53 protein-coding genes (2 of these 53 running past the window's edge) are annotated in these 57011 nt (G+C 63.9%); 26 read left to right on the top strand and 27 right to left on the bottom strand.

Features of this window, described 5'->3' with window-relative positions:
• A protein-coding gene (locus J0A90_RS06680; RefSeq protein ID WP_207032829.1) for a tripartite tricarboxylate transporter substrate binding protein crosses the window boundary here: on the top strand, window positions 1–76 show its end. The gene continues 923 nt to the left of window position 1, outside the view; 76 of the gene's 999 nt are visible here — the last part of the coding sequence; its start codon lies off the left edge, out of view; it ends in the stop codon at window positions 74–76.
• 32 nt (window positions 77–108) lie between these two features.
• Here the strand turns inward: J0A90_RS06680 and J0A90_RS06685 are convergent, their stop codons facing one another.
• Window positions 109–990 carry a LysR substrate-binding domain-containing protein gene (locus tag J0A90_RS06685; protein ID WP_233076565.1) on the bottom strand — a complete coding sequence of 294 codons (882 nt, stop codon included), beginning with the start codon at window positions 988–990 and terminating at the stop codon, window positions 109–111.
• Window positions 991–1191: 201 nt separating this feature from the next.
• Here J0A90_RS06685 and J0A90_RS06690 point away from each other — a divergent pair, with 201 nt between their 5' ends.
• The 10 genes from J0A90_RS06690 (at window position 1192) to J0A90_RS06735 (ending at window position 11381) form a co-directional block, all read left to right on the top strand.
• The gene (locus tag J0A90_RS06690; RefSeq protein WP_233076566.1) at window positions 1192–2184 is read left to right on the top strand and encodes a hydroxyacid dehydrogenase; all 993 of its coding nucleotides are present in this window, start codon (window positions 1192–1194) and stop codon (window positions 2182–2184) included.
• Window positions 2185–2243: 59 nt separating this feature from the next.
• A complete protein-coding gene (locus tag J0A90_RS06695; protein ID WP_207032837.1) occupies window positions 2244–2918 on the top strand; it encodes an RraA family protein in 675 nt (224 codons plus the stop codon).
• Between the two features lie 420 nt (window positions 2919–3338).
• Window positions 3339–4292: a tripartite tricarboxylate transporter substrate binding protein gene (locus J0A90_RS06700; protein ID WP_207032839.1), complete on the top strand. Its 954-nt coding sequence runs from the start codon at window positions 3339–3341 to the stop codon at window positions 4290–4292.
• Window positions 4289–4765 (top strand): tripartite tricarboxylate transporter TctB family protein, encoded by a 477-nt coding sequence (locus J0A90_RS06705; RefSeq protein WP_207032841.1) that lies wholly within the window; start codon window positions 4289–4291, stop codon window positions 4763–4765. Before J0A90_RS06700 ends, J0A90_RS06705 begins: the two co-directional genes overlap by 4 nt.
• An 82-nt stretch (window positions 4766–4847) precedes the next feature.
• Complete coding sequence (locus J0A90_RS06710; RefSeq protein WP_207032854.1) at window positions 4848–6353, top strand: tripartite tricarboxylate transporter permease; 1506 nt, start codon at window positions 4848–4850, stop codon at window positions 6351–6353.
• Window positions 6350–7207: an amidohydrolase gene (locus tag J0A90_RS06715; RefSeq protein ID WP_207032865.1), complete on the top strand. Its 858-nt coding sequence runs from the start codon at window positions 6350–6352 to the stop codon at window positions 7205–7207. Before J0A90_RS06710 ends, J0A90_RS06715 begins: the two co-directional genes overlap by 4 nt.
• Before the next feature lie 414 nt (window positions 7208–7621).
• The gene (dctP, locus tag J0A90_RS06720) at window positions 7622–8626 is read left to right on the top strand and encodes a TRAP transporter substrate-binding protein DctP (RefSeq protein ID WP_207032877.1); all 1005 of its coding nucleotides are present in this window, start codon (window positions 7622–7624) and stop codon (window positions 8624–8626) included.
• Window positions 8623–9147, top strand: coding sequence for a TRAP transporter small permease (locus J0A90_RS06725; protein ID WP_207032888.1), 525 nt, complete (start codon window positions 8623–8625; stop codon window positions 9145–9147). Before dctP ends, J0A90_RS06725 begins: the two co-directional genes overlap by 4 nt.
• Entirely contained in the window at window positions 9147–10442 is a 1296-nt protein-coding gene (locus J0A90_RS06730) for a TRAP transporter large permease (protein ID WP_207032890.1), read from the top strand. The genes J0A90_RS06725 and J0A90_RS06730 overlap by 1 nt, the downstream gene beginning before the upstream one ends.
• A gap of 3 nt (window positions 10443–10445) precedes the next feature.
• Entirely contained in the window at window positions 10446–11381 is a 936-nt protein-coding gene (locus J0A90_RS06735) for an SMP-30/gluconolactonase/LRE family protein (RefSeq protein WP_207032892.1), read from the top strand.
• A 58-nt stretch (window positions 11382–11439) separates the two neighbouring features.
• On the opposite strand, the gene J0A90_RS06740 is transcribed toward J0A90_RS06735, so the two are convergent.
• From J0A90_RS06740 to J0A90_RS06760, 5 genes are all read right to left on the bottom strand, one after another.
• Window positions 11440–11916 carry an NYN domain-containing protein gene (locus J0A90_RS06740; RefSeq protein WP_207032894.1) on the bottom strand — a complete coding sequence of 159 codons (477 nt, stop codon included), beginning with the start codon at window positions 11914–11916 and terminating at the stop codon, window positions 11440–11442.
• 118 nt (window positions 11917–12034) lie between these two features.
• On the bottom strand, window positions 12035–13063 hold the full coding sequence (locus J0A90_RS06745) for a methionine synthase (RefSeq protein WP_207032902.1): 1029 nt from the start codon (window positions 13061–13063) through the stop codon (window positions 12035–12037).
• Window positions 13064–13162: 99 nt separating this feature from the next.
• On the bottom strand, window positions 13163–14146 hold the full coding sequence (locus tag J0A90_RS06750; protein WP_233076567.1) for a DUF1852 domain-containing protein: 984 nt from the start codon (window positions 14144–14146) through the stop codon (window positions 13163–13165).
• 340 nt (window positions 14147–14486) lie between these two features.
• Window positions 14487–15515 carry an alcohol dehydrogenase AdhP gene (gene adhP / locus J0A90_RS06755; protein ID WP_207032904.1) on the bottom strand — a complete coding sequence of 343 codons (1029 nt, stop codon included), beginning with the start codon at window positions 15513–15515 and terminating at the stop codon, window positions 14487–14489.
• Between the two features lie 321 nt (window positions 15516–15836).
• Window positions 15837–17357: an aldehyde dehydrogenase family protein gene (locus tag J0A90_RS06760; protein WP_207032906.1), complete on the bottom strand. Its 1521-nt coding sequence runs from the start codon at window positions 17355–17357 to the stop codon at window positions 15837–15839.
• 132 nt (window positions 17358–17489) lie between these two features.
• Here J0A90_RS06760 and J0A90_RS06765 point away from each other — a divergent pair, with 132 nt between their 5' ends.
• Window positions 17490–18236, top strand: a complete 747-nt coding sequence (locus tag J0A90_RS06765) for a response regulator transcription factor (protein ID WP_207032908.1) — start codon at window positions 17490–17492, stop codon at window positions 18234–18236.
• Between the two features lie 9 nt (window positions 18237–18245).
• Here the strand turns inward: J0A90_RS06765 and J0A90_RS06770 are convergent, their stop codons facing one another.
• The 3 genes from J0A90_RS06770 to J0A90_RS06780 all read right to left on the bottom strand — a co-directional run bounded on the left by J0A90_RS06770 (window position 18246) and on the right by J0A90_RS06780 (window position 21800).
• Window positions 18246–19661 carry a hybrid sensor histidine kinase/response regulator gene (locus tag J0A90_RS06770; protein WP_370635746.1) on the bottom strand — a complete coding sequence of 472 codons (1416 nt, stop codon included), beginning with the start codon at window positions 19659–19661 and terminating at the stop codon, window positions 18246–18248.
• The gene (nosP, locus tag J0A90_RS06775) at window positions 19615–20847 is read right to left on the bottom strand and encodes a nitric oxide-sensing protein NosP (RefSeq protein WP_207032912.1); all 1233 of its coding nucleotides are present in this window, start codon (window positions 20845–20847) and stop codon (window positions 19615–19617) included. The genes J0A90_RS06770 and nosP overlap by 47 nt, the downstream gene beginning before the upstream one ends.
• A 74-nt stretch (window positions 20848–20921) precedes the next feature.
• Window positions 20922–21800, bottom strand: coding sequence for a LysR family transcriptional regulator (locus J0A90_RS06780; protein ID WP_207032914.1), 879 nt, complete (start codon window positions 21798–21800; stop codon window positions 20922–20924).
• A gap of 157 nt (window positions 21801–21957) precedes the next feature.
• Here J0A90_RS06780 and J0A90_RS06785 point away from each other — a divergent pair, with 157 nt between their 5' ends.
• The 3 genes from J0A90_RS06785 to J0A90_RS06795 all read left to right on the top strand — a co-directional run bounded on the left by J0A90_RS06785 (window position 21958) and on the right by J0A90_RS06795 (window position 23726).
• Window positions 21958–22830: an SDR family NAD(P)-dependent oxidoreductase gene (locus J0A90_RS06785; RefSeq protein ID WP_207032922.1), complete on the top strand. Its 873-nt coding sequence runs from the start codon at window positions 21958–21960 to the stop codon at window positions 22828–22830.
• A 123-nt stretch (window positions 22831–22953) separates the two neighbouring features.
• Window positions 22954–23295: a helix-turn-helix transcriptional regulator gene (locus J0A90_RS06790; protein WP_167406495.1), complete on the top strand. Its 342-nt coding sequence runs from the start codon at window positions 22954–22956 to the stop codon at window positions 23293–23295.
• A gap of 83 nt (window positions 23296–23378) precedes the next feature.
• Window positions 23379–23726, top strand: a complete 348-nt coding sequence (locus tag J0A90_RS06795; RefSeq protein ID WP_207032930.1) for a hypothetical protein — start codon at window positions 23379–23381, stop codon at window positions 23724–23726.
• A gap of 139 nt (window positions 23727–23865) precedes the next feature.
• Here the strand turns inward: J0A90_RS06795 and J0A90_RS06800 are convergent, their stop codons facing one another.
• Window positions 23866–24672: a sulfite exporter TauE/SafE family protein gene (locus tag J0A90_RS06800; RefSeq protein WP_207032939.1), complete on the bottom strand. Its 807-nt coding sequence runs from the start codon at window positions 24670–24672 to the stop codon at window positions 23866–23868.
• Between the two features lie 108 nt (window positions 24673–24780).
• Between J0A90_RS06800 and J0A90_RS06805 the strand changes: the two genes are divergently transcribed.
• Entirely contained in the window at window positions 24781–25578 is a 798-nt protein-coding gene (locus J0A90_RS06805; protein ID WP_207032941.1) for a helix-turn-helix domain-containing protein, read from the top strand.
• A 70-nt stretch (window positions 25579–25648) separates the two neighbouring features.
• Here J0A90_RS06805 and J0A90_RS06810 read toward each other — a convergent pair whose 3' ends face one another.
• The 6 genes from J0A90_RS06810 to guaB all read right to left on the bottom strand — a co-directional run bounded on the left by J0A90_RS06810 (window position 25649) and on the right by guaB (window position 34109).
• A complete protein-coding gene (locus J0A90_RS06810) occupies window positions 25649–26410 on the bottom strand; it encodes a S9 family peptidase (protein WP_207032943.1) in 762 nt (253 codons plus the stop codon).
• Window positions 26411–26766: 356 nt separating this feature from the next.
• Window positions 26767–28464: an ADP-ribosylglycohydrolase family protein gene (locus J0A90_RS06815; RefSeq protein ID WP_207032945.1), complete on the bottom strand. Its 1698-nt coding sequence runs from the start codon at window positions 28462–28464 to the stop codon at window positions 26767–26769.
• Window positions 28461–29120 carry a DarT ssDNA thymidine ADP-ribosyltransferase family protein gene (locus J0A90_RS06820; protein WP_207032948.1) on the bottom strand — a complete coding sequence of 220 codons (660 nt, stop codon included), beginning with the start codon at window positions 29118–29120 and terminating at the stop codon, window positions 28461–28463. Before J0A90_RS06820 ends, J0A90_RS06815 begins: the two co-directional genes overlap by 4 nt.
• Window positions 29117–30523: a 3'-5' exonuclease gene (locus J0A90_RS06825; RefSeq protein WP_207032949.1), complete on the bottom strand. Its 1407-nt coding sequence runs from the start codon at window positions 30521–30523 to the stop codon at window positions 29117–29119. Before J0A90_RS06825 ends, J0A90_RS06820 begins: the two co-directional genes overlap by 4 nt.
• A gap of 371 nt (window positions 30524–30894) precedes the next feature.
• Window positions 30895–32469 (bottom strand): glutamine-hydrolyzing GMP synthase, encoded by a 1575-nt coding sequence (guaA, locus tag J0A90_RS06830; protein WP_207032959.1) that lies wholly within the window; start codon window positions 32467–32469, stop codon window positions 30895–30897.
• 170 nt (window positions 32470–32639) lie between these two features.
• A complete protein-coding gene (gene guaB, locus J0A90_RS06835) occupies window positions 32640–34109 on the bottom strand; it encodes an IMP dehydrogenase (protein ID WP_035477352.1) in 1470 nt (489 codons plus the stop codon).
• A gap of 243 nt (window positions 34110–34352) precedes the next feature.
• On the opposite strand from guaB, the gene xseA reads away from it, so the two are divergent.
• The 3 genes from xseA to J0A90_RS06850 are packed head-to-tail and all read left to right on the top strand — an operon-like array spanning window position 34353 to window position 36607.
• A complete protein-coding gene (gene xseA / locus J0A90_RS06840) occupies window positions 34353–35735 on the top strand; it encodes an exodeoxyribonuclease VII large subunit (protein ID WP_207032961.1) in 1383 nt (460 codons plus the stop codon).
• 55 nt (window positions 35736–35790) lie between these two features.
• Window positions 35791–36189, top strand: coding sequence for a nucleotidyltransferase domain-containing protein (locus J0A90_RS06845; protein WP_207032963.1), 399 nt, complete (start codon window positions 35791–35793; stop codon window positions 36187–36189).
• A complete protein-coding gene (locus tag J0A90_RS06850; RefSeq protein WP_207032965.1) occupies window positions 36182–36607 on the top strand; it encodes a DUF86 domain-containing protein in 426 nt (141 codons plus the stop codon). The genes J0A90_RS06845 and J0A90_RS06850 overlap by 8 nt, the downstream gene beginning before the upstream one ends.
• A gap of 33 nt (window positions 36608–36640) precedes the next feature.
• Here J0A90_RS06850 and J0A90_RS06855 read toward each other — a convergent pair whose 3' ends face one another.
• Complete coding sequence (locus tag J0A90_RS06855; protein ID WP_207032967.1) at window positions 36641–37447, bottom strand: NAD(P)H-dependent oxidoreductase; 807 nt, start codon at window positions 37445–37447, stop codon at window positions 36641–36643.
• Window positions 37448–37703: 256 nt separating this feature from the next.
• Between J0A90_RS06855 and J0A90_RS06860 the strand changes: the two genes are divergently transcribed.
• Window positions 37704–38648: a LysR family transcriptional regulator gene (locus J0A90_RS06860; RefSeq protein WP_207032969.1), complete on the top strand. Its 945-nt coding sequence runs from the start codon at window positions 37704–37706 to the stop codon at window positions 38646–38648.
• Between the two features lie 105 nt (window positions 38649–38753).
• Here J0A90_RS06860 and glrR read toward each other — a convergent pair whose 3' ends face one another.
• The 6 genes from glrR to J0A90_RS06890 all read right to left on the bottom strand — a co-directional run bounded on the left by glrR (window position 38754) and on the right by J0A90_RS06890 (window position 46659).
• On the bottom strand, window positions 38754–40133 hold the full coding sequence (gene glrR, locus J0A90_RS06865) for a two-component system response regulator GlrR (RefSeq protein WP_207033667.1): 1380 nt from the start codon (window positions 40131–40133) through the stop codon (window positions 38754–38756).
• A 155-nt stretch (window positions 40134–40288) separates the two neighbouring features.
• Complete coding sequence (locus J0A90_RS06870) at window positions 40289–40825, bottom strand: hypothetical protein (RefSeq protein ID WP_233076569.1); 537 nt, start codon at window positions 40823–40825, stop codon at window positions 40289–40291.
• Entirely contained in the window at window positions 40822–42318 is a 1497-nt protein-coding gene (locus J0A90_RS06875; RefSeq protein ID WP_207032971.1) for a HAMP domain-containing sensor histidine kinase, read from the bottom strand. The genes J0A90_RS06870 and J0A90_RS06875 overlap by 4 nt, the downstream gene beginning before the upstream one ends.
• Window positions 42319–43238: 920 nt before the next feature.
• Window positions 43239–44549, bottom strand: coding sequence for an amino-acid N-acetyltransferase (gene argA, locus J0A90_RS06880; protein ID WP_035471346.1), 1311 nt, complete (start codon window positions 44547–44549; stop codon window positions 43239–43241).
• A 107-nt stretch (window positions 44550–44656) separates the two neighbouring features.
• Window positions 44657–45925 (bottom strand): inorganic phosphate transporter, encoded by a 1269-nt coding sequence (locus J0A90_RS06885; protein ID WP_207032972.1) that lies wholly within the window; start codon window positions 45923–45925, stop codon window positions 44657–44659.
• Between the two features lie 53 nt (window positions 45926–45978).
• Complete coding sequence (locus J0A90_RS06890; RefSeq protein WP_207032973.1) at window positions 45979–46659, bottom strand: TIGR00153 family protein; 681 nt, start codon at window positions 46657–46659, stop codon at window positions 45979–45981.
• Window positions 46660–46787: 128 nt separating this feature from the next.
• Between J0A90_RS06890 and J0A90_RS06895 the strand changes: the two genes are divergently transcribed.
• Window positions 46788–47648, top strand: coding sequence for an inorganic triphosphatase (locus tag J0A90_RS06895; protein WP_207032974.1), 861 nt, complete (start codon window positions 46788–46790; stop codon window positions 47646–47648).
• Between the two features lie 87 nt (window positions 47649–47735).
• Here J0A90_RS06895 and J0A90_RS06900 read toward each other — a convergent pair whose 3' ends face one another.
• Together J0A90_RS06900 and J0A90_RS06905 are read right to left on the bottom strand one after the other, a co-directional pair.
• A complete protein-coding gene (locus J0A90_RS06900) occupies window positions 47736–49664 on the bottom strand; it encodes a GGDEF domain-containing phosphodiesterase (RefSeq protein WP_207032975.1) in 1929 nt (642 codons plus the stop codon).
• Window positions 49661–50224: a heme NO-binding domain-containing protein gene (locus J0A90_RS06905; protein WP_207032976.1), complete on the bottom strand. Its 564-nt coding sequence runs from the start codon at window positions 50222–50224 to the stop codon at window positions 49661–49663. Before J0A90_RS06905 ends, J0A90_RS06900 begins: the two co-directional genes overlap by 4 nt.
• 214 nt (window positions 50225–50438) lie before the next feature.
• Here J0A90_RS06905 and J0A90_RS06910 point away from each other — a divergent pair, with 214 nt between their 5' ends.
• The 3 genes from J0A90_RS06910 (at window position 50439) to J0A90_RS06920 (ending at window position 54120) form a co-directional block, all read left to right on the top strand.
• Complete coding sequence (locus tag J0A90_RS06910) at window positions 50439–51308, top strand: ion transporter (protein ID WP_207032977.1); 870 nt, start codon at window positions 50439–50441, stop codon at window positions 51306–51308.
• Window positions 51309–51396: 88 nt separating this feature from the next.
• Window positions 51397–53085, top strand: coding sequence for a methyl-accepting chemotaxis protein (locus tag J0A90_RS06915; protein WP_207032979.1), 1689 nt, complete (start codon window positions 51397–51399; stop codon window positions 53083–53085).
• A gap of 246 nt (window positions 53086–53331) precedes the next feature.
• Complete coding sequence (locus tag J0A90_RS06920) at window positions 53332–54120, top strand: 5'-nucleotidase, lipoprotein e(P4) family (RefSeq protein WP_207032981.1); 789 nt, start codon at window positions 53332–53334, stop codon at window positions 54118–54120.
• Window positions 54121–54261: 141 nt separating this feature from the next.
• On the opposite strand, the gene J0A90_RS06925 is transcribed toward J0A90_RS06920, so the two are convergent.
• Entirely contained in the window at window positions 54262–54882 is a 621-nt protein-coding gene (locus J0A90_RS06925) for an L-threonylcarbamoyladenylate synthase (RefSeq protein ID WP_207032988.1), read from the bottom strand.
• Between the two features lie 341 nt (window positions 54883–55223).
• Complete coding sequence (locus J0A90_RS06930) at window positions 55224–56165, bottom strand: PHP domain-containing protein (protein ID WP_207032989.1); 942 nt, start codon at window positions 56163–56165, stop codon at window positions 55224–55226.
• Window positions 56166–56266: 101 nt separating this feature from the next.
• Between J0A90_RS06930 and J0A90_RS06935 the strand changes: the two genes are divergently transcribed.
• Both J0A90_RS06935 and J0A90_RS06940 read left to right on the top strand, forming a co-directional pair.
• A complete protein-coding gene (locus tag J0A90_RS06935; protein WP_035476989.1) occupies window positions 56267–56818 on the top strand; it encodes a septation protein A in 552 nt (183 codons plus the stop codon).
• Window positions 56818–57011: the 5' portion of a YciI family protein gene (locus J0A90_RS06940; RefSeq protein ID WP_106419505.1), read on the top strand. Its footprint extends 106 nt past the window's final position; 194 of the gene's 300 nt are visible here — the first part of the coding sequence; its start codon is at window positions 56818–56820; its stop codon lies off the right edge, out of view. The genes J0A90_RS06935 and J0A90_RS06940 overlap by 1 nt, the downstream gene beginning before the upstream one ends.

Consider the following 57011-nt stretch of genomic DNA (forward strand, 5'->3'; position numbering starts at 1 on the left):
CGACGACTATCGCGCGCTGGCCGAGTCTCAGTCGGCAACCGCCAAAGCGCTCTGGCAACAGCATCCGTGGAAATGAGACCGCTCACAGCGACGCCCACCACAGGGCCATCACAGGAATACGCCGAACTCGCCGGACAGCTCGGCCAGCTTGTTGTGCATCGCCACCAGCAGCGCCGCCTTGGCCGAGTTGGCCCGCTGCACGGTGCCGATCTGGCGGTAGACCTGGGGCCGGCCGAACGGCAGCTTGAGCATGTCGCGACCGTTTTCGCGCACCGCGATATCGGGCACCACGGCGGCCCCCAGACCTGCCGCCACGCACTCGACGATGGCCGGAATGGTGTCGATCTCGGCGATGTGCGTGACCTTGATGCTCTGGTGGGTCAGCTCGTTGTTGATCAGCGCCGCCAGCGGCACATCGCTGGCGAAGTGCACGAACGGCAAGCGCTCCAGCAGCTCGCGCACCGGCAGCGTTGGCGTGCCCGGCGGCGCGATGACCACCAGTGGCTCGCGCAGGAACGGGGCCCAGGTCAGGTTGCGCGACACCCCGGCATGCTCGGCGACCACGGCAAGATCCAGGCGCCCGGCGTTGACGTCACTCAAAAGCCCCGACGACATGCCCACGCGCAGATCGACATGGAGCGCGGGAAACTCTTCACGCAGCGCGACGATGGCACGCGGCAACAGGCCGATGGTGCTGGTGCGCACGGAGCCGATGCTGAGCGTGCTGGAGATGCTGCTGCCCTTGATCGAGGCGCGGGTCTCCTCGACCAATCCAAGGACCTTGCGCGCGGTTTCGAGCAACTGGAGGCCATGCAGATTGAGGCTGGGAGGGCGCGTCTCACGGTTGAACAGCTGGGTATCGAGTTCCTGCTCGAGCGCCAGGATCTGCTGGCTGACGGCCGAAGGCGTCAGGCTCACCTCGCGCGCGGCCCCGGCGAAGGTACCGTGCTCGGCAATGGCGATCAGCGTGCGTAACTGGCGAGTGTCCACGGGCACCTCCACGAGTCGGGACTGAGACGATGCGGTACGCTCGGCGAGCGCCTTTTTCGTTAAGCTTTTCTTCACTACAAGCTAAATATTAATCGCTTTAATACAGCAAAACTAGCTGTATTCTGAGCAAAACATCCATACCGATCAGCACTATCGCCACGGCGCGATCACCGCTGCAACGACATCTGGGAGAGACCCGCGTTGGCCAAGCAACCCGCCATACTCGTGACCGGCCCCTATCTCGCGGAAGAGGCCCGACAGCACGCCGAAGCCGCAGGCTACGCCGTGTTCCACACCCCGCCCTATCCGACCCCCGAGGTGCTCATCGAGCACATCGAGCGCCACGATCCCCAGGGGGTCGTCGCCCGCATGGGCCAGTTCGGGGCCGAGGCGATCGCCGCCGGGCGTGCGCTGCGGGTGATCTCCAAGCATGGTGCCGGCGTCGACAACATCGACGTCGCCGCGGCGACGCGGCACGGGGTGCAGGTGATTCGCGCAGCCGGCGGTAACGCCGTCTCCGTGGCGGAGCACGCCGTCGCGCTGATGTTCGCCACGGTCAAACGCCTGCTGCCGCTGGACAGTGGCATGCGCGCCGGCCGCTGGGACAAAGCCGAATTTCTCGGCCGCGAGCTGTGCGGCCTGCGCCTGGGGCTGGTGGGAGGCGGCGCCATTGCCGCCGCGGTGGTCAAGATCGTGCAGGGCCTGGGGCTGGAGGTCGCCGTCTACGACCCTTACGCCTCGGACGCCGCGATCGCGGCACTCGGCGCTCGACGCAGCGAGACGCTGGAGGCGCTGTTGTCACGCTCCGACATCGTCAGTCTGCACTGCCCGCTGACCGAGACCAACGCGCATCTCCTCAACGCCGAGACGCTGGCCTGCATGCCGGCGAACAGCTATGTCATCAACACCTCGCGCGGCGGACTGATCGATGAACAGGCGCTGCTGACCGCGCTCGACAGCGGTCATATCGCCGGTGCCGGTCTGGATACCTTCGAGCGTGAACCCCCGGAAGGCGTCAATCCGCTGGCCGCCTGCGAGCGGGTCATTCTCACCCCCCATGTCGCTGGTGTAACCGCCGAGGCCGGCACGCGAGTCGGCGTGCTGGCGGTCAGCGGTATCGTCGACTTTCTTGCCGACAAGTCACTGCCGCCGGCACGCCTGGTCAACGATATCACCACTGCGGCCTGCCCCTGAGCCGCTCATAGCCATCACGTCGGCCAGATAGCGCCGGCGCCTCTAGCAGGAGTCCTGTCATGCCCATCGGCAACCGCATTCTCCAACGCCAGCGTCGTATCGATGACGCCCTGATCCAGGCCTTCGCCGCCCTGCCCGTGGCGGTGGTCAGCGACAGCATGTCCCGCGTTTTCGCCGGCGGCGCGGATCTGCGCCCGATGCACCGGGAAGGCGCGCTGGCCGGTGTCGCCCTCACCGTGCGCACCCGCCCCGGCGACAACCTGATGCTGCACAAGGCGATCGACATGGCCGAACCCGGTGATGTCATCGTCTGCGACGCCGGTGGCGACACCACCAATGCGCTGATGGGCGAGCTGATGCTGGCCTATGCGGTCAAGAAGGGGGTGGCGGGCTTCGTGCTCAACGGGGCGCTGCGCGACCTGGATGGTTTCCGCGATACCAACCTGCCCACCTTCGCCGCCGGCGTGACCCACCGCGGCCCGTACAAGAATGGCCCCGGCGAGATCAACACGCCGATCAACATCGGCGGCATGGTCATCGAACCCGGTGACCTGATCCTCGGCGATAACGATGGCCTGCTCTGTGTACCGTTCGAGACGGCCCCCACGGTGCTCGCGGCGGCGCAAGCGAAGCAGGCGGCGGAAGAGAAGCAGATGGCGGCGATCCATGCCGGCGAGAACGATCGCCGCTGGGTCGACAGCGCACTCGCGGCAGCAGGCTGCGAGTTCGAGTAACGGTACCGCATTGGCAGAGGCCATTCGGCACGGATCGTCTGGCAGAAAATCTGTCCAACTATCTGATAAAAGACGCGCCATGCATCTAAAAAAGACGATTCAATCCTCTGACAAAAGACGATTCAATCCTCTGACAAAAGACGATTCAACCATCTGGCAAAAGGCGACACATAAAAAGCCTCTGTCTCGATAAAATAGACGCCGGAGCCTGGCCATTTAACGCCGGGCTTTGGCGCGCTTTTATATGCCAAGACAACCTTCACCAACTCAGAAACGTCACACGACACCCTATCAAATTTAGACCAAAGTCCAATGAATAAAAATCGGCATAAAACTTAGAATCACCCCGCCATCCACATCGAATTTTCAGCATTTCATCTCCAAGACGAGGTGAACCCTAGCCTCATCGGGAGAGCATCGATGTCCTCGCTGCGAAGCCACCTGTTCTGGATACTCGTCACGCTGCTGCTGGCGGTGCCGACATCGGCCTGGTCGGCCGACTACCCCGCCCGCCCGATCACGCTGGTGGTGCCTTACGGCGCCGGCGGCACCACCGATATCTCGGCGCGCCAGCTGGCCAAGCTGGCAGAACCGTTACTGGGTCAGCCGGTCGTGATCGAGAACCGCCCCGGCGGCGGTGGCGTCAACGCGATGCGCGCAGTCTCCCGCGCCGCCGCGGACGGTTACACCCTGATCGCCACCACCTCCTCGCCGACCTTCGTGACACCCGCACTGCGCCGGGTCGGCTATGACCCGCTGCACGATTTTCTGCCGCTGCTGAACTACTCCGGGCCTTACCATGGCGTGCTGGTGAGTGCAGACAGCCCCTATCACAGCCTCGCAGCGCTACTGGCGGCCGCAGAGGATGGCAAGCGGCTCAGCTACGCCACCGCCGGCGCCCTGAGTGGCGCGCGTCTGGCGTTCACCCAGCTCGCCCGCGAGACCGGGGCCCAGCTCCAGCACGTACCGTTCGACGGCGCTTCCGGAGCAACGGCGGCCCTGCTCGGCCAGCACGTCGATATCGCTCTGGTGCCCGCCTATCGCGATCTGGTCAAGGATGGGCGGCTACGCCTGCTGGCAGTGCTCGATGATCAGGCCGATCCCGACTTCCCCGAGGTGCCGACGCTCGAGCAGGCAGGCTACGACATTCAGTTTCCCTCGATCGTGGCCCTGATGCTGCCCCGTGGCGTGGCGGCGGAACGGGCCGAGACGCTGCGACGCGCCTTCACCGAAGCGGCCTTATCGCCCGCGTTCGCCAAGGTGATGACCAAGCTCAATCAGCCGGTGCGGGTGCTGCCCGGGCCGGCGCTAGAAGCGGTGATCGAGAAGAATCTGCACGCCTACCAACGACTGGCCGAGGCCTTGAAGCGATGAGCGTCGAACACTCCACGTCCACCCCGCCCGGCGCTTCTCGTCACGGTCTCCAGACCCTGGTCTGCAGCGCCATTCTGGGCCTCGCCGCCTGCGGGCTGCTGACGCTCCAGGCGCAGGTCACGGTGTTCGATTTCGGCGATCCCGGCCCCGATGCCCGCTTCTTCCCTCGGCTGGTGCTGTGGCTGCTGATTCTGGTCGCCGGGCTACGCCTATGGCGCTATCGCCGCACGCCCGACAGCGCACTCGGCGCCGCCGCGGGCTGGGCCCGAGCGCTGGCCGCCACGCTGCTGGTAGCCGCGGCGATCGCGGCGATGAATACGCTCGGCTTCGTCGTCAGCGTGGCCGCGGTCGGCATCGTGTTGGCCTGGCTACTAGGGGAACGACGCCTGCGCTTCAGCGTGGCCCTGCCCCTGGGGGTGGCACTGGCGATCGCCTGGGTCGCGCGCCACGGGCTGCACCTGCCGCTGCCCTGAAGGGCGCGGCAAGACATCTCTACAGCCCCTGACCGGCAAGCCCACGACCTTTACCCACAGACCCTTTCGAGAGACCCGGCCCATGCTGCTCGATGCTTTCCACGCGCTGCTCGATGTCTGGGTGCTGATCGCCGCCCTGTGTGGCGTCGCCATCGGCATCGTGATCGGGGCCATCCCCGGCCTCGGCCCGACCCTGGCCATCGCCCTGCTGATTCCGGTGACCTTCACCCTGTCGCCTATCCCCGCCATCATTCTGCTGCTGGGGGTCTATCAGGGAGCGATCTTCGGTGGCTCGATCTCGGCGATCCTGCTCAATGTGCCCGGGACGCCGTCGTCTGCCGCCACCGCGCTGGATGGCCACGCCATGGCGCGTCAGGGGCGCGCCGGCGAAGCCCTGCGCATCGCTCTCTACGCCAGCGTGTTCGGTAACGTCTTCAGCTGTCTGGTGTTGATTCTGCTGGCCCAGCCGCTGGCGTCGCTGGCACTGGATTTCGGCCCCGCGCAGATGAGCGCCCTGATGATCTTCGCGCTCGCCATCATCGTGCTGTTCGGCGGCGGCTCGATGCTCGATGCGGCGTTGATGACGCTGGTCGGCGTCGCTGCCGGCATCGTCGGGCTGGACCCGATCGAAGGCTTGCCACGCTTCACCTTCGGCAGCTTCGCCGCTGAGGATGGCCTGGCGCTGATTCCGGTACTGATCGGCCTGTTCGCGATGTCCGAGGTCCTGCTGCAGGCCGTCGCCGGCAGGCAACAGGGCCCGGCCGAGCGCGGGATCGATGCCGTCTCGAGCCAAACCTCATCGCCACGTACGGTAGGCTGGCTGACCCTGTGGAAGATGCGCGTCACGCTGTTGATGTCGTCAGCGATCGGCACCTTCGTCGGCATCCTGCCGGGGATCGGTTCTACCGTGCCGGCGTTTGTCAGCTACGGCCTCGCCCGCTCGCGCTCGCGTCATGGTGCGCGCTTCGGCCACGGCGAACCCGAGGGCGTCGCCGCGCCCGAAGCCGCCAACAACGCCGTGACCGGCGGCGCCCTAGTGCCCATGCTGGCACTCGGCATACCCGGCGACGCGGTGACCGCAGTGATTCTGGGCGCCTTCATGCTGCAGGGCCTGACACCTGGCCCGTTCCTGTTTCAGCAGCATGGCGTCGAGGTATACGCGATCTTCGAAGCGCTGATCCTGCTGTCGATTCCCTGCATTCTGCTGGGTCTGGCGATGTTCCGTGGCGCGGTCCACGTGATCCGCATTCAGCCGCGCCATCTGTTCCCGATCATTGCCATGCTGGCAATCTTCGGCGCCTTCTCGGTCAACAACAGCCTGTTCGATGTCGCTGTCATGCTCGGGGCCGGCGTCGTCGGCTTCGTGCTGCGCCGGGCCGGATTCCCGCTACCACCGCTGCTGATCGGGCTGATCCTGGGGCCACCGCTGGAGCAGAGCCTGCGCCAGGCGCTTTTGACCAGCAGCGGCAGTGCCGCCATCTTCGTGCACTCGCCCATCGTCATGGGGCTGGCCGCCGTTACGCTGCTGTGCGTGCTGGGGGCGGTGTACCAGCGGTATCGCATCGCACGCCGGGAGAGAGCGGCATGAACGCGCCAGTGAGGCAGGCTCCCTATTGCGATTGCCACATCCATGTCTTCCCCCGTGAAGAGTCTTCCTGCGCCGCGTCCTCCCCCAGGAACGCCTATGCCAAGGCGGTGTATCAGCCGCCGCGCAAGGATATCGCCGATTTCGCCACCGAAGGCGCGGTCGACGGGATCGGCCGCGCGGTGCTCATCCAGGCCTCCATCGACGGCACCGATAACCGCTTTTTGCTCGAGACCCTGCAGCGCGCGCGGCTCGCAGGTAACGACCACGCCGCACCGCTAGCGCTGCGCGGCGTGGTCATGATCGACGAGCGCAGCGAGGGGCTGGCGAAGATGGCGGACGCTGGCGTGCGCGCCATTCGCGTGCAGGATCGCGCGCGCCTGGGCCACAACGACCTGGCACGCCTGCCCGCGCTGGCTGCGCGAGCGGCCACCCAGGATTGGCATGTCGAGCTCAATACCGAGCCCGAACGCTACGCCGCACTCGAAGCGCTGCTCCCCTCACTGCCCGGCGGGCAGGCGCTGGTACTGGATCATCTGGGCCATGTGACGCCCGGCGCCAGCGATGCGCTGAGCGGTCTCTATCGGCTGCTCGACAGCGGGCGGGTCTGGATCAAACTGGCGCCAACCCGGGTCAGCCGCCATGTCGGGCGCTACCACGATCTCAGCGAGCTGGTGCGCCAGCTCGCCGAGCGCTACCCGGAACGCTGCGTCTGGGGCAGCGACTGGCCCCATGTCATGACGTCGCCACCGCTCCCCACCTCCCGCGCCATGCTCGACTTTCTCGAGCGCGTTCTCACCCCCACCCAGCGCGACGCCTGTCTCACGCACAACCCCGCCACGCTCTATCGCTTTTGAGTGTCTGCCAGCGCGACGACAGCGCGCTGGCCACGATCCCTGTTGTCGCTACGACTACTGCTTTAGAGCTCATGTCCAAACCCTCTGATGATGGGCGCCAAGTAGTGAGCATCTGATAGACCAAAGCCGAATGGACACAACGCTGTTTCGGGAAATTAAAGGTGAAGATTTTCTGCATCTATTCATCAGAATTACACGCTTTAGACAGCAGTTATTTTCATGTTCAATTTCGCTACGAGCACACGCCATTGGTCGGAATAGACAGACAATGAAATCGTAAAAAATCCGACGAAAGTCGAAACCATTCAACACCCATCAATGACATCACACGATCGATATAGAGCATGACGTGGCGATGAATGGTGGGGCGATCAATGGCACTTTTTTCTCCCGATTATTCACGAGGAACATGAGATGCCTTCTCTCAAGCATTATCTGCTTTCCGGCCTGATCATTTTCGGCAGCACCGTCGCAGGCGGCGCGCAGGCCACCAACTGGACCGGGTATACCTATTCGTCGGTCTCCACCACTGCGGCGGTGAAAGGCATGGAACGTATCGCCGACCGGGTCGACAAGGAGACGGATGGCGATCTGTCGATCACCCTGCACCTGGGCAAGACGCTGCAGATCGCTTCCAGCGACATCACCCAGGCAACCGGAGATGGTATCGTCGACTTCGCCGCGGACCTCTATTTTTCCGGCAATGTCCCCATCGCGCGCATTCTCAACCTGCCACTGCTGATCAACAACGACGAGGAGTGGAACAAGGCCTACGCGGTGATGGCGCCCTATCTACAAAAGGGGTTCGACGCTCAGGGGGTGACCTATCTAGGTAGCTATCGCTATCCCCAGCAGGTCATCTTCACCACCTTCAAGATGGCTAGCCTGGACGACCTGGCAGATCACAAGATTCGCGTCACCTCGCCGGAGCAGGGTGCGTTCGTTGAGGTCTTCGGCGGCTCGCCGATCACGCTCTCCGGCTCCGAGGTGCCCACCGCGCTGGAGCGCGGCGTCATCGACGGTGTGCTGACCGCCAGCGCTGGCGGTGCCAAGAACTGGCACGAGTTCCTGCCATACAACTACCGCCTGCCGGTCAACTACGCCTACAGCGCCGTCATCGCCAATACCTCGGCCCATGCAGCGCTGGACGACGCCACCCGCCAGACGCTGGACCGCATCGTCAGCCAGGAGACGCAGCAGATCACGCAGGACTTCATCGTCGACGAGAAGGCCCAGAAGCAGCAGCAGGCGGATGCCGGCATGACGATCATCGAAGCCGATCCGGCCGATATCGAGCGCGCCGAGCAGAAGATGGCGCCGTGGTGGCGCGAGTGGGCCAAACAGGCGGGGCCGGAGCATGAAAAAGCGCTCGCTGAGGTCCTGCAGGCGCTCGGCAAGTCATCCCGGAGTGGATCATGAGCGGCATCGCCTCGCCTCCCTCCGCTGAACCGGCCTCGGCCGGTTCAGTGTTCGATATCATCGCCACCGGCGTGCGCTGTCTCGCCGGGCTGGGCCTGGTCATGCTGGTCATTCTGGTCAGCGCCGAGATCGTGTCGCGCTTCTTCTTCGCCTATTCGCTGCGCGTGGTCGAGGAGCTCGCGGGCTATATCGTCGTGGGTCTGACGCTGTTCGGCGCCGGTCTGGCCGTGAGGAAGAACACGCTATTCCAGGTCGGTTTTCTCTTCGACGCGCTGCCTCAGGGGGCGAGACGTCTCCTGAGCCTGGTCTATCTGACGCTCTCTCTGGCGGTGTGCGGTGTCCTGATCCATTACACGCTACAGCTGGTCGCAAGCTCATACACCCGCGGCAATGTCGCGCCGACCTTCCTGATGACCCCGCTGTGGATTCCCCAGCTACTGATCCCGCTGGGGCTGACCTTCATCGCCGTGTTCATCGTCGAACGCATGATCGTCACGCTACGTCAGGGAGGTACGGCGTGATGGATGCCTTGATCGCATTCGGCGTACTGCTGCTGTTGATCGTCGGCGGACTGTGGGTGCAGTTCGCCGTGGGTGCCGCCGCCCTCGTCTATCTATGGCTGATGAAGGGACTCGCCGGCTGGAAGGCACTGGGGCTGGTGAGCTGGGGCGCGGCCAATAGCTTCACCCTGGCGGCGATTCCGCTATTCATCCTGATGGCCGAGATTCTGCTGGCGAGTGGGCTCAGCGCGCGGCTCTACAACGGCATCGCGCCCTTCGTGCGCCGCCTGCCCGGCGGTCTGCTGCACACAAACATCGTCGGTAGCGGCGTCTTCGCGGCGGTGGCCGGCGGCAGTGCACCCACCGCGGCGGCGATGTCCACCGTAGCGCTACCGGCACTTTCGGCACGCGGCTACAACCGCCGTTTCGTGGCGGGTTCTCTGGCGGCCGGCGGCACCCTGGGCATCCTGATTCCGCCCTCGATCACCATGATCATCTACGCCACCTTCACCGAAACCTCCATCGCCCAGCTGTTTGCCGCCGGCCTGGTGCCCGGCATTCTGCTCGGCGCCTGCTACAGCCTGTTCATCATCGCGCGGGCGCTGGCCAAGCCTTCGCTGGTGCCCAGGGACACCCAGCCCCGTTCACTGGCCGATTATCTGCGCGCCGCCGCGGATGTGCTGCCCTTCACGATCTTGATCGTCTTCATTCTGGGCAGCATCTACGCCGGCATCGCCACACCGACCGAAGCCGGCGCGCTGGGCGTTGTCGGTGCCGTCGTGATCTCGGCGCTGTATCGTCGACTCAATCCATCGATGCTCAAGACGGCACTGTCGCGCACCCTGACCATGAGCGGCAATGTGCTGTTCATCGTCTTCATTTCGATGATCTTCGCCTACGCCACCGCGCTCTCCGGCGTCGGCCAAGCGCTGGTCGACCGCGTCGCCGACGCCGGCCTGTCGCAGGTCTCGCTACTGCTGATCCTGATGGTGGTATTCGCCATTCTGGGTTGCTTCATGGAAGGGCTCGGCATGATCGCGATCATCGTTCCGGTGATCTTCCCGACCCTGATGGCGATGGGCGTCGATCCGGTCTGGTTCGGCGTCTTCGTGGTCATTCTGGTCGAGCTCGGACAGCTGACACCGCCGCTCGGGGTGATTCTGTTCGTGGTCGCCAGTTCCGATGCGCAGACCCGGGTCGAAGACGTGATCCTGGGCGTGCTCCCATTCTTCGCCATCATCCTGGCGTTTCTCGTACTGCTCATCGCGCTGCCCGACATCGCGCTGTGGCTCCCACATCTGACCGCCGGAGGTTGACCCATGGCCTTTCCGCATTCCGACCCCGTGCTGATCGAGGCGCAGGTCTTCACCACCCTGCCGGCGTCACTCCGGCGCACCGGGGAGCCCTCGGACTGGGCGACCAAGAACCGCCGCGGCGCCGCCGTCGACAGCTTCATCGAAGGCCCCTCCTTCGATCGCGAAGGCAATCTGTGGTTCGTCGACATCCCCTTCGGGCGCATTCTGCGCGCCTCGCCCACCGGGGAGGTGGAACAGGTCGTCGTCTATGATGGCCAGCCCAACGGGCTCAAGATCGATGCCCACGGGCGTATCTTCATCGCCGATTTCAAGAACGGCATCATGCAGCTCGACCCGGACAAGGGCCGCATCAGCACGGCCCTCGGCGACGCCGACTCGGAGCGCTTCAAGGGCTGCAACGACCTGCATATAGGCCCCGACGGGGCGATCTATTTCACCGACCAGGGACAGACCGGACTGCACGACCCCAGCGGACGCGTCTATCGCTGGACACCCGATGAGCAGCGGCTGGAGTGCCTGATCGACAACGTGCCCAGCCCCAACGGACTGGTGCTGGACCGTAGCGGCCACACTCTCTATCTCGCGGTGACACGTGCCAATGCGGTGTGGCGGCTGCCGCTGTCGCCGAGCCAGCGGGTGGTCAAGGCGGGGCTCTTCCTGCAGTTCTCCGGCGGCCGTGCCGGCCCGGACGGCCTGGCCCTGACACGCGACAATGGGGTCGTGGTGTGCCAGACCGGCATGGGGCTGGTATGGGTCCACGACGCGCTCGGCGTGCCCATCGCCGTGGTCAAGTCGCCGACCGGGCTGGGGACCACCAACTGCGCCTTCGGAGGCCCCGAGGGGCGTACGCTCTATATCACCGAGTCGGACTCCGGCTCGATCCTGCGCGCCGAGCTGCCGGTGGCCGGCTACCCGATGGCCTCGGGTTGGGGTGGATAGGGTCGAGGTGAATAGGATTGGTGAGGATAAGGCCGGGCTGAATGGCGTCAGGGGTAGCTCACCCCAGCAGCAGATCGCCCTCGACGGGAATGAACTGACTCGCCGCGTTGATGAGCGAGTGCGCGGTGAGCTTGGGCACGCCGTAGACTTCGACCCGCTTGCCGTGGACCTCGCGGATCTTGCGCGCCAGCAGGTCGAAATCGCCATCGCCGGAGACCAGCACCACGACGTCCGCCCGGGCCGCGTACTCGATGGCATCGAGGGTGATGCCCACGTCCCAGTCGCCCTTGGCGGAGCCGTCCGCGCGCTGGATGAACGGCTTCAGCTTCACCTCGAAGCCGATGCTGCGCAGGGTGTTCTGAAAGCCGCGCTGCTTGGGATCGCCGCGGTCGGTGGCGTAGCAGCGCGCGGTCAGCACCTCGCGGCCCGCCGTCGCTTTCGCCCAGAAGCGGCGATAGTCGAACTGCTTGGCGTAGGCGTCGCGGGTGGTGTAGTAGACGTTCTGGGTGTCGACGAAGATCGCGACCGTGGTCATGGGGCAGGATTTCCAGAGACGGCCGAGCGCCGGCGACTTTTCGTACACACTCTAGCGAACCAAAACGCGTCGGCGAGCCGTTTCCGGGCCGCCGACGTCGAACTCGCTACGGCCGAACCTAGCGGGCGAGTTCCTGGCGCACGATCGCCGCCCCAGCGCTCAAAGCCTTCAGCTTGCCCTGCGCGACCTGGCGAGACAAGGGCGTCATGCCGCAGTTGGTGCAGGGGTAGAGCTTGTCGGCATCGACGAACTGCAGCGCCTTGCGCAGGGTCGCGGCGACCTCTTCCGGCGTTTCGATGGTGTTGGTGGCCACGTCGATCGCCCCGACCATCACCTTCTTGCCGCGGATCAGCTCGATCAGTTCCATCGGCACATGGGAGTTCTGGCACTCCAGCGAGACGATATCGATGTTCGACGCCTGCAGCTTGGGGAAGATCTCTTCGTACTGGCGCCACTCCGAGCCCAGGGTCTTCTTCCAGTCGGTGTTGGCCTTGATGCCGTAGCCGTAGCAGATATGCACGCCGGTCTCGCACTCGACCCCTTCGATGGCTTTCTCCAGGGCGGCAATGCCCCAGTCGTTCACCTCGTCGAAGAAGACGTTGAAGGCGGGCTCATCGAACTGAATGATATCCACGCCGGCCGCCGCCAGGTCGCGGGCTTCCTGGTTGAGGATCTTGGCGAACTCCCAGGCCAGCTTTTCGCGACTCTTGTAGTGGCCATCATAGAGCGTATCGACCATGGTCATGGGCCCGGGCAGCGCCCACTTGATCGGCTGGTCGGTCTGCTGGCGCAGGAACTTGGCATCCTCGACGAAGACCGGCTTCTCACGCGCCACGGGGCCGACCACAGAAGGTACGCTGGCGTCGTAACGATCGCGGATCTTGACGATCTCGCGCTGCTCGAAATCGACGCCGCTCAAGTGCTCGATGAAGGTGGTGACGAAGTGCTGGCGAGTCTGCTCGCCGTCACTGACGATATCGATACCGGCCCGCTGCTGGTCGTGCAGGGAGACCCGCAGTGCGTCCCGCTTGCCCTCGGCCAGTTCCTCGTCCTGCAGTTTCCACGGCGACCAGAGCGTCTTGGGCTGGGCCAGCCAGGCGGGCTTGGGCAGGCTACCGGCGGTCGATGTGGGCAACAGAGTCTTCATGCAAAAATGACCTTCATAACGGGTTGAGCAAAGAGTGTGGTTGTAACGGGCTGATCAAAAAGCGTCGCTTAAACGGATCGATCCATTGGCACGAGTCGGTCAAAAAGAGTAGCTGGCCGACCACTGCTCGAGCACCTGGCGATAGGGCTTGATGAAGTGCCGCTCGGTGAACTTGCCCTGCTCGACGGCGAGCTGGCTGCGCTCTTCACGATCGTAGACGATGCGCGTCAGCGAGTAGTCCTGATGCTCCAGGCTCGGCTGGTAGATCTTGCCGGCGACCGAGTTGGCGTTGTAGATCTCGGGGCGGTAGATCTTCTGGAACGTCTCCATGGTGCTGATGGCGCTGATCAGTTCGAGATCGCTGTAGTCGGCCAGCAGATCGCCCGAGAAGTAGAACGCCAGCGGCGCGACGGCATGCGGCGGCATGAAGTAGCGCACCTCGAGCCCCATCTTGCCGAAGTAGAAGTCCGTCAGCGAGGAGTCGTCGTTTTCATACTCCACGCCCAGCACCGGATGGCGATTGTCGGTCTGGCGATAGACCTTGCTGTTGGAGACGCTGAGGCAGATGACCGGCGCCTTGCTGAAGGAAGCCCGGTAGGCGTCGGACTCGACGAAGCGCTTGAACAGCTTGCCGTGCAGATCGCCGAAGCCTTCCGGGATGCCGAACTCGGCACGATCACGGTTGTGCTCCGACAGCCACACGCTGAAGTCGTAGTCGCGCACGTAGGAGGAGAAGTTGTTCCCCACCATGCCCGGAATACGCTTGCCGGTGTGCTTGTCGATGATCGTCGTCTTGAGCATTTCGATCGCCGGGAAGGTGTCGTCCTCGTCCTCGGCCCCCACGCTCAGCTCGCCGGTGATGATGTCGAGCTCTACGGCGTAGCGATCCGCCCTGGGGTTGTCCCAATGCGCCAGCGCATTGAAGCGGTTGTCGATCATCGTCAGCGCATTGCGCAGGTTCTCCTCGCGCCGCTCCCCTCGCGCCAGGTTGGCGAAATTGGTGGTGGTGCGCGTGTTCTCGGCCGGGCGATAGTTTTCGTCGAACCGCACGCTCTTGATATCGAATGTGAAATCGTGACTCATCGCGAAAGCACCCTGTTGGTCGAGATGTTGGTCGAGCTATTGGTCAAGAGAGCCGCTGGCGCCCTGAGAAGCCCAACGTCCGTCAATGCCATTACCGTGTCTGGCGTCTCCGCGACAGGCACCTGGGCGCCTGCCGTCGAAGCGATGTGCTATTTATGCCAGAGTGGCTGGATGCATGAAAAGCGATAAGAATTCAGCTCAAGATGAATCACACTCATGAAGAGCGCGGGCTCGCGACGATAAAGCGCCTTGGCGCCTGTCACGCCAGCGGATATCCGGATCAGCACCCACAAAAAAGGGCGTGCCTTGGCACGCCCCAAGCAGCCGTTCGCTGACGCACTCAACTCGCCATGTCGAGCACCACCCGCCCTTCGATCTTCCCAGCGATCATGCGATCGAAGACGGCGTTGATGTTCTCCAGCTTGTCGGCATGCACCGTGGCCTTCACCTTGCCCTCGCCGGCGAAGTCCAGCGCTTCCTGCAGGTCGAGCCGGGTGCCGACGATCGAACCGCGCACCGTGGTGCCGTTGAGCACCATGTCGAAGATCGACAGCGGAAAGTCCCCCGGCGGCAGGCCGTTGAGCGCCACCGTACCGCCACGGCGGACCATGCCCAGCGCCTGCTCGAAGGCCTTGGGCGAGACCGCGGTGACCAGCGCGCCGTGGGCACCGCCGATCGCCTGCTTGAGATAGGCGGCAGGGTCATGCTGCTTGGCGTTGACGGTGACCGTGGCGCCGAGGCGCTCGGCCAGCGCCAGCTTGGTGTCGTCGATATCCACCGCGGCGACGTTGAGGCCCATCGCCTTGGCGTACTGCACCGCCATGTGGCCGAGGCCGCCGATGCCCGAGATCGCCACCCACTGCCCCGGGCGGGTATCGGTCATCTTCAACCCCTTGTAGACCGTCACGCCGGCACACAGTACCGGGGCGATCTCCAGGAAATCGACGTTATCGGGAATGCGACCGACATAGTCGGCCTGGGCCAGCGTATAGCCGGCGAAGCCGCCATTGACCGAGTAGCCGGTATTTTGTTGGGACTCGCACAATGTCTCCCAGCCGCCGAGACAGTGCTCGCAGTGGCCACAGGCGGAATAGAGCCAGGGGATGCCGACCCGGTCACCCTCCTTGACGTGCGTGACCCCCGCGCCCACCGCCACCACGTGGCCGACACCTTCATGGCCGGGGATGAACGGCGGTTCGGGCTTCACCGGCCAGTCGCCGTGGGCGGCGTGCAGGTCGGTATGACAGACACCCGAAGCAGCGATCTTGACCAGCAGTTCACCGGGGCCCGGACGCGGCACCGGCACTTCTTCGATGACCAGAGGTTCGCCAAAGGCACGAACCACGGCGGCTTGCATCGTGGAATCCATGACAGCCTCCTTGGGTTTTCTTGTTGGAGAGGTTTTCTTATTGAAGAACGGGGCCGGCCAGGCAGCCGGCCCCGCGGGGCGCCCGTCTTTGTCAGACGGTCAGACGGTTACTAGAAGCTGTCTGAGAAGTCGACGAGCGAAGGCAAGACGAGGCAAAAATCGGCGAAGACGGACCGGGCTGGCGCTCCAGTTTACGGGGTGTAAATGAGCATATTACTCGCTCCGCTCGCCCTTCGGGCCGTCCTACGGACGTTCTGAACGTTGTTCAGTGAGCCGATTTTTAACGCGGTATTGCCGAGCGCAGTCCTTATCAGACAGGTTCTAGAAGAAGCCCATCGGATTGATGTCATAGCTCACCAACAGATTCTTGGTCTGCTGGTAATGCTCCAGCGCCACCTTGTGGGTCTCGCGGCCGATGCCGGACTTCTTGTAGCCACCGAAGGCGGCATGCGCCGGGTACTGGTGGTAGCAGTTGGTCCATACGCGCCCGGCCTGAATGCCCCGGCCCATGCGGAAGGCGACATTCATGTCGCGGGTCCACACCCCGGCACCGAGACCGAATTCGGTGTCGTTGGCGATCGCCAGCGCCTCGGCTTCGTCCTTGAAGGTGGTCACGCCGACCACCGGGCCGAATATCTCCTCCTGGAAGACGCGCATCTTGTTGTTGCCCTTGAGCAGGGTCGGCTGGATGTAGTAACCCCGGCCGAAGGCGCCCTCCAGGCTCTCCTTGCCACCGCCGGTGAGGAACTCGGCGCCCTCTTCGCGGGCCACGTCCATGTAGGAGAGGATCTTGTCGTACTGCTCCTGGCTGGCCTGGGCGCCCACCTGGACGTCGGTATCCAGCGGGTTGCCGCGCTTGATCGCCTTGGTGCGCTCGATCACCTTGGCCATGAAGGCGTCGTACATCGACTCCTGGATCAGCGCGCGTGACGGGCAGGTACACACCTCGCCCTGGTTGAGGAAGGCCAGCACAAGCCCTTCGACCGCCTTGTCGATGAACTCCGGCTCGGCGTTCATGATGTCGGCGAAGTAGACGTTGGGCGACTTGCCGCCGAGTTCGACGGTGGAGGGGATGATGTTCTCGGCGGCGCACTTGAGGATGTGCGAGCCGACCGGGGTCGAGCCGGTGAAAGCGATCTTGGCGATCCGCTTGCTGGTGGCCAGCGCCTGGCCGACCTCTTCGCCGTAGCCGTTGACGATATTGACCACGCCGGGCGGCAGCAGATCGCCGATCAGCTCCATCACCTTGAGGATCGAGGCCGGGGTCTGCTCGGCGGGCTTGAGCACCACGCAGTTGCCCGCCGCCAGCGCCGGGGCGAGCTTCCACACCGCCATCAGGATGGGGAAGTTCCAGGGGATGATCTGCCCCACCACACCCAGCGGCTCATGGAAGTGATAAGCCACGGTGTTGGCGTCGATATCGGCCGCGGTGCCTTCCTGGGCGCGGATGCAGCCGGCGAAGTAGCGGAAGTGATCCACCGCCAGCGGCAGGTCGGCGTTGAGCGTCTCGCGCACCGCCTTGCCGTTGTCCCAGGTCTCGGCGACGGCGAGCATTTCCAGATTCTGCTCGATACGGTCGGCGATCTTGAGCAGCAGGTTGCTGCGCTCGGCGACCGAGGTCTTGCCCCAGTCCGGGGCGGCGGCATGGGCGGCGTCCAGCGCCTTCTCGATATCCTCCGCGGTGGAGCGCGGGATCTCGCAGAACACCTCGCCGGTAACGGGGCTGATGTTCTCGAAGTACTGGCCCTTCACCGGCGCGACGAACTCACCGCCGATGTAGTTACCGTAACGCTTGTCGAAGCTGACGAGGGCGCCGTCGCTTCCGGGGTTGGCGTAAATCATGGCTGTGCTCCTGACGTTATCGTTATGCGTGACACAGATCGATTCTTGGTCACGACGCCAGGCTGCGACATACTCCTCAAGCAGGAAATCGTCTCCTCCCTTGGGAGGAGACGCCACCCCGGAGCCGACGCCATGTACACCTTGCTGGTTGCCGACGATCACCCGATGTTCCGTGAGGCCATGGTCGGTGCGATCGCCGCCGCCCTCCCAGAGAGCCGCGTGCTGGAAGCCGCGAGCCTGGCCCAGGCGATCGACCAGGCCGAGGCGCAGGAGGAGCTCGACCTGTTGCTGCTCGATCTGGCACTGCCGGACAGCGAGGGCCTGGCCGGCCTGCGCCGGCTGCGCGAGACGCTGCCGTGGCTGCCGGTGGCGATCCTCTCCGCCGAGCAGAGCCGCGATATCGTGCTCGAAGCGCTGGGGCTGGGCGCGGTGGGCTATCTGCCCAAGTCGACCCCGCGCGACGACCTGCTGGCGGCACTGCGCCAGATTCTCGCCGGCCAGGTCTACCTGCCGGCGGATATCCTGCGCCGCCCCACCGCCCGCCACGCGCCGACCGACGCCGCGACATCCGCCGCGCCCACCACACCTTCAACGAGGTCCGTGCCTTCAACGAGGGCCACGGCGTCAACGGTGGCCGCCCACGGCGACGCCCTCACCGACGGCCTTTCTCAGCTCACCGCCAAGCAGCTGCAGGTGCTGGCGTGTCTCAGCCGGGGGGAATCCAACAAGGCGATCGCCCGCGACCTGGCGATCGCCGAGACCACGGTCAAGAGCCATGTCTCGGCGATCCTGCGCAAGCTGGGGGTGAACAGCCGGGTGCAGGCGATTCTCACCGCCCAGACGCTGGATCTCGACGATCCTCGGTATCCGCCGCGCTAAGGGGCGCGGCTAAGAAGTGAGAGTGAGCAGCGACACCAACAGCATCTTCAAGCGCAGCGGCTTGACCGGCTTCAACAGGTAGGCGTAGCCGCGCTCGCGAATCCGCGCCTTGAGCGCCGCATCGTGATTGGCGGTGACCATCAGCACCGGCAGGCCGGGCCACTCGCGCTGGAGCTGCTCGGCCACCGCCAGGCCGTCATCGTCCGCCGCGTCGAGGTGGTAGTCGACCACCAGCAGGTCGGGCTTGGGCAGGTCCGCGGCAGCCTCGCGCAGTGCGGCCAGCGATAGCCCGCCCGCGATGCGACAGCCCCACCCCGAGAGCAGCGCGCGCATGCCTTCGAGCACCGCCGGGTCATCATCGACGATCCACACCTTCGCCCCGGCGAGCTGGTCATTGCCCGGCATCACCTCCGCCGGCGTCGCGGGGCGGGGCGCGCGGCAGGCGTAGGGCACGCGGACCGAGAAGGCCGAGCCCTGCCCCGGCCGCGAACGCAGAGTGATCGGGTGGCCCAGCATCGCGGCGATACGATCGACGATCGCCAGCCCCAGCCCCAGGCCGCGCTGTTCGCGGTCGAGCCCCGCCGCCGCACGCCGGAATTCGAGGAAGATCGCCTCGCGCTGATCGTCGGCGATCCCCGGCCCGGTGTCGCCGACCACGATCTCCAGCCCGTCGTGGCGCCGCCGGCAGCCCAACAGGACGTGCCCGGTGGAGGTGTAGCGGATGGCGTTGGTGAGAAAGTTGCGCACCACCCGCGCCAGCAGCTGCAGGTCGGAGTCGACCACCGCAGTGCTGCGCACGTAGTGCAGGGTCAGCCCCTGGGATTGCGCCACCTGGCGGTACTCCTCGGCCAGGGTATCGAGCAGCTCATCGGCGCCGAAGGCGGCGATATCCGGCTTGAGCACGCCGGCATCGAGCCGCGAGATATCCACCAGCGTGCCCAGCAGCGCCTCGACATCCTTGAGCGAGCGCCCGATCTGGCCGACCAGCGGCTTGGACGCCGCCGGCACCTCGTGCTCGTCGAGCGCGCTGGTGAACAGCCGCGCGGCGTTCAGCGGCTGCAACAGATCGTGGCTAACCGCGGCCAGAAAGCGGGTCTTCGACAGGTTGGCCGCCTCGGCCTCGCGCTTGGCTTCACGCAGGCGCGCTTCGGCGGCCACGCGGGTGGCGATCTCGTCGCGAAGCTGGTCATTGACCTGGCCCAGCTCGTCGAGGGTGCGGTGCAGCGCCTCGGTACGCTCGCGCACCTGCTCGGCCAGCAGCACGGCGTGCTCGAAGGCGGCATAGGGCGCGCCACCGGCGACCCCGCTCGACTCCACGCGCTCGATCAGCGCCGCGCAGGTCCGCCGCAGGCGGGCGTTCTCCTCGGCCAGCGCGCGCTCACGCTCGCTCGCCGGTTCCGCCGTCTCGGCACTCGGGGCGTCCAATAGCCACCCCGGTGAAGGTCTGGTTGATGTGCATCCCATGGTGCTGCTCTCCATAGGTGTTGAAGCCGACCGTGCGATGGCGCCGCAACACGTCTTCCGCCGCCGCGACCGTCTCCAGCGCCTCGATCTCCAGGCGACGCAGGAAGCAGTCGCAGCCGATCACCAGTGCCGGCGGCCCCAGGCGCGCTTCCAGCCCGGCGAACACTGTCTCGAGATCGTCGAGAATCGGCGCCGGGGTCATCGCGGTAAGCACGATGCCGTTCTCCACCGCGCAGTAGAAGGTCAGGCTGCCATCGGGATTGACGCGCTGGATCGAGCGCACGTAGTGCGCCTCGCCGATACGCACCGCCAGCGGATGCCGGGCGAAGTCGGTCTCGTCGAGCGCCTCGACCGGGCGCCCCACCAGCCGCGCATACTCCTCGGCGGCGGGGGCGGCGTTGAGTTCGAACACGGTGCGCCGCTGGCGGTCGGCGGCGGTGACCACCAGCTTCTCGCCCCGCGGTCGCAGATGGTGGGTGCTGAACACCTCGAACGGCAGCGGCGTATTGACCATCACCACCACCGCCGCCTGATCGTGAAAGCGCCCCTGGTGGAAAACATGGGTATGCGCCAGGCGATTGTCGTCACCGGCCGAACCGCCGAAGCTGGGGATGCTGCCCAGCGCCGCATCCAGCGTGGCCAGCACCTGCTCTTCACTGCTCGACAAACCATCGAGCAGGGTCAGCGCGAAGCTGTGCCCGGCGATTGGCGCCAGCGCCTGATGGCGGCACTCGTTGAGCAAGGTATCGGTCAGGCGCTGGGCGCGGATCAGATCGAAGTGCGCCAGATCGTCGATCAGGGCGGTCGACACGGCAAAATGCGCCCGGGGGAAACCGATCGCCACGATGCCGCCGCGGGCGTAACCGTTCGGCGTGATCTCCCCGGCGGTGGTGCAGCCGCTGACCGGCACGCCCTCGAAAGCGCCGGTCAGCGCCTCGCCGAGGGCCGCCAGCGGGTACTCGGCGCTGCAGAAGAACAGCACCGCGCCCAGGTGCGCCCCTGCCAGCGGTTCCGCCAACGCCAGTGCCAGTTCACGCGCGGCGCGCGCCGGGTCCGGCTCATGGCTACAGGCGGTGGGCAGCACCGCGGCGGGCGAAGAAGCGCCCGCCGGGCGGGTCACCGAAGGCGGCGTCGGCGCATCGAGCATGACGGCGAACCTGCACAGGGAGTGATGCTGGCAGTGTAGGCCGCGCAGCAGCGGGCCCACAATGGGGCGCCTTGTCAGCGGCCAGTCGCCATGGCCACGAACTCGGCGACGCACGGCGCGTTCGCCGCCACCGCCAGTGCCAGCGTGAAGGCCGCATCGGGCGCATCGATGGTGCGGTAGAGGATGCGATCCTGCCTGAAGGTCTGCATGCTCTCGGGCACGATCGCCACCCCCGCCCCCACCGCAACCAGCGAGAGCACTGCATGCATGCCGTGTGCTTCCTGTACCACCTGGGGCACGAAGCCGGCGTTGGCGCAGAGCCGAACCACCTGTAGATGAAAGCCGCGCCCCTCGTTCATCGGCCACATGATGAAGGCGTCATCGGCGAGATCGGCGACGGTGAGTTCCCGCTTCGCGGCCAGGGCATGATCCCGGGCGAGCGCGATGCACAGCCGATCCTGATCGAAGGGGTACAACGCAAGGTCGGCATGTTCACCGAGCGGCGGGATGACCACGCCGACATCGAGCCGCCCTTCGCGCAGCGCGGCCAGCTGTGCGGCGGTCGTCGCCTCGCGCAGTTCGAGATCCACCCTCGGCTTCGCGGTTCGAAAGTCGCGAATCGTATCGGGCAGGCGTCCGTAGAGCGCGCTGCCGACATAACCTAGACGCACATGGCCGAGGCAACCCGCGGCGGTATCGCGTGCGGCTTGAACCGACAGGTCCGCCTGACGCAGGGTCTCCCGGGCCTCGCGTAGAAAGACCGCCCCCGCCGCCGTCAACCCCAGCACGCGTTTACCGCCCCGCTCCAGAAGCTGAACGCCAAGTTCATCCTCGAGCCTGCGCATCGCCACGGTCAGAGGCGGCTGGGACATGCCGAGCCGCTCGGCGGCCCGGTGAAAATGCTGCTCCTCGGCCACGGCGACGAACTGCGCCATCTTGCGCAGGTCGACCATGCCCCGCCCCGACGCCACCGCACTTGATACGAAAACCATATCAAAACCGCTCTACAAAGATATTGGCACTATTATAGCGCCCCTCTCATGCTTCCCCCTCTCGTTCTCATATCTCTAGTGATCATGTCTCTAGGGTTCATGCCCACAGGAGGAAGCCATGACTCAGACACCTGTTTTTCAAGATCAGGTCGTGCTCATCACCGGAGCCGGGCGCGGCCTGGGGCTGGCCTATGCCCGCCTGATCGGCACGCTCGGCGCGACGATTCTGCTGCACGACGTGGGCGCCGATGACAGCGGCAACGGGCTCGACCCTGACATCGCCCGCGCCGCGGCGCAGCGCCTGCGCAATGAAGGCATCGAAGCGCACCCTTTCGACGCCCCCATCGAGACCCGCGAGCAGTGTCATGCGCTGGTGACTGCCTGCCTCGGGGTACGTGGCCGCCTGGATGCTCTCATCCACAACGCCGGGTGGGTGGCCTACGAACGGATCGAGGCGATCCAGGCGTCATCGTTCGAGCACGCCATGGCGGTGATGGCCGGCGCACCGCTATGGCTGGCGCAGGCCGCCTGGCCCAGCCTGCGTGCAGCGGGGCACGGGCGTATCGTTCTGACCACGTCTGATCGCGCGCTCTTTCCGCAGTACGTCCACCGGGGTCTCGCCACCTACGCTGCGGCGAAGATGGCCGCGGTCGGTATCGTGAACGTGCTGGCCGCCGAGGGCGCGGATCACGGCATCGTGGTCAATGCGGTCTCGCCGATCGCCAAGACGCGCATGTGGAGAGTCGAGGAGGAGCCGCAAGAGCTGAAGCCCGCCGCCGTAGCGCCGGGGGTCGCTTTTCTCGCCTCTTCCCGCTGTCATTCAGGCGGGTGGATTCTGCGGGCGGCCAACGGACAGTTTCACGCCACCCGCGCCGCTGAGGCCAGCGGCGTCGACTACCCGCGCGACCTGCGCGGCGTGCCGGCGAGCACCCTGGACGAGGTGGCCGAGGCCTGGGCGCGAATCGCCTGCGTGGCGCGCGAAGCTCGATAATCCCTGCTATGGCTAGTATCTAGACAGCCAGCCCCGGAATGCCCCTCGAGGTGGCGATGACTCTTGTCACAGCACCGACCATCGATTAACGTAACGACGTTACATCGAATATTGGAATGTCCCATGACGTCCTGCAACCACGAGCATGCATCGCCCACTTCCCCCACGCTGCCCTCCGCCGATCAGCTAACGCGCAGTGCGGCGCTGTTCAAAGCGCTGGGCGATCCCGCTCGGCTGGATCTGCTCTATCGCTTGAAGGATGGCGAGCGGTGCGTCGGCGAGCTGGTTGGCGAAGATGCCAAGCTCTCGACGGTTTCCGCCCGGTTGCAGACACTGCTGAACGCTCAACTGGTCAAGCGGCGCCGCGATGCGCGGCACCTCTACTACAGCCTGGCCGACCAGCATGTCGTTCAACTGATGGACAACGCGCTCGCGCATGCCGATGAGGACGCCCAGTCGTCGTAGACACGGGGATGCCTCGCTCGGGCCGAAGCGCCACCCACTGCCCTTCTCATACAAGCGTTCTCACGCAGAAACAGGAGTCGACGATGAGCTGCAACACGCACGACAACCACCCCCACGAGCACGGCCCGAACTGCGGTCACACCCAGATCGAGCACAACGGCCATGTGGACTATCTCCACGATGGTCATCTGCATCATCCGCACGGTGATCACATCGACGAGCACGTGATCGAGGTCTCCGATCAGAACCCGGACGCCTGCACACCGAATCATCAGTGCGGCGACCACGCTGCCGATCACGTGCACGGCCCGGACTGCGGCCATGAAGCCGTGCAGCATGGCGACCATGTCGACTATCTGGTAAATGGCCACCTGCACCATCCGCATGGCGACCACTGCGACGACCACGGCCCGGTCAGCGTCGTTCGCTAATCTCGCCCGGCATCGCTCGTAATGCAAAACGGCCAGGCATCGATATGCCTGGCCGTTTTCGTTGATACGCCTTGCCTCTGCCCTTGAGCGCCACCCGCTCAGAGGTGATCTTTGCGTCTTCGCATGGCCCTGTCGGAACCTACACGACGACCATCACCACCAGCACCACCGTCAGCAATAACAGGTACACCCTGGCATGAATACGATCGGGAATGCGCCCGATCCACAACGATGCCAGGCGAATACCGAGCCATGCCCCCACCGCCAGCGCCAACAAGGCACGCAGATCCACATACCCCGCATACCAGGGGCCCAGGGCGGTATCGCCAGCCGACAGCAACACATAAGTCGCGGTGCCGCTCACCGCCATCGGTAACGACAACGGATTGGCCATCGCCGTGGCCGCCGTCATGCTGGCCCCTCTGCGACGCATCAGCGGTACGGTCATCACGCTGCCGCCAACCCCCAGAAAGGCCGCGATAACACCGATGAGCAAGCCTGTGATCGCCGTCAACAAACGGCCCATGGGACGCACACCGCTACTCGCCTGATGCAGGAAACCCGGCCGCAGGATGGCATCCGCTATAGTGAGCCCCAGATAACCGATGAATACCCAGCGCACCCAGTCCCCACTCAACGACACCGCCGCGGCCGCGCCGAGCACGGCACCGATGGCGATATAACCGACCAACGGACGCACCAGGCGCCATTGCACGGTCCGCCGCCGATGGTGACGCCATGTCGACAGGGAGGCAGCGAAGATCATCAGTGCGGTCGAGGTGGCTACCGCGATATGCATGGCCGCTAGCCCCATCGTGCTGTCCGGCCCATGGACGGCGATCAGCAAGATATACATCAAGGGAACCACGACAAAACCGCCACCAAAACCGAACAACACGGTGGTGATGCCGGCCAACCCGCCGCAGAGAAGCAATACGCTATACACCGGAACTCTCCTGATGGAACGCAACGACAGGAACGATATTCCGATAAGGAGTGGCCGACGTTCGCCAGTTGGCCAATAATCGTTGTATTTCGGCCACTCTGAGGGCAAATGCTCAATATCCCCCTAGCGGACGTGGATCATGCGGCCCGGCCCGTCGTGGCCATCGGCACCGACTACAGCCCCGGCGCCCTACTCGACTTTCATACCCATCGCCGAGCCCAGTTTCTTTACGGCATGACGGGCTTGATGGAGGTCGACACCGACGAAGGCGCCTGGGTGGTGCCGCCTTATAGCGGTGTCTGGTTGCCGGCGGGCAAGCGCCACCGGGTGCGTATGAACGGCGTCAGTACCCGCAGCCTGTATATCGAACCCGTGGCGGCGCCACGCTCCTCCTCCAGTTGCGAGGTGCTGGTCGTGACGCCACTCCTACATCACCTACTGCTGGCCTCCGCCAGCATGCCCGCGCTTTATGACGAGAGCGGTCGCGATGGTGCCCTCGCCCAACTCTTGCTGTACGAGCTGCAACGGGCGCCGGCGCTGCCGCTGTTTGCGCCTCTGCCCCGGGACCCTCATCTGGCCCGCCTGTGCAGAGATTTTCTTGGCCAGCCGCATATCCATAGCCTGCCAGAAGACTGGGCCCGACAACTTCATTGCAGCCAACGCACCTTCAATCGACTTTTTCGTCAGCAGACCGGCCTGTCTTTCGGCGGATGGCGCCAGCAAGCCTGCCTGATGGCCGCCGTTCCCAGGCTACTAGCCGGTAGCTCAGTTACCCGAATCGCGCTGGAACTCGGCTACGACAGCCCGGGCGCCTTCTCCAGCATGTTTCGCAAGGTACTCGGTCAATCCCCGACCGGCTTTGTTCGAGCAGCTACTCGCCAGGAGGAAGGGATGCCCGGCCTGTAATGCCCCCTAGTTCCCGCACACCCTACGCGACTAACGCAGGGACCACTTGGCCCCTGCATCGGGGCAAGACTCACCCCACCAGATGGCGCGCGAAGAAGTCGAGCAGTTGAGTGTGGTGGGTATTCTCCGCCTCACTACTCAGGACATGGTCCTCCCCTTCGTAGTAATACACCTCCGGACTGCGGACATGGGCCTGCAAGCGGGCTTCGAGCCGGCGGGTCATCGCCACCGACCAGACGCGATCCGCTGTGCCGTGGCTGAGGAGCAGCGGGCCGGCATAGCGCTCGATCTCAATAGGCTGGGTGGGCAACAACGCCTCGGACGCCCCGCGCCAGTTCCAGGCGCGGTTGGCGCCATCCCACGCCTGCCAGCCGGGGTCACCCACATCACGAAAGGTGCGCCCATCGAACGCGCCGCAAATACAGTCCGGCGGGCTGTGCGCGGCCACGGCATCGGCGATGCCCGATACGCCGTCTCGCGCCATCAACGACGTCAGCAGCAAGGCATGTTCAGCCCCGCGGGAAACGCCGTAGAGCCCGACCCGCCCGGAAGAAACGGCGAAGCCACGCAAGGCCTCCAGTGCCGCGACGCTGCGATCCAACGACACCTCATGAATGCTACCGGCGTTCCAGACATTGCCGCCTTGAGAGTAACCGAAGGGAAAGGCCAGAAAGCCGTGCGCGGCGAGAAGCACGGCATTGCGATGGCTCCAGCCCGACCAGGCCCCCTCCGAGCCGTGCAGGACCATCACGGTAGGAAAAGGCCCCTCCCCCGGCGGGCCATAGGTCGTGCCCCAATCGGGGAGCAAACGGCGGACGATATTCAACGTCATGCTCGATCCTGTCGTTCCATGGATGTCGTGAAGCACTTCCGGTTACATCATCACATCGATATGCCGGGAATCATTCCAGTGGCTGATTCCGCTGAGCATCCGGACAACACAAGTTTCCTATCTCCCGAGTCGTTCATGCTCAAGCGTGCGCCGCAACACACTCTTTCCATGGGTATCACGCGCCCAGCACGTTCAAGAACTAGGCCTTCGCACACCAGTAATTCTTACACCACCTTTTCGCACAAACCCTTAAATAAAAGATAGAAAAATTAATACATGCAAAAAACCAATATTACAGGGACGTACCACAGCCCCGCAACTTCAACTCCAATAACTTCAAGCTTATAAGTTAAAAATCACTTCCCACGACGCTTTCGAGCAAGTTTAGCTTTAGCCACAATAGCAACAAGGCTCACCGCTTTCACTATAGAACCATCACAATCAATACATTGATTTATAAATTTACCAATAGTCACATCATCAAACCCAGAAGAGATAATCTCATCAGTAGCGATGTCTATAAAATCCCTCTCGCTCTGTGGCTTTTTTGTCAATTCATTATCATCAGCATTGCTGTCTATTGGAAGCCTAGATTGCACAAAAAAATCTTCTCGATTAACATCTGCAGCACTACTCACTGGCTTCGATTCAACACTGTGAAAATCGGGCAGCTGACTAACAGGCAGTGATTCTTTTAAACCAACTTTTCTTTTTGCCAAAATTGTTTGGCCATATGGCAACTTACACCATTGCCAAATTGCACTGCCTGACTTATATTCCTCTCCATAACGAGATAAATGACCCAGCCCTGAAATAGCCATTCCACTATCTGTCCAAGCAACAGCCTCGACCTGGCTACAAGGGGGATCCCAGTAACCGAGGTCAGGATAAGGAAAACTCTGACTAACCTCACCCATAGCCACCGCCGAGAGACGCCGTGCTTCACAAACAATATATTCTTTATCTTGGATATCCCATTCTGGCGGATTCTCCGCACCAACCCCGAGTATAGCCCCGGCCATAGTGGCAATAGTGTCTGTATCGCTCTCAAGCTCATTCGAGGAAACACCTAAAGCTTCTTCAATATCACCCTCTCGATATATATAAGAAAGAGCCAGCGCTGCTAAAGCCGTTTTCAAACCCGACCCTCTATATTCAGAGGTTAAACACCCCAGCTCCTCTAGAACATCACGATAACTATTTGCCGATAAGTCTTTTATCAACACTGACAGTCTGTCTATGTCAGATTTGGCTTCATAGCACGTCCTTACTAGAGCTTCCTTCAAACTAATACCGACCTTTTCTTCCCACGCGGGCTGCCAAAACGAAGAAAGCCGGGGCTCCAAACTTACGGCTTCTAATATTTCACTAAAAGAATCGGCATAACCATACCATTCTTTTATATCTGGAACACGCCCTTCTTTAATAGTTGAATGAAGGGCTAGTGCATGAAAAACAGCCCCGCAAAACCCATGAGGATGACCATGAGTAACCAACGAGTCTTTTAAAACATTTAAGATAAGATCAACTCTATTACCATTTGAGCTCCATACATGCGGCTGGATGCGCATTGCGGCTCCATTACCACCGCCATGGATATAATTTTGGCCTCCACTCTCGAAAAAATTAGAGAACCAATTCACGCCCCTTCTTGAAAGATTTAGAGCTGCCGCCTTTGTTCCTTTGCCACCGCCTAATGCATAATTAGGCCATACGGTAACCTCCACCTTTGCAAACGACTCGGCATCAAAAACACCGTCACCTCTTATCGACCTTGATACCGCCAACCTTAATTGCGTATCATCAGAATATGTCCCTGCAGGAAAATAGACTTTTGGCCCGTTCCTTCCTCCAATCATTCGATTCCAACTGATCGGTCTACGCACCTCACTCTGGCCCGACCTGGCTTTTACCTTAGACCTGCTAAATGCAAGCTCAGTTATCCAGCCTAAGGCATCGCCCGCTGCAGCCCATAAAGCCGAGTTAATAACCGATCGTTCATATGCTTTCCAATCCTCAGCACCACTCATACTTTTATTGCGATCGATATTCAATTTGGCCGTCCTAAAAATTTTTCAGTGGAAATAACAACCTCTACACTAGGCAAACCGAATTCAAGTAACCAGCCACGTGCCAGATCGCAATGCTCCTCCTCTTTCACATATATACGGCGCAAGTAGCTTATGGAAACCTTACTTGGATATAACACTTCTGCTTGCTCACAAGTAGGCAAGTTTAAAGGGCGAGACAACCTCTGAGCCCGCCAACTATTTTTTCTAGGAATCGAAGCGCCAAACAAAAGTTCCAAACCCTCGACTCCAGCATTTCTTAAACAGTGCTCATAGGAGTTATTTGTAGTTGCAAAATAAACGCCTTCATGCGCCATAATCTCAGAACTAAATGCTAAAATGCCCCACCACACATCAGCATCCATATGCCAACGACTCGAGACGTCAAAGAATCGTCTATTTATTTCTGAAACCGACAAATTAACATAATCAATCCAGTTCTCACTCTTGTCGAACAACGCCGAATCTTCTGGCCTTATAGCTGAATTCAAGTGAAGCACATGCTCAAGATATTGGTCTTTACGAAGGCCACATCTCGATAGTAGCGCTTTACTAGCTAACGCCCCGACAATCCCCCTGTTCGTGGTAAAGTGAAGAACTTCTACCACCCCTCGCCGCTCTATTTCTTCCATGACACTCATAATCTTACCTTCTCAAATGTGCCTGGCACAAAATAGCGTATTAACTCAGACTCCTCACCAAGCTTATACCCGATTACAACGGCTTTTCTAGCCCTAGCAACGGCGACAGCCAGCAATCTGCGAAGGACAAAAACCTGATCATCTATTTCTTCGTCAAGAAAAGGCGTATTTTCAGCATTAAAGCCTATTATGAAAACGTAGTCAAATTCTAAACCTTTGGCCGAATGAAACGTCGAGAGAGCAACATTAACGTCACCTTCAGGCCATTCGGGGTTCCTTGTGATATCTGAAAATGTTATTCCACTTTGCATCAATCTTAGTTTTAAATAAAAAAACCATTTTCCAGCCTGCGGCTTTAAAAAAGCAACCGATTCCGACCCCAAGTCAACCTTTTCTTTTATATAGTTTATCGCCCATCCCACCTGATCTCTATAAATTCCTTGCAATACTAGTGGCAAAGCTCCCGATGCTGTAGCAGAAGCCAAGTTGGGTAAGGCTCCATCACCTTCAACTCCAATACCGTTCAACACCCCTGAAGCAAACGCCGCAATCTCCTGAGTATTCCTATAATTTGCACGCAGCGTATGAGATCGCTCGGGCCTCAATTCAACTCCAACTTCAATCCAGGAGAAGCCCCTAGCATAGATCTTTTGAACTGTATCAATCACAAAAGTTATTGTGTGATCTTTCGCAAGGTGATTTAGAACAGCGCGTATCTGATTAGCAGAAAAGTCTTGAGCTTCATCAACAATCACAATGTCGTAGCCTATAGCCTCAACATTCCTTGCCATAGATATTGCAAGACCGTTCCAGTCTAAAGCCCGCCTTTCGGAAAGCCACTTCTTATAAGGATAGATAATGTTATCTAATATTTTTCTCCGCAGATGCCTATCAACTCTAGGCTGAGCACCCCGCCCAGTTCTTTCTGAAAGAATGTACTCTTCTAATTTTTCAGGTTCAAAACGCCCAAGTAAGTATTCAGCTTCTTTCACAAGGTACTCTTGCGATACCCCCCCAACCCGGCCGCTCAGAGCCAGCAACTTATTTTTTGCCTGACTCTCATCGATAACATAGGGATTGCCTAGAGCCGACATGGCCCACTTACTAAAGGTTTCTATCTCCAAACTCACATTAACACTATCCCCGATTTGCTCTTCAGCAAGAGATTTCAAATATCCTTTCAGGGTCCGATTAAATGTCAAAACCAAAATTTTTACTGGAGATCCAATACCCTTTCTCTCATTTCTTGCAAGAAAAAAATAACATAATGAGCGAAGACGAAGCAGGGCGGTAGATGTCTTCCCACTACCTGCTGCGCCGCAAATCACTTCTACTCCGAATCTATTCTGACTAATCAGCGGAAGCTGTTCAGACGTCGCATTAATATTTGCTAACTTTTTCACCCCCTCCCCCCTTACACGAAAAAATATGAATCAACAACCAAAAACAACAATCGAGCAGCTAATTAATCTAAAACTTATTTTACACACAAATACTTTAAAGGCAGGTCAAAATAAAACCGATCAGACATTTTATTAGATATGCAGCTCGAATAAAACTCTTCCCAGCCTACCGTCTAGGGCTAACGCCCCCCCTAAAACTACCTACGATGTATTTTCTATCTCCCCCTCTCGGTCATCTCCTCAGAGATTTAACCCAAGTTAGCCTTAAACTGGCGACGTTTTGCAACAAAAAAGCCTGCCGGTAAAGGCAGGCTTTCGTATGAGGCTGGTGATGCGGTGAGGCTAGGCGGTTCTCCTCGCCTATTCGGCACTCACTCCCACTCAATCGTCGCGGGCGGCTTGCTGCTGACGTCGTAGGTCACGCGGGAGACGCCGCTGATCTCGTTGATGATGCGGTTAGACACCTTTTCGAGCAACTCGTACGGCAGGTGGGCCCAGCGGGCGGTCATGAAGTCGATGGTTTCGACGGCGCGCAGGGCGATGACCCATTCGTAGCGGCGGCCGTCGCCGACCACGCCGACCGATTTCACCGGCAGGAAAACGGCAAAGGCCTGGCTGGTCTTGTGGTACCAGTCGGCGTTGTGCAGCTCTTCGATGAAGATGGCGTCGGCTTCGCGCAGGATGTCGGCGTACTCTTTTTTGACCTCGCCGAGAATACGCACGCCCAGACCCGGCCCCGGGAAGGGGTGGCGGTAGACCATGTCGTAGGGCAGGCCGAGTTCGAGGCCGAGCTTGCGCACTTCGTCCTTGAACAGTTCGCGCAGCGGTTCGACCAGTTTGAGCTTCATGGTCTCGGGCAGGCCGCCGACGTTGTGGTGCGACTTGATCACGTGGGCCTTGCCGGTCTTGCTGGCGGCGGATTCGATCACGTCCGGGTAGATGGTGCCTTGGGCGAGGAAGTCGACACCGTCGATCTTGGCCGCTTCGCGATCGAAGACGTCGATGAAGGTGTTGCCGATGATCTTGCGCTTGGCTTCGGGGTCGTTTTCACCGCCGAGCTTGGTCAGGAACTCGTCTTCGGCGTCGACCCGGATCACCTTGACCCCCATGTGCTGGGAGAAGGTTTCCATCACCTGGTCGCCTTCTTGCTTGCGCAGCAGGCCGTTGTCGACGAACACGCAGGTGAGCTGCTCGCCAATCGCCTTGTGCAGGAGTGCGGCGACCACGGAGGAGTCGACCCCGCCGGAGAGGCCGAGTAGTACGTGGCGGTCGCCGACCTGGGCGCGCACGCGCTCGGTCAGGTCTTCGATGATCTGCGCCGGGGTCCACAGCCGCTCGGCCTGACAGATCTCGAGCACGAAGCGCTCGAGGATGCGCTGGCCCTGCAGGGTGTGGGTCACTTCCGGGTGGAACTGTACGCCGTAGAAGCGCTTCTCGGCCCAGCTCATGGCGGCGATCGGGCAGCTCGGCGTCGAGGCGGTGACGGTGAACTCGGCCGGGGCGCGGGCGACCTTGTCGCCGTGGCTCATCCAGACGTCGAGCAACGCGCCGCCGTCGTGGCCGACGTGATCCTTGATGCCGCCGAGCAGGTCGTCTTCGCTGGAGACGTTGATCTGGGCGTAGCCGAACTCACGCTTGTCGGAGCCTTCGGTGGCGCCGCCGAGCTGTTCCGCCATGGTCTGCATGCCGTAGCAGATGCCGAACACCGGCAGGCCCAGCTCGAACACGCACTCGGGGGCACGCGGGGAGCCCAGCTCGGAGACCGACTCCGGCCCGCCGGAGAGGATGATGCCGTTGGGGTTGTATTCGCGGATCTCTTCTTCGGTGATATCGAAGGCGCGGATCTCCGAGTAGACCCCGATCTCGCGCACGCGGCGGGCGATCAGCTGGGTGTACTGGGAGCCGAAGTCGAGAATCAGGATCTTGTGCGAATGGATGTCGGTCATCGAATGAGCCCTGGGTGTGAGTCTTAAACGAGCAGCGGCGCTGTTAGGCGCCGCTGACAAAGCCGGGAGTGGCTGGAAACTGTGTCGCTGGCCGAGCCCCTGCGGGAGGCACTCGGCCATGACGGGAAACCTTTCGAGCGATGCACAGGGGTTTCCCGAATCACCAACGATCAGGCGCCACGGTAGTTCGGCGCTTCCTTGGTGATCTGCACGTCGTGCACATGGGACTCGACCACGCCGGCGCCGGTGATCTTGACGAACTCCGGCAGCGTGCGCATCTCGTCGATGTTGTGGCAGCCGGTGTAGCCCATGGAGGCGCGCAGGCCGCCCATCATCTGGTGCACGATGGCGCTCATCTGGCCCTTGTAGGGCACGCGGCCTTCGATCCCTTCCGGCACCAGCTTCTCGACGCCTTCGTCCTTGCTCTGGAAGTAGCGGTCGGAGGAGCCCTGGCTCTGGGACATGGCGCCCATCGAGCCCATGCCGCGGTAGGCCTTGTAGGTACGGCCCTGGAACAGCTCGACCTCACCCGGGGACTCTTCGGTACCGGCGAGCATGCTGCCGAGCATCACGGTGCTGGCGCCGGCGACGATGGCCTTGGCGATATCACCGGAGTAGCGCACGCCACCGTCGGCGATCAGCGGGATGTCGTAGGGGGCGAGCGCCTCGGCAACGTTGGCCACCGCAGTGATCTGCAGTACGCCGACACCGGTGACCACGCGGGTGGTGCAGATGGAGCCGGGGCCGATACCCACCTTGACCGCATCCGCGCCGGCTTCGGCCAGCGCCACGGCGGCTTCACCGGTGGCGATGTTGCCGCCGATCACCTGCAGCTCCGGGTAGTGCTCCTTGACCCAGCGCACGCGGTCGATCACGCCCTTGGAGTGGCCGTGGGCAGTGTCGACCACCAGCGCGTCGACGCCGGCTTCGACCAGCGCCGCGACCCGCTCCGGGGTCTCCGGGCCGGTGCCCACGGCAGCACCCACCAGCAGGCGGCCGTCGGCATCCTTGGCGGCGTTGGGGTAGGTGCGCGCTTTTTCGATATCACGCACGGTGACCAGGCCGCGCAGGTGGAAGTCCTTGTCGACGACCAGGATCTTCTCGATGCGGTTTTCCTGCAGCTTCGACTTGATGGTGTCGAGATCGGTGCCTTCGAGCACGGTGACCAGTTTGTCGCGCGGGGTCATGATCGCTTCGACGGTGTCGCTGTGGTCCGGCTGGAAGCGCATGTCACGCCCGGTGACGATACCCACCAGGGTCTCGCCCTCGACCACCGGGAAGCCCGAGTAGCCGTACTCGTCGGCCATCGAGAGCAGGTCCTGAAGCTTGGCGTTCGGACCCACGGTGACCGGGTCCTTGACGATGACGCTCTCGTGCTTCTTGACCTTGCGCACTTCCGACGCCTGCTGAGCGATGGTCATGTTCTTGTGGATGATGCCGATGCCACCTTCCTGGGCCATGGCGATGGCCAGGCGCGCTTCGGTGACGGTGTCCATGGCGGAAGAGAGCAGCGGGATGTTGAGGGTCAGCTTGCGGGTCAGGCGGGATCTGAGGTCGACGTCTCTGGGCAGGACATCCGAGTAGCGGGGTACGAGTAATACGTCATCGAACGTAAGAGCTTCTTGCGCCATACGTAGCATAGTCGGAAACCCAATTTGGCAGGTGGTGGGGGCCGGTGGCAACGCCCGTCCGGCGCCGGGTCTGGGGACTGACGACTCGGCGGGTGCTGCGAAAAGTTAATCGCGCATTATAGTCATTTGGTCGATGAGCCTCAATCCCGTGCGCGTATCACGCGCCGCCGAAGTGGCCTGACGGGTCGCGCTGCCGCCCGTGGCGGCCTTCGTGTTACGCTGCCGGGCCATCCCCGAGCGCTGGAAATCCGCATGCCCGCCCCGACGCCCCAGGCCCTCTCCGTCAGCGATCTCAACCGCCAGGCCCGCCAGATGCTGGAGCGCGGCTTCGGCGACTGCTGGGTCGAGGGCGAGATCTCGGGGCTGGCGCGCCCCGCTTCCGGCCATCTCTATTTCACGCTGAAGGATGCCCGGGCGCAGCTGCGCTGTGCCTTCTTCCGCAACCGCGCCAGCCTCTCCCGGGTGGCGTTGAAGGATGGCGATCGCATCAAGGTGCGCGGGCGGGTGTCGATCTTCGAGCCGCGCGGCGACTATCAGTTGATCGTCGATGCGGTGCAGGCGAGCGGCGAGGGCGAGCTGATGGCGGCCTATGAGCGGCTCAAGCGTCAGCTGGAGGCCGAGGGCGTGTTCGCCAATGCGCGCGCCCTGCCCTATCCGCCGCGCCATCTGGCGCTGATCACCTCACCCAGCGGCGCGGCGATCCGCGATGTGCTGGCGGTGCTCGCGGCGCGCTGGCCGCTGACCCGGGTGAGCCTGTTCCCGACGCCGGTGCAGGGGCGCGAGGCGCCGCCGGCGCTGATCCGTGCACTCGCGCTGGTCAACCGCCAGGCGCGGCGGGACGCCGAGACGCCGGTCGCGGAGCGGGCACCGGGCGCCCCCGAACCGTTCGATGCCGTGCTGATCACCCGCGGCGGCGGCAGCCTGGAGGATCTGTGGGCGTTCAATGACGAACATCTGGCACGGGCGATCTTTCATTCGCGCCTGCCGGTGCTGGCCGCCATCGGCCACGAGGTGGATTTCACCCTGGCCGAGTTCGCCGCCGACCTGCGCGCGCCGACCCCCTCGGCGGCGGCGGAGCGGCTGGTGCCGGACCGCCACGAGCTGAGCGCGGGGCTGGCCCAGCAGCGCGCCCGGCTGGTGCGCGCCTGGCAGCGGCGTGCGGATGTCGAGTCGCAGCGTCTGGACCATCTGCGCGCCCGGCTGCGCCACCCCGGCGAACGGCTGGCTCAGCAGCGCCAGCATCTGGACGGGCTGGAGCGGCGCCTGCGTCTGGCGATGAGCCAGCGCCTGCAGCAGGAGCGCCAGCGCTACGACGCCACCCAGCGCCGCTTTGCCCTGCTCGACCCCAGACGCACCCTGGGCCAGGCCCGTGAGCGGGTCGAGCATCTGCAGGCCCGCCTCGAGGCCGCCCAGCAGAGGCGGCTGCGCCAGGAACGCCAGCGGCTCGAAGGGGTCGCGCGGGAACTCAACGCAGTCAGCCCGCTGGCGGTGTTGGGGCGCGGCTACGCCATCCTGCAGGATGACAGCGGCCAGGTGATCCGCGCCGCCAGCCAGACCCAGCCGGGCCAGACGCTCACCGCCCGCCTCGGCGAGGGGCGTCTGAAGCTGGAAGTGAAGCGCCGCCTGAAGCGCTGAAAGCGCGCGCAGGCAGCGCCATAATGCCCATTATCGACAGCACGAGGGCGCCACAATGCCGGAAGATCCCACCCTAGGACGCCTCGTTGACCTGGCCAGGCAGCGCAATGATCTGGCCGCGTTGTGGCTGTATGGCTCGCGAGCCAGGGAGAGCCATCAGGCAGGGAGTGATTACGATCTGGCCGTCGTGTTTATCGATTGGATGGAGCCAGCGTTAGATCGCAGACTTCGTCCCGAATTGCTGGCTCTGGATTGGCAGGATGTACTGGGGCTACCCGAAGCGCAGTTGAGTGTCGTCGATCTGGCCATTGCCCCCATTCCGCTGGCCTGGACCGTGCTCAGCGAGGGCCGCTTGCTGCTGGATCTGCATCCGCAACTTCGCATGCAGCAGGAAACCCGTATCATGTCCCGTTGGGAACTGGATTATCTTCACCAGCGGAAGCGACATGGCTGATACACATCCCGGCACCGCTTATCTCGATGCCTTGGGCGACCACCTGAACGAGTGCCAGGCCGATATCGATGTCCTGCGTGACATTTCAAGGCAGCGCCCGTGGTCGCGTCTGGAACAGCATGCCGCGGCGAGAACGCTTCAGGTCCTTATCGAGAGCTGCATTGGCGTGGCCAAACACTGGGCGAGACAGCAAACCGGCCACACCAGTGGCGAAGCGATAACGGCCTTTCAACGCTTGATGGACAAAGGCGTCATCGATACGACGACCCCGTGGCGCAAGATCATCGGGCTTCGCAACGTGCTGGTACACGATTACCTGAAGGTCGATGATGAAATCGTTCGCGACGTCATCGAGCAGGATCACTACCTGGCACTGCTGGCTTTTTCACGTGACGCCATTGAGGCACTGAGGCAATGAGGCAATGAGACGATAGTCACGCTCTCGAGTCGGCTAGACCGGACGCTGCTCCGGGTCACCCGACTGCAGCAGATGAATCCGCGTACCTCCCTCACCCTTCCCTAGCCCCGGCTTGAGGCGCTGCTCGCCGTCGTAATGGCCGCCGTTCTGGCGTCGGTAGGCGATCGGCGCATCGCTGAACAGCCCCGCCAGGCGCCGCTCGAGATCCGCTGCGACCTGCTGCCAGCCGGCCTCGTCCAGACGGTCGCTCGAATAGACCGGAAACGGCGGCATGACCGTCAGCCCGGGATAGAACAGCGTGCCGTGGTGAATCGGCCACAGAATCTCCTCGAGGCTGCCGTTGACGCCGCGCTCGCTGTAGTGCGGCGCGCGCCCGCCGATCGGCACCATCAGCATGGCGCGGCGTCCGGCCAGCGTGCCCTCGCCGTAGCGGTCACCCCAGCGCTCGCCACCATGCTCACCCACGCCATAGGCAAAGCCGAAGGCGAAGACCCGGTCGACCCAGCCCTTGAGGATCGCCGGCATACCGAACCACCACAGCGGAAAACTGAACAGCACCGCATCGGCCCATAACAGCTTCTGCTGCTCGGCGGCGATATCCGTCGTCTGCGTATCGTTGGCGTAGGCGTGGCGGGACTCGGCGATATAGCGCAGCCGCTCGGCCTCGAACGTCTCGGTGAAATCCTCGCGGTCGGCGAGCGTCTTCCAGCGCATGGCGTAGAGGTCGGAGACCTGCACCTCATGCCCCTGGGCTTCGAGGGTAGCCACTGCCAGGTCCTTCAGCGCGCTGGTCAGCGACTGCGGTTCGGGGTGGGCGTGGATGATCAGGATATGGGACATGCCGGCTCCTTGGGAAACGCTGCATAAATGCCTGCGCGAGCGAATCGCTGCGTTGCGTGGTACTCGAACACTCACCTAACCCCATGTTATGTCTCGTGTTCTGTGTTCCATGCGCCTTGCGCTTCATCTCGCTCGTCGATTTATTCAGCATTTCCCTTTTCGGTGGTCGTTCCGCGGGTGTGCGGGGTCGATCACGATCTTGACGTCGGCTCTGGTATCTTTGAAATCGGATATTTTATGGCCAGGTATAAACTCAATGGATATCGAGCGGTTGGACCTCAATCTGCTGGTGACCCTCGACACCCTGCTGGCGGAGCGTAACGTCAGCCGCGCCGCCCAGCGCCTGCATCTCAGCCAACCGGCGATCTCCACTCGCCTGAACCGGCTGCGTGAACTGCTGGGCGACCCGCTGCTGCTGCCCGCCCCGCGCGGCATGATCCCGACCCAGCGCGCGCTGGAGCTGCAGGCGCCGCTGCACGCCGCGCTCGAGAGCGTGCGCCAGGTGGTGGCCAGCACCAGCCCCTTCGACCCGGCCACCGCCCGCGCCACGGTGACCCTCGCCGCCAGCGACTATGTGCAGTACGCGGTGCTGCTGCCGCTGGCCCTGGCGCTGAGCCAAGAGGCCCCGGGGCTGACGATCGCCTGGCGCACGCTGGACCATACCGCGCTGGCGGCGCAGATGGCCCGCGGCGAGGTCGACCTGGCGCTGACGATGCCAGAGATGGCCCCGGAGACCCTGCGCATGCGCAGGCTCTACCACGAGCACTACGTGGCCATCGCCCGCGCCGGGCACCCCGAGGTGAGCGGGTCGCTCGATCTCGACACCTTCTGCGCGCTGGCGCACGTCATCGTCTCGCCCCAGGGTGGTGGCTTCCGCGGGCCGGTGGACGACGCCCTGGCAGCGGTCGGCCGGCGCCGCCGCGTGGCGCTCTCGGCGCCGGGGTTTCTGGTCGTGCCGGAGATCGTCGCGCGCAGCGAGCTGCTCGCCCTGGTGCCCTCGCGGGTCACAGTCGGGCGAGGCGAACAACTGCAGCGGCTGGCGCCACCGCTGATCGTGCCCGGCTTCGACATGGCCCTGCTGTGGCACGAGCGCACCACCACCCACCCGCTACAGCGCTGGCTACGTCAGCGCCTCGCGGATCTGGTGCAAGCTGGCTCGGGGCAGCAGGAAACGTCGATTGGGCCGGAGAGCGGTGTTTAGCGTGTGAGGGTCGTAAAGCGAGAGGCGCAAAGCGAGAGGCGTAGAGAGACATAGTGTGACACATCAAGAGACGCCGGCGGCTAACACCGCCGGCGCCGGATACGCTCAGCTCGTGGTGTCGGGCATCGCGCTGGGCTTGAAGGCGCCGGGGTCGAGTTCGTGGCGGGCCAGCAGCTTGTAGAAGTCGGTGCGGTTGCGCCCGGCGATACGCGCCGCCTGGGTGACATTGCCTTCGGTGATCTTGAGCACCTTGATCAGATAGCTGCGCTCGAAGCCGGCGCGCGCTTCGCTGAACGAGGGCAGCGCGTTCTCCTCCGCCGCCAGCGCCTGGGAGACCAGCGCTTCAGGAATCATCGGCGTGCTGGTCAGCGCCACGCACTGCTCGACCACGTTGACCAGCTGGCGCACGTTGCCGGGCCAGGCGCTGGAGGCGAGCAGGTTGAGCGCCTCCGGCGAGAAGCCCTTGACGAACGATTTATGCCGGGCGGCGACCTGGGCCACCATATGCTTGGCCAGCAGCGGGATGTCCTCGGCGCGCTCCTTGAGCGGCGGCAGCTTGAGATTGACCACGTTGAGGCGGTAGTAGAGATCCTCGCGGAAGTCGCCTTCGTGCATGGCGCGGTCGAGATCGCGGTGGGTCGCCGAGATGATGCGCACGTCGATCGGCACCGACTTGGTGCTGCCCAGCGGGCGGATCTGGCGCTCCTGCAGCGCACGCAGCAGCTTGACCTGCAGAGTCAGCGGCATGTCGCCGATCTCGTCGAGGAACAGGGTGCCGCCGTCGGCGGCCAGGAACAGCCCCTCGTGCTGGCTGACCGCGCCGGTGAAGGCGCCGCGGGCGTGGCCGAACAGCTCGCTCTCGAGCAGCTGCTCCGGCAGCGCGCCGCAGTTGATCGCCACGAACGGCTTGTCGGCACGCGGGCTGGCCTGGTGCATGGCATTGGCCAGCAGCTCCTTGCCGGTCCCGCTGGGGCCGGTCACCAGCACGCTGACATCGGAGGCGGCGACCATGTAGGCCTGCTCCAGGATGCGCTCCATCTGCGGGCTGCGGGTGATGATCTGGGAGCGCCACATCTCGCCGCCCTCGCCGCGGGTGGTCGGCGTCTGCGCCAGCGCTTCGTCGATGGCGGCGAACAGCTCGTCGCGGTCGACCGGCTTGGTCAGGAAGCTGAACACCCCCTGCTGGGTGGCGCTCACCGCATCGGGGATCGAGCCATGAGCGGTGAGAATGATCACCGGCATGCCGGGCACCCGGCGCTGCAGTTCATGGAACAGCGCCAGCCCATCCATCTCGTCCATGCGCAGATCGGAGAGCACCAGATCCGGGGTGTCGTCGGCCAGGTGGCTGAGCGCGGCGCGGCCACTCTCGGCGGTGGTGACACGAAAGCCACGGCTCTCCAGGCGCATGCCCAGCAGCTTGAGCAGGCTGGGGTCGTCGTCGACCAGCAGGATGTGCGCGGTGCTGGTCGAGCGCCCCGGCTGCATGGCGGGCGTGCGCGTCGGGCGGCGCTTGGTGACGTCGGTTTGCAAAGACATGAATGGACTCCTCCTGCCATCGCGCGGCCTGTCATCAAGACAGACCGGTCACGTTCGGTGTGACGGGACCGCGCGGGGTCTGAGCCGCCGCGCGAGCCGATGGCTCAGTCGCGTGAGTTGATCGTTCTTTCGATGTCGGTGAGCGCGTCGAGCTTGTCCGACATCTCCTTGAGCTGCTGTTTCAGCGCTTCGTTCTCGCGCTGGAGCGCCTGGTTGGCGCTGCCGCCCCCGCTGCTGCCGGCGCGCTGGGCATAGAGCTGGCGGCGCTTCTCCAGATCGTTGAGCCACTGCTGCAAGAGCGGCTGCAGGCGCGTCGGTGCACTACTGATACTGGCCTTGTAGAGGTCCGAGGCCCGGCGCCAGTCCTGGGGGGCATCCCACGCCAGTACCACCGCGCGCGCGGCCTTCTGATCTGCGCGCGAGCCGTCCAGCCGCTCGAGCATCATCTGGCGCCACTCGGTATCGCCGCGCTGGGCATCGAGCCCGAAGGCGACCCACGAATCGAGCAGGCAGACGTTGTCGGCAAAGGTGGGTAGCTCGCCGCAGCCCGGGGGCGGCGCGTCGGTTTCGGCCAGCGACTGGCAGCCGCTGAGCAGGGCCAGCGCGGCAAGTGCCAGCACGCCCTTCATTCGCATGTTCATGTCGTCGTCCTTGCGTCATGGGTCAGCGTGCCCGCGGGGCCGCTGGCCTCGTTATCGTCGGCTGCCGGCTCGACCCAGGGCAGGGTCAGCCGAAAGCAGACCGGTAGTTCGGTATCCGCCACCAGGGCCAGATCGCCCTGCTGCAGGCGCGCGCAGTCGGCGGCGATCGAGAGCCCGATCCCCGAGCCCTTGAGCGGCCCCTTGCGCCGCGCGCTGCCCTGGTAGAACGCCTTGAACAGATGCTCGCGGTCGGCCTCGGCGATCGGTTCGCCGCTGTTGGCCACGTCGAGTGTCAGCCAGTCGCGCTGCTGGGCCAGGCGGATGGTCAGGCGGCCGCCATCCTCGCCGTAGGCGATGGCGTTGGAGATCAGGTTGTCGAGAATGCGCGCGGTGCGCTCGCGGTCGGCCTGCCAGACCAGCGGGTGGTGCGGGCTGGTCACCTGCATTCCCTTGCTGTCCAGCGCCAGGCGGTGCTTGGCCAGCACCTCCTGGATCACCGTGGCGAGATCGAAGTGGGTCACCGTCACGCAGCGGCTGTTCTGCAGCAGATTGTAGTCGAGCAGTTGCTCGATCAGGCGCTGCAGCTCCTGGCCGTTGTCGTCGATCAGCCCGACGATCTCGTCCTGACGCTCGTTGAGCTCACCGGCGACCCCGTCGGAGAGTAGCGCGGTGCCCTCGCGGATACTCGCCAGCGGGGTCTTGAGCTCGTGCGACATGTGGCGCAGGAACTGTTGTTTCTGGGCCTCCAGCTCGGAGAGCCGCTGGGCCAGCCAGGTCAGGCGCTCACCCAGCTGGACCAGCTCCGCCGGGCCCTGAATACGCACCGGCGTGGTCTCCGGCTCACCGCTGCCGAGCCCGAAGATACGCTGTTCGAGCTGGCGGATGGGGCGCGTGATCAGCCAGGTGAAGAACAGCATCAGCATCAGGCTGGCGGAGACCAGCGCCGCCGACTGCATCCACAGCCGCGCTTTCACCGCATTGGCCTGCTCGCGGATATTGGCGATGCGCTCGTCGATCAGGGTGTTGGTCGCCTCGCGCACGGCATCGGACTCGCTGGCGAAGCCGGAGAAGCGATCGAGGAAGGCATTCATATCGTCGCTGGGCATCTGCGGCAGCACCGCGAGCTGGGCATAGCGCGCCGCCAGCGACTGGAAATCGGGGTTGTCACCCATCAGCGCCCGGTGCTGGGACAGCAGTTCACCGAACTGGCGCGACTTCTCGTTGTAGATATCGCGCAGCCCTTCTTCTTCGATCACCGCGTACTGGCGCGCGCTGCGCTCCATCTGCAGCGCCAGCGAGCTGAGCATGCGCGCACGGCGGGTTTCCTCCACCGCCTGACGCGCGCTCTGGTCGGCCAGCGAGGAGAGTTGGGACAGCGCCTGGCCGGCCTGGAACATGAGGATGGCGATCGGCAGCATGACGAAGAGAAACGCCAGCAGTACCAGTTGCATCAGTGAGCGCGGGCGCCAGCGCCGGGAGAGCTCGGAAGTCATAAGCGTGGCTCTGTGCAGGAGGCCCATTCGAGTCATGGATCGTTCCGCAAGGATAACATTTTTATTGAATGCCCATGCGGCGACGCAGGCGCCCCGCCGCGGCCTTACCGGCCGCAAACTGCTGGCAGCCGTGAAAAATCTAGTAGCTGCATAGAACCCAACAGCCGCAAAAAAAGAGGGCCGGCAGAGCCGGCCCAAGGTACGCAGGGAACTGAAGGGTTACTGGAACGCCCTTGAAAAACTGCCTGAATCAGCTGTTCGAAGGCGTACCGCGGGCCGCGAGGCCCCTGGAACCGCAATCACGACATTGGCCAATCAGGGGCTGTCGTGGCGCGTGGCGGCGAACCGCCTGTCCCAGTCCTGAACCGGTCGCCGTAGCGGCCGGTCATCATGGGTCCCCTCGCAGGAGGGGGAAGGCATCCTTGCCGGGGCATCCTTGCCCTAATGGTGCATTTCCTTGCCCGCAGGCCGCACCCGTCTCATCGCAACCTAAGTCACACATCGCGTGGAGCGGACGCTCTCGAGTTCACCGGGCCCGGCACAGGGTGATGATGGGCCGCGGCGAGACTCGATGAGACAAGCTCGGAAGACTCGTCTCGTCGCTCTCGGTAAATGATATTGCCAGGGGCGTGCCAGTTTTTTATTTTTTATTGAAAATCAAATACTTATTATTGGCACACATGACCAGGGTACGGCCCGGGGACGGCCGGCGGCGAAAATCATGCAGATGGGCAAGGAAAAACGTCGCCGATAGCCGACGCTTTTCTGAAGATTTACCTAAAACTCAGCTTTATCAATAGGATATGAAGTCTCAAAAAAGAGACATCCCCGGCCGGAACCGGGGCTGAAAGGTGTCTCTTTCCAGCGACTACAACGACGCCTGTAGCGACTCACGACGCCTGTAGCCACTCGGGCAGTGTCTATAGCGACTTCAGCAGCACCTTGGAGCGTCGCGCCTGATTGTAGGCCTCGCGCTTGAGGCTCGGCAGCGACTCGGTGGTGGAGAGTTCGAAGCCACGCTCGAAAAACCAGTGCGTGGTGTGGGTCGTCAGGGCGAAGAGCTGGGTGAAGCCGTGGCGCCGGGCGCGGCGCTCGACCTCGCTGAGCAGGGTGTCGCCGCGGCTGCCGCGGCGGTAGTCGGTGTGCACGGCAAGACACGCAAGCTCCCCCATCGCCGCGTCGGGAAAGCGGTGCAGCGCGGCGCAGCCGATGATCATGCCGTCGCGTTCGATCACCACGTAGTCGTCGATCTCGTGCTCGAGCCGCTCGCGGGTCCGCGCCACCAGCATGCCCCGCGCCTCCAGCGGCTTGAGCAGCGCCAGCAGCCCGCCAACGTCGTCGAGCACCGCCTGGCGCAGCTGCTCGTAGCGGTTCTGGGTGATCATCGTGCCCACACCGTCACGGGTGAAGAGCTCACCCAGCAGGGCGTCGTGATCATGCCAGGAGAGCAGGTGGGTACGCGCCACGCCGTGGCGCGCCGCCTCGCAGGCGGCACCGAGATGGCGCCACAGCTCGCTGCCGGGGTCGGCCTGCTGGCGCAGGCTCTCGCCCTGGGCGGGTCCGAGCTGGCGCTGCAGCCGGCCGTCGTCGTCATGCAGCCCGGCCGACTCGCCGAGCAGAATCAGCTTGTCGGCCTTCAGCGCCACGGCCACGTGCTGGGCGATATCGGCGGCGTCGAGATCGAACACCTCGCCGGTACGCGAGTAGCCCAGCGGCGGCAGGATCACTAGATTACCGCCGGCGAGCAGGCTCTCGATCGCCTGGCTGCGCACCCGCCGCACCTCGCCGCTGTGGTCGAAGTCGATGCCACCGCGCACGCCCAGCGGCTTGGCGGTGACCAGATTGCCCGAGACCGCGGTGAGCTCGACCCCGTGCAGCGGCGTGTTGGGCAGCCCCAGCGAGAGATGCGCTTCGATGTCCAGGCGCTGGCGCGCGGCGATCCGCTCGACATGGTCCATGATGCCGCGGTGGGCCACCCAGCGCCCCTCGACCCGCTCCACCTCGATGCCCTCGGCCTCCAGCGCTGCGCTCACCTGCGGGCGGATGCCATAGACCAGCACCAGGCGCACCCCCAGGGTGTGCAGCAGCGCCAGATCCTGCAGCAGTTGGTCCCAGCGCGAGGACGCCATCGCCGCGCCTTCGATCAGGATGACGAACGTCTTGCCACGGTGGGCATTGATATAGGGGGACGAGTTACGGAACCAGTCGACGAAGGGGAAACGCGAATCCAATGGAGAGACGCTCCGGCAAGTGGGTTGGCTCGGGGGATCGAGCCATCACTATACCAGAGCGTCGTGCCCGCGCGTCGGCGCGGGTAAAGCCAGTTTTCGTGCCAGCGCTAGCCGAACATGCCCTTGAACATGAAAAAGAACATGATCGACAGCAGCGCCCCGGCGGGCAGCGTGATCAGCCACGAGAGCACGATCGAGCCAAGCACACGCAGGTTGAGCGCTGCCATACCGCGGGCCAGACCGACCCCGAGCACCGCGCCGACCAGCGTGTGCGTGGTCGAGATCGGCAGCCCGGTCCCCGAGGCCAGCACCACGGTGGAAGCGGCGGAGAGCGTGGCGGCAAAGCCCCGGCTCGGGGTGAGTTCGGTGATCCCGGTACCCACCGTGGCGATCACCTTGTGGCCATAGGTGACCAGGCCGACCACGATACCGCCGCCGCCCAGCACCAGGACCCACCACGGCATCGCCGACGACCCGCCGACGCTGCCGGCGCTCTCGACCACGCTGATCACCGCGGCCAGCGGGCCGACCGCGTTGGCGACGTCGTTGGAGCCGTGGGCGAAGGCCATGGCGCAGGCGGTGAACATCATCAGCACGCCGAAGATGCGCTCGACGCTGGAGAAGTCGTACTGCCCGCGCGAGCGCCGCTCGCCGCGGTTGATGCGGTTTTCGAGCAGCAGCCCGAACATCATGATCACCACGCCGAAGGCGGTGGCCAGCAGCAGGCTCTGGCCGAAGCTCAGTTCGAGCCCGACATGCGAGAGCCCTTTGACCAGGGTCACCATCGAGACGATGAAACCGACCAGGAAGATATAGCCAGGCACGTAGCGCTTGGCCGCAGCGAACGGGTCGGGGTTGTCGAAGATCAGCACCTGCACCGAGCGGAACAGCACATAGGCGAACACCCCGGCGATCAGCGGTGAGGTGACCCAGCTCAGGGCGATGGTGCCGACTGCGTTCCAGTGCACCGAATCCACGCCCAGCCCGGCGATGGCGAAGCCGACGATGGCGCCGACGATCGAATGGGTGGTGGAGACCGGCCAGCCCTTGAGTGACGCGATCATCAACCAAGATCCCGCCGCCAGCAGCGAGGCGAGCATGCCGTAGACCAGCATCTGCGGGTCTTGCTGCAGCAGGCTGGCGTCGATGATGCCCTTGCGGATGGTCTCGGTGACCTGGCCACCGGCAAGCCAGGCGCCCAGGAACTCGAAGATCACCGCAATGACGATGGCCTGCCGAATCGTGATCGCCTTGGAACCGACCGAGGTCCCCATGGCATTGGCGACGTCGTTGGCGCCGACCCCCCAGGCCATGAAGAAGCCGAAGACACAGGCGAGAATGATGAAGACATCACCGTATTGCGCAATGATGGACATAGGCTCAGTTCGCTATGAGTGGCGTGACGAAGGCGTAAAAAGAAGACCCGCGATCAGCGGGCCGTCAGAATCTGCAGGCGGCTACCCACGCGCTCGGCGCGGTCGGACAGTTCGCCGATCCATTCGATGATCTTGTAGAGGAAGATGACGTCGACCGGGGGCAGCTCGGCTTCGAGCTGGAACAGCTGGCGACGGATCGCGATCTGCTGGTCGTCGGCCTGGTGCTCGAGCTCGTGCAGTTCGCGGATGAGATTTTGCATCACGTCGGAGACGTTGCGGCCGAACCCGGACTCGAGCAGGTCCTCGAGCTCCTCCAGCGCCTTGCGCGCCTGGTCCACCGTGGCCACCGCCGTGCGCAGGTAGTCGCGCATCGGCTCGGCCAGCAGGTCGGGGATATTCATGTTGCGGCCGAGCATGATGCCGGTGATATCGCGCGCCTTGTTGGCGATCTTGTCCTGCACGCTGATCAGTTCGAGCAGATCCGAACGCGATACCGGCAGGAACATGGTGTTGGGCAGGTTGAGCCGCAGTTGGGTCTTGAGCTCGTCCGCCTCGTGCTCGAGCTGGGTGATCGCCTCGCGGTAGCCCCGCGCCGCTTCCCAATCGCCGCTGAGCGCCGCGTCGAAGAACGGCAGAAGCTGACCGGCGCATTCGCTGGTCTTGACGATGTGGGCCAACAGCGGCTGGAACGGCGAACGTCCAAACAGCGCCGAGAACGGATTGGTACTCACCATAACGTGGCCTGGATGCGTTGGAAGTGGCGGCGCCAGTATAATGATTGCGTCTCGGGGCGTCATGAAAAATTCATGAACGCGACACGCAGGCTTACGCTTTGTACCTTCAGACCCATGCGGGAGCGCACATGAGCGACGAAATCGAACTCAAACTGGCGCTCGCCGAGTCCGCGCCGGCAGCGCTGGCGGCGCATCCGCTGCTCTCGACGCTGGCCTCGGCCACGAATACGCTCGGCAACTGCTACTACGATACCCCGGACGGCGCCCTGGAAGCCGCCCGGGTCGCCCTGCGCGTACGCCGGATCGGCGATAAGCGCGTGCAGACGCTCAAGAGCGCCGCCGCCAGCCACGGTGGCCTGTCGAGCCGCGGCGAATGGGAGTGGTCGCTCGACGAGCGCGTCTGCAACGCCGCGGGGCTCGACGAGACCGGGCTGCGCGAGCTCGAGCATCCTGCCCTGGCCGGGGTCGATCTGACGCAGCTGCGCCCGGCCTTCACCACCGACTTCGAGCGCCGCACCTGGCGCTACCGCGAGGGCGAGGCTGAGATCGAGATTGCCCTCGATCAGGGCGAGATCCACGCCGATGGCGCGACTCTGCCGATCCGCGAGCTGGAGCTGGAGCTGAAGGCGGGGCCGCCCGAGGCGCTGTGGCGGCTGGCGGACACGCTGTGCCAGCCGGTAGGTGCCGGTGGCACGCCGCTCGCTGCACGCCCCGCCAATCACAGCAAGGCGAGCCGCGCCGGGGCCCTACGCCACGGCTGGCCGCGGCCGCCGGCACACGCGCCCGAGGCGAGCCTGGATACGCTGATCGAGGCGCTGGACGTGTGGCAGGACAGCGGCGACCCGGCCTGGCTGCGCTGCGCCCAGACGCGCCTGGCCGCCCTCGCCACCCAGAGCTCACACCCGGCACTGGCAGCCCTGTCGGCGCCCCTGAGCGGCGGCGAGATGCCGTGGGAGAGCACGGCGTGGCTGACGTTACGCAGCCGGTGAAAGTTCACCTGGCGCGTGAAGGCACAGGCGGCCTGTGAAGGCAAAGATGGCGTGTGAAATAAAAGAGAAGCGTGCCAGCGCCGCGTCTCAGCGCGTTGCCACCGCCGGCGGGTCGTCGGAAGGTACCAGCGGCAGTGGCAGCTCGAACTGCTTGATCAACTGCGCCATCGGCATCGGCCGGGCGTAGAAGAAGCCCTGGATATCGTGCACGCCCCACTGGCGCAGCAGCGTCACCGTCTCCCAGTCCTCGACCCCTTCCACCACCACGCCGTGCTCGAGGCGCTGACACAGCGCCACCACCGCCGCCAGCACATGCTGCTTGCGTGGCAGCGTATTCACGTCGAGCACCAGGCTGCGGTCGATCTTGACCGTATCCAACGGCAGCGAGGTGAGCTGCGCCAGCGACGAATAACCGCTGCCGAAGTCATCCATCGCCACCTGAATACCCGATTCGCGCATGCGTTCGAGCATGCGTGAGGCGCGCACTGGATCGCTGAGCACCGCACTCTCGGTCACCTCGACCTGCAGCCGCGACTGCGCCACACCGTGGCGCGCGCAGGCGGCCAGCATCAGCTCGAGCAGCCCCGGGTCCATCAGTTGGCGCGGCGAAAGGTTGATGCTGATCAGGAAGGTCTCGCCGAAGCGTTCGCGCATGCCCGGGTCCTTGAGCACCGGCAGCGCCTGATCCATCAGCATCTCCCACAGCGGGGCGATCAGCCCGGTGCGCTCCGCCACCTCGACGAAAGCGCCCGGATTGACCAGCCCCTCTACCGGGTCCTCCAGACGCATCAGCGCCTCGAAGCCGCGCGCCGTGCCGGCGACGATATCGACGATCGGCTGCAGGAAACAGCGTACCCCGCGATTGGCCAGCGCGCCGCGGATCATCTGCTCGGCGCGCCCCTGGTGCTGCTCCCACTGACGCAGCGACTCGCTGTAGTAGCAGCGCGTGCCGACATCCGACTGACGTGCGCTGGCCAGCGCCAGACGCGCCTGGCGGCGCCACTCGTCGGCACTGGCGGCCTCGTGCAGGTTGACGATCGCCACCCCGCTGACGTGTGACAGCCACACCAGCCGGCCCTCTATCTCCACCGGCTCGGCCAGCAGCGCCTCGACCGGTTCGAGCACGCGGTCGAGTTCGGCCACGGCGTCGAGCTCCAACACCATGGCAAAGGTGTGCTCGGGTAGCGCGGTCAACGCGACCCTGGCAGGCAAGCGCCGGCGCAGCCGCTGTACCAGATCTCGCAGTGCGGCGATGGCGTGTTCGACACTCACGCCGTCGAACAGTTGGGCCACATTGAGCAGCTGGAACTTGACCAGCGACAGCGGCGGACGCGGCAGAGCGTGCAGTCTCTCCTGCATCAGCAGCTCGAGATAGGCGCCGTTGGGCAGGCCAGTGAGCGGATCGGTCAGACGCTGCTCGGTGGTGTCGCTCAGCGTCCCGGCCATGCGCAGCGCGCGGCCCTGATCGTCACGCTGACACAGCCCACGGCACAGCATCATGCGCCAGGCACCACGCGAGTTGCGCAAGCGATACTCGATATCGACCGCGTCGCTGAGCCCGTCGAGATGGCGGTAGAAGGCGCGCTCCACCGCCGAGCGATCGGAAGGATGAATCAGTGCCAGCCAGCTCTCCAGGGGCTGACGAATCTCGACGGCGTCCTGACCCAGCATTCTGGACCAGCGCGGCGACAAGGTGACGTACCCCGAATCGATCTCCCACTCCCACACGCCGTCGTTGGTCGCACTCAGGATCAGATTGAGGCGCTGAGTACGCTCCTCGACCCGCATCTCGAGCTCGCGTCGGGTCTGTTCCAGCTCGCCGATGGTGCGGCGCACCGCATCGAGGGTGAAGTTGTTGAGCTGGGCCAGCTTCTGAATCGCGATCTCGTCACTGTCGGTATGGACGTAGAAATCGAAGGTGCCGTCGACCGCCTGGCACAGCTGATTGCCGATGGCGTCGATCTGGGCGACCAGTACATCGCGCCACTGCGGTTCCTGCTCAGACGACGCGCTCATGCCGGGCGCTCTTCGAAGTGCATCACGAAGCGGCAGCAGGTATCGCCACGGTGCATACAGCACGCCTCCTCACACAGGCCACGCTCTTCATAGTGATCGAGCAGGCGCTGGAAAAGCGACCGATAGAGGCCGCAGAGGCCGTTGTCCGAGCGGTACTCCACCACCAGACGGCCGGCACGCTGCTCGACGATACGGAACTTGTCGTTGACCCGCGCACGCAGCTGGGCATCGCGGATGCCGGCCCCCATGGAAGCGTGGATGGCAGGTTGGCGGGCCAGGAACGCCTGGGCCGAGTCAGCCATCTGGAAGAACATGGGGTAGTGCACCAGCGTCCACTTGACGAAGATATCGGCATACAGCGCCATCAGCGCCTCCCGATCGAGTCCCAACACCTGGCCGGCGGCCTCGAACAGGCGCAGACACTCGGCATCGTCATAGTCGGTGTCGATGCGGCGCCCGGGCTCCTCGACACCGGCAGCAGCAGCGAGCTGGCGCATCGCCGCTTCGCCCTGCGTGGCTTCGATATGGTCGATCAGTACCCGTTGAATCAATCCAATCATGAACGAGGCTGCCTGAAATAGAGGACACGGTTACACTGATTTCGAGTTCGACTGGCAGCCGCAGCAATCCATGCCCGGCACAGTGGCATCGCCAGTCGGCGCAAGCCGTGATATCCGGGATTATCGGCCACGGTTCGCCGAAGTTTAACGCTAGCCGGCGCACAAGGTCCCAGCGCCTGGGCCCCACTCCATCCATGCACAAGGCCTGCCCATCATGCAGTCTGGGGAATCCAATTTTCGCAAGCAGTTGTTTCAGATCATCTTCGAATCGGATACCCGTGCGGGCAAGGCCTTCGACATTGCGCTGATCACGCTGATCCTGCTCAGCGTGGTGGTGGTCTTTGTGGATAGCGTACCCCACCTGCATCAGCACTACGGCGAGTGGTTCCTGCTGGCCGAGTGGATCTTCACCCTGATCTTCACCTTCGAACTGGTGCTGCGGCTCTACTGTCTGGAGCGGCCGCTGCGCTATCTGAAAAGCTTCTACGGCGTGCTCGACCTGATCGCCATTCTGCCCACCTGGCTCAGCCTGTTCCTGCCCGGGGCCCAGTCGCTGCTGGTGCTGCGCATCCTGCGCGTGCTGCGGGTGTTCCGGGTGCTGCGGCTGATGGAGTTCGTCGGCGAAGGGCGCATGCTGATGCAGGCGCTGCGTCGCAGCCAGCGCAAGATCCTGCTGTTTCTGATCACGGTACTGCTGATCATCACCATCTTCGGCGCCCTGATCTACATGATCGAGCCGCCGGAAGCCGGCTTCACCAGCATGCCACGCTCGATGTACTGGGCCATCGTCACCCTGACCACCGTGGGCTACGGCGACATCGCCCCGGTCACGCCGGTCGGTCAGTTCATCTCCGCCTTCATGATGGTGCTGGGCTACTCGATCCTCGCGGTCCCTACCGGCGTCTTCTCGGCCGAGGTGATTCGCTCGATCCGCGAGGAGCGCTACTCCGAAGAGGCCTGCCCCGGCTGCGGCCACGAGGGCCACGAGCGCGATTCACGCTACTGCCGCCTGTGCGGTACCTGGCTCGACGAGGAGAGCGAGGATCCCAATGCACCGACGCCGGAGACATCCGCGGACGGCTGAAACCGCCACATGTTACCGTTTGTCATCGTTTTGTGACAATCATTGCACAGACTCTTCCGGGCATCGACGCTTGCCTCAGGAGCCTGTCATGAAACCCTTTCGCCTTACCCTCCGCAGCGGGCTGATCACCCTGCTTGCGATCTTCGCTCTGCTGATCGGGCTGATCGGCGGCGGCAGCTATCTCGCCATGAAACAGGCGCAGGCAGCTTTCGCCTCCGTCTACCATATCAACGTCGAGCGTCTGGGCACGGCGCGCGCGCTCTATGCCGATCTGATGCAGACCCGGGTGCTGCTCGACAGCTACCAGACCGACTACAACCGGCTCAAGGTCAAGGCCGCCAAGGCGACCTGGGCCAAGGCCGAGGAGACCCTGGCCCGCGCCCGCCAGACCCTCGACACCCTGGCCACGAGCGAGGCCGAGGACGTGGCGCTCAAGGCACACTTCCAGAAGCTGATCGACGACGGTATCCAGCCCGGTTTCGCAGCGCTCAAGAGCTGGAACCTGGCGGCCTACCAGCAGAGCGTCAAAAAGACCAACGCGCTCACCACCGATCTCGACCAGGCGCTGGACACGCTGACCGAAGTCGGTGCCACCAACGCCACCCATGGTGTCACCACCATGCAGCGCAACGTCGAGATCATGACGCTGGGACTGGCCATCGCCGGCGGCGTCACCCTGCTGCTGCTGGCGCTGGCCTTCCATAGCGTCAATCGCCACCTGCTGACCCCGCTGAGTCGGGTGCGCAGGCATCTGACCGGCATCGCCTCTGGCGACCTGGCGCAGCAACTGGCCGCCAGTGGCATGCTCGAGATGCGCCAGCTCAAGCAGGGCGTAGCGACGATGCAGGCGTCGCTGGCGGCACTGGTCGCCCAGCTGCAGCATGAGAGCAGCGCCCTGCGCGATGACGCTGGCCGGCTGTCGCAGGCCAGCCATGCGCTCAATGACGAGAGCCAGCAGCAGGCTCAGGCGCTGCAGGAAACCTCGGCGAGCATGGAGCAGATCACCGCCTCCATCGGGCATACCGCCGAGCATACCGAGCGTGGTCGTCATCTGGCCGAGGAGAGCCGCCAGCAGCTCGAGCACAGCGGCCAGCAAATGGCCACCGCGGTGAGCGAGATGGAAGCCGCCCAGGCACGCTCCCAGTCATCGCTGGAAGTGATCGCGATGATCGATTCGCTCGCCTACCAAACCAGCATGCTGGCGCTCAACGCCTCGGTGGAAGCCGCACGTGCCGGCAGCCACGGCCGCGGCTTTGCGGTGGTCGCCGCCGAGGTTAAGAATCTCGCCTCGCGCTCCGCCGAGGCGGCGCAGACCATCCGCGAGCAGATCGAAGGCACCCACCAGCAGGTCCAGCAAGGTGCCGAGGTGCTCACTCAGGCCGGTCAGGCGCTGGAGACAGCGGTCGACTCCAGCCGCCAGATGAGCCAGCTGCTCGACAGCATCACCAGCGCCTGCCAGCAGCAGCACGAGGGCATCGCTCAGATCGACCAGGCCATCGCCGAGATCGACTCGGCGACCCAACGCAACGTCGAGCTGGCAGCGCAGACCCTCGACGCCACCCGGGATATCGAAGCCCGCGCCGAGCGTCAGCGTGATAGCGTCGAGGCGTTCCGACTCGGCGCCGCTGAGGCCACGGACACCCTATCCGAGCGGGAGACCGGTACCGATGGCGATATCGGAATGGCGTCCCGAACCCCGGCCAATGACCCTAGCGCCGATGAGCGCCCGGCGGCACGCCGAGCGGGCGGACGCCGCCTGGAAGCGCTCTCGGTATAGGCTCGTTTAGCGGGCCGGGGTGCCTTGATCGGCCGCGGCAACCGGCACAGCGATAGCCGGCGGTCGTGACCGGCAGTCGTGACCGGCAATCGTGGACGGCGATCGCGAACGAGAAAGCACGTCACCCCGGCAAACCGCGCATGGCGCGGTTTGAAGCCTTATCGGCGCTTCTCTAAGGTAGCTGGGTCGCCCGCCCTGCGCGGGCAGAGTCGATGTCAGGAATGATCGCAGTCAGGAGAACAAAAGATGACAACCCACACTCATACCCGTCGCGGCGTCGCCGGCGCCCTGCTGCTCGGCGGCCTGCTATTCACCGCCAGTGCAACCGCACAGACGGCACCCACGGCGAGCGCCGGCGAGTGCGCACCCAAGGAGTACGCCATGGCGCTGCGCTATCAGCAGCAGTCGGCGGAGATCCAGGCGCTGCAGCGCCAGAACTATGCGCTGGCCACGATGCGCCTGGCACAGAAGATCGCCGCCCATCCCGACGCCACCAACCTGGCGATCATGACCGACCTCGATGAGACGGTGATCGACAACAGTGCGCTACTGGTACGCGACATGCAGGCGTGTCACGACTTCACCAGTTGGGATACCTGGAAGGTATGGGAGCGCGAGGGGCATCCGCGTCTGATCCCCGGCGCCCGCGCCTTTCTCGACTATGCCAACGCCCATGGCGTGACGATCTTCTATGTCTCCGATCGCTACGACGAGAACAAGGCCGCCACCCTGGCGACGCTGAAAGCGCTGCGCCTGCCTCAGGTCAACGACGCCCAGGTGCGTCTGTTGGGGCCCTCCAAGGCGGAGCGTCGCGCCGCCATCGAGCGCGACTATCAGTTGGTGCTACAGCTCGGCGACTCGCTGGCCGACTTCTCCGGCGACTTCCACCACGCCGACCTGGCCACCCAGAAGCGCCTGGTGGCCGAGCAGGCGGCGCACTTCGGCGACGACTGGATCATGTTCCCCAATGCCAGCTATGGCAGCTGGAGCGACGCGACCCTGGAAGCGTGGGCGGCACCGCTCGAGACGAACTGATCATACGGGCGGCCAGGCTCAGGCGGTCGCCGATCACAGTGCGCGCAACACAGCGCCCCCGCCGGGCTTTACCGGCGGGGGCGCTTTATTAGGGAATCACTGCATAAATGCCTGCACGAGCGAATAGCTGCGTTACGCGGCTCAGCGGAACGGCGCGGGGTCGCCGCGACCTTCGCGCACCAGTGTCGGCGGAATCTCGCGCAGATCGACCACCGTGGTCGGCTCCAGGTGGCAGGCACCGCCATCGATGATCAGATCGACATGCGCACCGTAGCGCTCGCGAATCTCCTCGGCATCGGTCATCGGCAGCTCTTCGTCAACCGGGATCAGGGTCACGCTCATTAGCGGCTCACCCAGGGTCTCGAGCAGCGCATGGGTGATACGGTGGTCGGGCACGCGCACGCCAATCGAGCGCCGCTTGGGGTGCAGCAGCAAACGCGGCACTTCGCTGGTGGCGTTGAGGATGAAGGTATAGGGCCCGGGGGTGTGCGACTTGAGCAGGCGGAAGACGCTGTTGTCGACCTTGGCGTAGGTGCCGATCTCGGAAAGATCGGAGCACACCAGGGTGAAGTTGTGACGGTCGTCGAGCTGGCGCAGCCACTTGATCTTCTCGATCGCCTTCTTCTCGCCCAGGCAGCAGCCCAGCGCGTAGCCGGAGTCGGTCGGATAGGCGACCACGCCACCCTGGCGCAGGATACCGATCGCCTGATCGATCAGGCGCTTCTGCGGGTTCTGCGCATGAATCTGGAAAAACTGGGTCATGTCATGCCCTCCTTGGGGTCGGATCCCGCCACGGCGGCCGCACGCTGGCGGCACGCCGGTATGACGCAAGGCGCCGCGCACGGCACCATTCAACCTCAGCGTAACAGATGCCGCGCCCGGCGCCTGCCGCTAGGGTTCGGCTCGCCGCAGGCTCGGGTCGAGGACGGCTCGGCTGGAGATGGCTCGGTGGCAGGCGCTTAGAGGGTGTTTACAAATTCGGCGAGCGAAGGCAAGACAAGGCAAAATCGGTCGAAAAAGCGGAGTTTACACGGGGTAAATGAGCATTTTTAGGCCGATTTTAACGCCGTATTGCCGAGCGCAGGCATTTTGTAAACACCCTCTTAGAGGGGTGCGACGAAATCGGCCAAGGCCGGATGCGCCCACACCGGACGCACGTGGGAGCGCGGCGCCGGGCTGAGCGTGCCCGGTGCCAGCGCACCGCCGGGGAAGTGGAAGTCGCTGCCGAGCGAGCCGTAGAGTTCGTGGTGGGCTAGCTGGCGCGCCAGGTCGAAGGTGGTATCGCGGTTCTGGTAACCACTCACCAACTCCGCAGCCTGCCCGCCAGCGCCGATAAAGGCCTCGAACAGCAGGTCGCGCTTGCGCCGGGTCATGCCGTAGCGCAGCGGATGCGCGACCACGGCGACCCCGCCGGCCTCGACGATCCAGCCAACCACCGTCTCCAGCGCCGGCCAGTGGGTCTTGACGTCGCCACGCTTGCCGGCCCCCAGATAGCGCTTGAACGCCGCCTGGCGGTCCGCCGCCAGCCCGGCATCGACCAGCGCCTGGGCGAAATCGGGGCGCCCCAGTGGGCGCTCACTACCGGCGATCGCCCGCGCCCGCGCCAGGGCGTCGTCGAGCCCCAGCTTCTGAAGCCGCCGGGCGATCTCCTCGGCGCGCTTGACCCGCGCCTCGGCCAGCCCTTCGAGACTGGCCGTGAACGCCGCGTTCGGCCCCTGGGGCAGCAGCGCCACGATGTGAATCGTCATGCCGCGCCACTGACACGACAGTTCGCTGGCGCAGAGCAGACGCATACCGTGATGCGCGCAGCGCTGGCGCGCCTCCGCGACCCCCGCCAGGGTGTCGTGGTCGGTCAGCGCGATATGCGAAAGCCCCTTGGCATGGCACAGATCGACCAGCTCGGTGGGCGTGAGCCGGCCATCGGAGGCGCTGGAGTGCAGGTGCAGATCGATGCCGCGGGCCTCGTCCAGCGAGGTGGCGGCAGTCAACGGCGCGCGTTCGGACGGCGCGACGGTATTCTCGGAATCGCTGGCAGCAAGGGACATGGGCATGACGCCGGGGGGCGTCTTTGTCAGAATAGGTCGCACATGGTGAGGGCCGCCGCCGTCGCGGTCAATCCGCGCCCCGCCCTCTCGGAGCCCTGCGCATGAAACTGCTGTTCGACTTTCTCCCCATCGCGATCTTCTTTGCCGTCTATCATCTGACCGGCGATATCATCACCGCCACCGCCATCCTGATCCCCGCCACCGTGATTCAGCTCGGCGTGGTGTGGTGGCGCCAGCGGCGCATCGAGAAGATGCTGCTGATCACCTCGATCATCGTGATCGCCTCCGCCGGCGCCACCATCGCCTTCCGCGATCCGGCGTTCATCCAGTGGAAGCCGACCGTGATCAACGCCCTGTTCGGCATCGCCTTCCTGTTCTCGCCGCTGTTCGGCGGGCAGACCCTGGCCCAGCGTATGATGGGCAAGGCGGTATCACTGCCGGCGACGGTGTGGCGACGGCTCAATCTCGCCTGGGTGCTGTTCTTCTTCGCCATGGCGATCCTCAACGTCTTTGTCTTCACCCACTACGACGAAGCGACCTGGGTCGACTTCAAGCTGTTCGGCATGCTCGGACTGACGCTGCTGTTCGTGATCGGACAGGCGCTCTTCCTGGCACGTCACATGTCCCGCTCAACCCCTGAGGAGCCCTCCTGATGCGCTACGCCATCATCGGTCACGACAACGATTCGAGCCTTGCGCTGCGCCGCGAGGCGCGCCCGGCCCATCTGGCGCGCCTGGAAGCGCTGCGCGACGACGGCCGCCTGATCCTGGCCGGCCCCTTCCCCGCCATCGACGGCGAAGATCCGGGCGAGGCCGGCTTCAGCGGCAGCCTGATCGTCGCCGAGTT

The organism is Salinicola sp. DM10 (genome assembly GCF_017306975.2).
In the GTDB taxonomy this organism is placed as follows: Bacteria; Pseudomonadota; Gammaproteobacteria; order Pseudomonadales; family Halomonadaceae; genus Salinicola.

Coding starts and splice junctions, on each gene's coding strand:
- J0A90_RS06780 (WP_207032914.1), bottom strand. CDS start 21,800: ATGGTCGACCTGCGCAAGATGGCGCAGTTCGTCGCCGTGGCCGAGGAG.
- J0A90_RS06695 (WP_207032837.1), top strand. CDS start 2,244: ATGCCCATCGGCAACCGCATTCTCCAACGCCAGCGTCGTATCGATGAC.
- adhP (WP_207032904.1), bottom strand. CDS start 15,515: ATGGATTCCACGATGCAAGCCGCCGTGGTTCGTGCCTTTGGCGAACCT.
- xseA (WP_207032961.1), top strand. CDS start 34,353: ATGCCCGCCCCGACGCCCCAGGCCCTCTCCGTCAGCGATCTCAACCGC.
- J0A90_RS06900 (WP_207032975.1), bottom strand. CDS start 49,664: ATGAGCGCGTCGTCTGAGCAGGAACCGCAGTGGCGCGATGTACTGGTC.
- J0A90_RS06740 (WP_207032894.1), bottom strand. CDS start 11,916: ATGACCACGGTCGCGATCTTCGTCGACACCCAGAACGTCTACTACACC.
- J0A90_RS06745 (WP_207032902.1), bottom strand. CDS start 13,063: ATGAAGACTCTGTTGCCCACATCGACCGCCGGTAGCCTGCCCAAGCCC.
- J0A90_RS06915 (WP_207032979.1), top strand. CDS start 51,397: ATGAAACCCTTTCGCCTTACCCTCCGCAGCGGGCTGATCACCCTGCTT.
- J0A90_RS06750 (WP_233076567.1), bottom strand. CDS start 14,146: ATGAGTCACGATTTCACATTCGATATCAAGAGCGTGCGGTTCGACGAA.
- guaA (WP_207032959.1), bottom strand. CDS start 32,469: ATGACCGACATCCATTCGCACAAGATCCTGATTCTCGACTTCGGCTCC.
- glrR (WP_207033667.1), bottom strand. CDS start 40,133: ATGCAGCCGGGGCGCTCGACCAGCACCGCGCACATCCTGCTGGTCGAC.
- nosP (WP_207032912.1), bottom strand. CDS start 20,847: ATGCTCGATGCGCCGACGCCGCCTTCGGTGACCCGCCCGGCGGGCGCT.
- J0A90_RS06930 (WP_207032989.1), bottom strand. CDS start 56,165: ATGTCCCTTGCTGCCAGCGATTCCGAGAATACCGTCGCGCCGTCCGAA.
- guaB (WP_035477352.1), bottom strand. CDS start 34,109: ATGCTACGTATGGCGCAAGAAGCTCTTACGTTCGATGACGTATTACTC.
- J0A90_RS06725 (WP_207032888.1), top strand. CDS start 8,623: ATGAGCGGCATCGCCTCGCCTCCCTCCGCTGAACCGGCCTCGGCCGGT.
- J0A90_RS06795 (WP_207032930.1), top strand. CDS start 23,379: ATGAGCTGCAACACGCACGACAACCACCCCCACGAGCACGGCCCGAAC.
- J0A90_RS06850 (WP_207032965.1), top strand. CDS start 36,182: ATGGCTGATACACATCCCGGCACCGCTTATCTCGATGCCTTGGGCGAC.
- J0A90_RS06760 (WP_207032906.1), bottom strand. CDS start 17,357: ATGATTTACGCCAACCCCGGAAGCGACGGCGCCCTCGTCAGCTTCGAC.
- J0A90_RS06845 (WP_207032963.1), top strand. CDS start 35,791: ATGCCGGAAGATCCCACCCTAGGACGCCTCGTTGACCTGGCCAGGCAG.
- J0A90_RS06860 (WP_207032969.1), top strand. CDS start 37,704: ATGGATATCGAGCGGTTGGACCTCAATCTGCTGGTGACCCTCGACACC.
- J0A90_RS06735 (WP_207032892.1), top strand. CDS start 10,446: ATGGCCTTTCCGCATTCCGACCCCGTGCTGATCGAGGCGCAGGTCTTC.
- J0A90_RS06820 (WP_207032948.1), bottom strand. CDS start 29,120: ATGAGTGTCATGGAAGAAATAGAGCGGCGAGGGGTGGTAGAAGTTCTT.
- J0A90_RS06895 (WP_207032974.1), top strand. CDS start 46,788: ATGAGCGACGAAATCGAACTCAAACTGGCGCTCGCCGAGTCCGCGCCG.
- J0A90_RS06885 (WP_207032972.1), bottom strand. CDS start 45,925: ATGTCCATCATTGCGCAATACGGTGATGTCTTCATCATTCTCGCCTGT.
- J0A90_RS06890 (WP_207032973.1), bottom strand. CDS start 46,659: ATGGTGAGTACCAATCCGTTCTCGGCGCTGTTTGGACGTTCGCCGTTC.
- J0A90_RS06805 (WP_207032941.1), top strand. CDS start 24,781: ATGCTCAATATCCCCCTAGCGGACGTGGATCATGCGGCCCGGCCCGTC.
- J0A90_RS06715 (WP_207032865.1), top strand. CDS start 6,350: ATGAACGCGCCAGTGAGGCAGGCTCCCTATTGCGATTGCCACATCCAT.
- J0A90_RS06765 (WP_207032908.1), top strand. CDS start 17,490: ATGTACACCTTGCTGGTTGCCGACGATCACCCGATGTTCCGTGAGGCC.
- J0A90_RS06785 (WP_207032922.1), top strand. CDS start 21,958: ATGACTCAGACACCTGTTTTTCAAGATCAGGTCGTGCTCATCACCGGA.
- J0A90_RS06935 (WP_035476989.1), top strand. CDS start 56,267: ATGAAACTGCTGTTCGACTTTCTCCCCATCGCGATCTTCTTTGCCGTC.
- J0A90_RS06875 (WP_207032971.1), bottom strand. CDS start 42,318: ATGACTTCCGAGCTCTCCCGGCGCTGGCGCCCGCGCTCACTGATGCAA.
- J0A90_RS06925 (WP_207032988.1), bottom strand. CDS start 54,882: ATGACCCAGTTTTTCCAGATTCATGCGCAGAACCCGCAGAAGCGCCTG.
- J0A90_RS06710 (WP_207032854.1), top strand. CDS start 4,848: ATGCTGCTCGATGCTTTCCACGCGCTGCTCGATGTCTGGGTGCTGATC.
- J0A90_RS06855 (WP_207032967.1), bottom strand. CDS start 37,447: ATGTCCCATATCCTGATCATCCACGCCCACCCCGAACCGCAGTCGCTG.
- J0A90_RS06905 (WP_207032976.1), bottom strand. CDS start 50,224: ATGATTGGATTGATTCAACGGGTACTGATCGACCATATCGAAGCCACG.
- J0A90_RS06700 (WP_207032839.1), top strand. CDS start 3,339: ATGTCCTCGCTGCGAAGCCACCTGTTCTGGATACTCGTCACGCTGCTG.
- J0A90_RS06870 (WP_233076569.1), bottom strand. CDS start 40,825: ATGAACATGCGAATGAAGGGCGTGCTGGCACTTGCCGCGCTGGCCCTG.
- J0A90_RS06705 (WP_207032841.1), top strand. CDS start 4,289: ATGAGCGTCGAACACTCCACGTCCACCCCGCCCGGCGCTTCTCGTCAC.
- dctP (WP_207032877.1), top strand. CDS start 7,622: ATGCCTTCTCTCAAGCATTATCTGCTTTCCGGCCTGATCATTTTCGGC.
- J0A90_RS06730 (WP_207032890.1), top strand. CDS start 9,147: ATGGATGCCTTGATCGCATTCGGCGTACTGCTGCTGTTGATCGTCGGC.
- J0A90_RS06920 (WP_207032981.1), top strand. CDS start 53,332: ATGACAACCCACACTCATACCCGTCGCGGCGTCGCCGGCGCCCTGCTG.
- J0A90_RS06810 (WP_207032943.1), bottom strand. CDS start 26,410: ATGACGTTGAATATCGTCCGCCGTTTGCTCCCCGATTGGGGCACGACC.
- J0A90_RS06910 (WP_207032977.1), top strand. CDS start 50,439: ATGCAGTCTGGGGAATCCAATTTTCGCAAGCAGTTGTTTCAGATCATC.
- J0A90_RS06790 (WP_167406495.1), top strand. CDS start 22,954: ATGACGTCCTGCAACCACGAGCATGCATCGCCCACTTCCCCCACGCTG.